The organism is Streptomyces sp. NPDC092369 (assembly GCF_044755245.1).
Classification (GTDB): domain Bacteria; phylum Actinomycetota; class Actinomycetes; order Streptomycetales; family Streptomycetaceae; genus Streptomyces.
Map to the genome: position 1 here is coordinate 902,492 of NZ_JBIVQP010000004.1, position 41,736 is coordinate 944,227.

Genomic DNA, 41,736 nt, shown 5'->3' on the forward strand with positions numbered 1-41,736 from the left:
CCACAACAGCGCCTGGCGGACCAGGGCGCGGACCGGGGGCTCGCCCCAGGAGCGCATGTCGTGGCCGAGCGCGAGGTAGACCACCCGGCCGGCCCCGAACTCCCGGGCGTACAGCACCGGAATGACCTCGCCGTCCGCCCGGTGCCGCTGCGCGAGCACCTTCACGTCGTCGTCCGCCAGCTCGAACTCGTAGTACTCGTCGAAGAGTTCGAAGTCGGTGACCCCTGCCGTGACCGGGTGGTCGGCGACGATCTCGATGCGGTGCCGACCCTCGTGGTGGCCCGGCCCGTGCGAGAGATAACGATTGCCGAGCAGCTCGAACAGCGGGCGGTCGGCGGGGTCGAGGCCGTCGCCCTGCCAGCCCATGATGTTGGCGCCGTGCACCCCGACCAGCCCTTTCCCGGATCGCACCGCGTCGGCCAGCGCCTGCTGCTGGTCCGTCGCGAAGTGGCCGCCCGCGGTGTAGAAGAGGTAGACGTCCGACTCGGCCGTCTCCGGCCGGGGATCGACGAAGCGTCCGGTGCCCATGGCCCTGCGGGTGGCGAACCCGGCCTCGACGCCGAGCTGCTGGAAGACTCCGGCGGCCGCGATCAGGTCGTGGTGGATGTCGTCGCCGTTCACGACGACCATGGCTCTCGGCGTCGAGAGATGGGACATGACTCTCCTCGCGGAAATGTGGCGGATGACTGGTTCGGGGGCGCTCGACGCGCGGCGGCTCAGACCGGCTTCAGCCGCAGGGCGACCACCGGGTTGGGCACCGGGCTGAAGTAGGGGTTGTCCGGGCTGGGGAAGCCCGTCGCCTTCGCGGTGCTCCAGTTGCCGTAGCTGCCCCAGTAGAACATCGGGATCCACGGCAGGTTGTCGACGAAGATCCGCTCGATCCCGTTCAGGATCTGCTGTCGCTGGGCGTCCGTGGTGGCCTGCGGATACTGCTTGAACAGCGCCGCGGCCTCGGCGTTGCGGAACCGCTCGATGTTCTGGAAGGTCGGAGTCGCCTTGCCGATGGGGTAGTAGAGGTTCGGGTTGATCGTGTCGTTGTAGTACGAGAAGGCGCGCGGGGCGGAGTTGACCGGGTAGCCCATCGTCGAGTCGAAGTCACCCTTGCCGGTACGGGTGTTGATGTCCGTGACCGTGGTGGTGTCGATGGAGAGCTTGATACCGATGTCCTTGAGCTGGGACACCAGCACCTGCACCCGGGAGGCGATGTCGGTGTACGCCGACGGGAAGGTGATCGAGAACTCGACCCGCTTGCCGCCCTTGCGGTAGTAGCCGTCGCCGCCCTTCGTGTACCCGGCGTCGGTCAGCGTCTTGTGTGCCTTGTCGACGTCCTGGACGAAGTCGACCCCCTTGTACTGCGGGGCGATCGACGAGGTGTACGCCGGCATCGGCAGCCCGGTGACACTGGTGGCCGGCGGCGAGGCGGTGGCAGCACCCACCTGCTTGCGGTTGACGCCGTAACTGATGGCCCTGCGCACCGCGATGTCGCTCAGCGGCCACCGCTCCAGGTTGGGGATCAGGCCGTCCGTACCGGCAAGCGGCGCCCAGTAGTTGTTGTGCTTGCTGCGACTCAGATAGGTCTTGTCGGCGTTGGCGATGTACGTGCCGCCCCAGTCCGCCTGACCCTGCACGAGCGCGTTGGTCATCGCCTCGTTGTCCTTGTACGCGACGAACCGCAACGTCTTGATCTGCGCCTTCGGCTGCCAGTAGTCCTCGTTGCGCACCAGCGTGAAGCTCTGCGGCGAGAACTGGTCCAGCTTGAACGGCCCGGTGCCCACCGGATTCTCGTCCGTGTACTTGGCGGGGTCCTTGACCTTCGACCAGATGTGCTGCGAGACGATCGGCGCCGAAACCACGTTGGTGAAGAACTGCTCGGAGGGCTGCGGGAAGGTGAAGACGACCTGGGTCGGCGAAGGCGCGGTGACCGACGCGATGTCCACGCCCAGCAGGTTCAGCCCGGCGTTCTTCTTCAGCATGGTGTACGTGAACACCACGTCGTCGGCGGAGAACGGCTGCCCGTCCGTCCACTTGACGCCCGACTGCAGGTCCATCGTGAGCGTCTTGTTGCCGTTGGACCAGCGCCAGCTCTTGGCCAGCCACGGGATGTCGTGGCCGATGTCGACCGTGTTGATCTGCACCAGCGGCTCGTAGATGAAGCCGCCCGAGCCCTGCCCGGTGTACGTCAGGCTCTGCGCGGTGTTGGCCAGGTACGGGTTGAACACCTTGGTGAGGTTGTCGGACTGACCGGCCACGGTGAGCGTGGCACTGCCGCCCGAACCGCTGCCCCCGGACGGCTGACAGGCCGACAGGGCGACGGCGCCCGCGCCCGCAAGGGCTCCGGCGAGAAGACCGCGTCTCGTCATGCCTGACGCGAGCGGAGACTGTGAAGTGGTCACGTGCGTCTGCTCCTTGAACGTAGGGACAGCGAAGAGAGCTCCGAACGGGCCGGCGGGGAGGCCCCTCGGTTCACGACGTGGGGGAGGCGGGAGAGTCAGGGGTGTCAGGGGCCGCCAGGGAAGCGGGCTCGGACGGGGGCGACCGGGGCGACCGGAGCGGTCAGGCTCGCGACGGCCTCGGCGTTCTCGGCCCGCCGGGCACGGGCCTCGGCGTCGTCGGCGTACAGCCAGCAACGGGCGGTGTGGCCGGGGGAGATGTCGAAGGGCGGGGGAGCGTCGGCCGCGCAGCGCGCCATGGCGTACGGGCAGCGTGGGTGGAACCGGCAGCCGGTCGGCGGGTCGATGAGACTGGGCGGCTGCCCGATGTCCTTGACCCGGTCGGCGCCGACCCGGGAGGGATCGGGTGCGGACGCGATCAGCAGCTGTGTGTACGGGTGCGCGGCATGCTGCGTGACCTCCTCAGACGGTCCGCTCTCGACCATCTGGCCGGCGTACATCACCGCGGTGTCGGTGGCGAAGTAGCGGGCGGAGGCGATGTCGTGGGTGACGTAGAGCATCGCCGCGTTGCGCTCCTCGGTGAGGCGGCGCAGCAGGTTGAGGACGCCCAGCCGGATGGAGACGTCGAGGCTGGAGACCGGCTCGTCGGCGAGGAAGACCTCCGGGTCGGCCGCGAGCGCGCGGGCGATCGAGATGCGCTGGAGCTGCCCGCCGGACAGTTCGTGAGGGTATTTGGAGGTGAACTGCCGTGGCGGCACGAGGTTGATCTGGGTGAGCAGGTCGTCGATGACGGCGGCCCGCTCCTTGCCGCGCTTGCCGGGGTGGTGCAGAGCGACGGCCCGTTTGAGGGTGCCCGCGATCGTCGCGACCGGGTTGAAGGACCCGAAGGGGTCCTGGAGGATCAGCTGGACCTGGCGGACGTGGTCGCGGAAGGCGCGTCCGCGCATCGCCTTGACGGGCTCGCCGTGCAGCCGCACCTCTCCGCCGGTGAGCGGGTGGAGCTGGGCGAGCAGCCGGGCCAGGGTCGACTTGCCGGAGCCCGACTCGCCGACCAGCGCTGTGATCCGTCCCGCGTACAGGCTCAGGCTCACGTCCTCGACGGCGTGCACGACCTTGCGGGGCGTCCCGCGCCGGGGCAGTCCGCCGCGCACGGGGAAGTGCTTGGTCACGTGGACGGCTTCGAGGACGGGCGCGTCGGCCGTCCCGGGGGTTGGGGTTCCGGTGCCGCTGTCGGCCAGGGCCGTCGTCTCACCGCTCATCGTGTGTCACCTGTCGCGAGTTCGTTCATGGAGGCCCGGGCGTCTCGCGGGCCGATGGGCTCCGCTGTCGCGTCCGCCCGCGGCGCCTGGTCCTGCTCGTCCTCCCGGTGGAGAAGGCAGGCCGCCAGCGAGGTGCCGCCTCCGGGCCCGGTGATCTCGTAGAGCGGCGGAACCTGGAGGGCGCAGGCGTCGAAGGCGTGCGGGCAGCGGGGCAGGAAGGCGCAGCCGGTGGGGAGCCGGCGCAGGTCGGGTGGGGAGCCGGGGATGCCGGTCAGCTCGCGCTTGGGGCCGCCGAGGGTGGGGAAGGACGCGAGGAGACCTCGGCTGTACGGGTGTTGGGGGCGCCGGTAGAAGTCGTCGGCCGCGGCCATCTCGACGACCTTGCCGCCGTACATCACGGCGATGGTGTCGGAGAGTTCGATCAGCAGCGAGAGGTCGTGGGTGATGAACACGACCGAGAAGCCGAGCCGGTCCTTCAACTCCATGATCTTCTCGATGATCTGGCGCTGAATGACCACGTCGAGCGCGGTGGTCGGCTCGTCCATCACGATGATCTCGGGATCGAGCGCGAGCCCGACGGCGATCATCGCGCGCTGCCGCATTCCACCCGACAGTTCGTGCGGGTAGGAGTTCGCGCGGTCCGCCGGAATGCCGACCGTGCCGAGCAGTTCGATCACCCGAGCGGCACGCTCGGGCGCGGCCATCCCCGGCCGGTGGGCGACGATGACGTCCTCGATCTGGGCTCCGATGCGCAGCACCGGGTTGAGTGCGTGCATGGCCGACTGGAAGACGATGGACAGTTCCTCCCAGCGGAACTCCCGTAGTTCGGCGTCGTCCATGGCCAGCACGTCGACGCTTTCACCGTCCGGTTTGGTGTAGTGGATCTCGCCCTGGGAGATCTCGGCCGGCGGCTTGTGCAGCCGGGTGATGGCGTACGCGAGGGTGGACTTGCCGGAGCCCGACTCGCCCGCGATGCCGAGCACTTCGCCGCGTCGCAGGGTGAACGAGACGTCGCTGACCGCCGGGGTGCGGCCGCCCTCGCCGACGTACTCCACTCGCAGGTTGCGTACATCGAGTACGACGTCGGTGCTGTCCTGGGTGAAGGGCTGCGGGGCGGTCCTGGCCGGCGCGGGGCCTCGGTGCTTGACGCGGCGGGTCCGCTTCGCCGTCACCTGGCCGCGCTGGGCCTTCTTGGTGCCGATGCCGGCCTGCCGTAGCCGCGGGTTGATGAACTCGTCGATGCCGAAGTTGACCAGGGACAGCGCGGTGCCGAGGATCGCGATCGCAAGGCCGGCCGGTACGAACCACCACCAGGCGCTGGTCAGCAGTGCGCTGCCGGTCTGCGCCCAGTACAGGATGGTGCCCCAGGACCACTGGGTGACGTCGGCGAGGCCGAGGAACGCGAGGCTGGCCTGGGTGAGGATGGCGGCGGTCACCGTGCCGAGGAAGGCGGCGGCGATCACCGCCACTTGGTTCGGGAGGATGTCCTTGAGGATGATCCGCCAGGTGGGCTCGCCGGTGGCCCGGGCCGCCTCCACGAAGTCCCGCTTGCGCAGTGACAGGGTCTGCGCGCGCAGCACCCGTGCGCCCCACGCCCAGCCGGTGACGGTGATCACCAGGATGATGCCGAGGGAGCCGCTGTGCGGGAGGTACGCGGCCAGGATGATGGTCAGCGGCAGGCTCGGCAGCACCAGGAACACGTTGGCCAGCAGCGACAGCACCTCGTCGCCGATCCCGCCGACGTACCCGGCGGTGACTCCGACCAGCACGGACAGGATGGTGGTGAGGACGGCGGAGCCGATGCCGACGAGCATCGAGGCGCGGGCGCCGTAGAGCATCTGTGACAGGACGTCCTGGCCGTTCTGCGTGGTGCCCAGCCAGTGCGAGGCGGAGGGTCCGGCGAGGGTGGTGTCGCTGACGGCGGACGGGTCGTAGGGCGAGATCCACGGGGCGATCACGGCCAGCACCAGGAAGATCAGCACGATCACCAGGCCGCTGAGGGTGAGCGGTGAGCGCAGCAGACGCAGCCAGAGGCGGCTGGGTCCGCCGGACGATTCGGCGGGGGTGTCCGCCTCGGCCAGGGCGGCGGCTTGCAGGGCCATGGTCAGCTCTCCCTTGTCCGCGGGTCGAGGAAGACGTATGCGATGTCGGCGATGAGGTTGGCGACGAGCACCAGCACCGTGATGAGCAGGAAGATCGCCGACATCAGCGGGTAGTCGGCCGCCTGCGCGGCCTTGAAGAGGACCGAGCCGATGCCGGGGTAGTTGAAGACGACTTCGGTGACGATCGAGCCGCCGATCACGAACCCCAGAGACATTGCGAAGCCGGAGAGCGAGGGCAGCATCGCGTTGCGTGCCGCGTAGGTGTACATCACCCGGCGCCGGGACAGGCCCTTGGCCTCGGCGAGGCGCACGTAGTCCTCGCTGAGCGTGGTGACCATCATGTTGCGCATGCCGATCAGCCAGCCGCCGATCGACGCGACGGTGATGGTCACGGCCGGCAGGACCGCGTAGTTGATCGCGCTGCCGATGAAGCCGGCGTTCAGCCCGATGTGCTGGTCCAGCGCGTAACCGCCGGAGAGGGGGAACCACTTGAAGGTGATCGCGAAGAGATACACCATGATGATCGCGAACCAGAAGTACGGGATGGACGACAGGAACGTCGTGACCGGCACCAGCGAGTCGAGCCAACTGCCGCGCTTCCAGCCCGCGAGCATCCCCAGAGTGGTGCCGATGACGAATCCGAGCACTGTGCAGATGGTGATCAGGATCAGCGTCCAGTACATGCTCTGCCCGAGGACCGTGCTGACTTTCGACGGGTAGTACGCGTAGGAGGTGCCGAAGTCGCCGGTGAAGATGCTGTGCCAGTAACTGACGTACTGCTGCCAGAGGTTCCGGTCGGACTGGCCGAACAGCACCCGCAGGGCGTGCACGGCGGACGGGCTCAACTTGCCGTGGAACTGGTTGATCAGGTTGTCCGCCGGGTTGCCCGGCATGATCCGTGGGATGAGGAAGTTGAGGCTGATCGCGGCCCACGCGGTGAGCAGGTAGAAGGCGGTCTTCCGCAGCAGGGTGCGCACCGGTCACTCCCCGTTCTGTACGGGCTGACCGGGACGACAGGCCCAGCGGGCGCCGCGCCGCACCAGCCGGCGCATTCCGGGCTCGCCCCAGATCCGCATGTCGTGGCCGAGTTGGGTGTAGACGACCCGGCCGTTCCCGAACCGGCGGACGTGGACAAGGGGTTCGGCCCCGGCGTCGGTCCCGCGCCAGGCGACGACTCGCACGTCGGGTCGCGTCGCGAGCCGGTAGTGCTCGTGGGTCACCTCGAACGGGTCGATGCCCGTGGTGAGTTCGTGGTCCGGGTCCAGGTGCACCGTGAACCGGCTCTCGTGGGGACGCGGTCCGTGGGAGACGTAACGGCTGCCGATCAGCTCGGCCAACAGCCTGTCTCCTGCGTCGAGTTGGTCCGGCGGGGAGGCGAGGACCGTCGTGGAGTGCAGGGCGACCAGACCGCAACCGCGGTGCACCGCCTGCGCCAGTGCCTGACGCTGCCCGGCGGTGAAGCGGCCCAGCGCGATGTACAGGACGACCAGGTCCGCCTCGGCCGCGCCGTCCAGTGCCGCGGTGCCCAGGCCGGTCCGGATCGCGAACCCCTCGTCGGTCAGCGCACTTTCGAGCGCGGAGGCCGCGGTGAAGAGGTCCTCGTACACGTCGTCGCCGCTGATCACGGCGAGAGCGGCAGACCGGCCAGTGCGGGCGGCGGGCCGCTCGGCGGCCAGGGCGGTGGACCCTGCGGGGCGCGCGGCGGGCACGCCCGCGCGAGGCACCGGGGCATGGCGGGGCCTGGGTATCTGCATGCGGAGGCTCGATTCAGTAGGTGGAGCGCAATTCACCGGAAGGGCTCCAGAAGCCCTCCGCCCGCCCGCTGGTCAGGGCGTTGTCCATTCGGTCCAGCGGCAACGGCACCCGCCGTCTGGACCTGCTGCTCTCATACGTGGCGAAGATCAACTCGGCGCCGCGCAGCGCCTGTTGCGCGTGCAGCGCGGGTCGCCGGCCGATGCGCAGCGACTCGACCAGGTCGCGGATCGCCTCGGCCGTGCCGGCGACGATCGCCGGATCGACCCCGCGGTCCCAGTGGCGCGGGTCGGTGTCGAACGTCGACTCCCGCACCAGGTCGTCCTTGCCGAAGCGCCGGAGCAGGGTGCGGGCGCCGCGGATGTCGGCCCGCCCCCGGGTTCCCTGGACGATCAGTCCGAGGTCGTTCTCCAGATTGAGGACGGACGTGTGGGGTTCGCGTCCGGTGCAGACCACCGCCCGTACCCCGTCCGCCCAGCCCACCTGAGTCAGTGAGGCGGTCTCGGTGAAGACGCCGTAGACATAGCGGTCGACGGAGACGTCGATCTGGCCCAACACCCACTCCGGGGCGATGTCCTGGCGGTGGAAGAGGACGAGGTCGAGGACGTGGGTGCCCCAGTCAAAGAGATTGGGGCAGTAGCCCTCGACGGTCACCACGTCGCCGATCTCGCCCTGCCTGATCCACTCCCGCGCCTGGATCTGTACGGGATCGAAGCGGCGTTGGAGGTTGAAGGTCAGGACGACTCCGGCGTCGGCCGCCTCGGTCGTCATAGCCAGGGCGTCGCCGTAGCTGAGGGCGATCGGCTTCTCGCAGTGCACCGCCCGCGCTCCCACCGCGACTGCCGCACGCACGACGTCGAGGTGGTGGGCCGGTGGTGTACAGACACTGACGATGTCCGGACCTACCTCCGTGAGCAGTTCGCGGAAGTCGCCGCGGGCATGGGGCACGTCGAGTTCCGCGGCCAGTGCTTGGGCTGCGGTCAGGTCGATGTCCGCGAGGCCCGCCAGCGTGACTCCAGGGGCGGCGAGATGGCCGAGAGCGTGCACGCGGCCCTGCGAACCCGCACCTACAACTACCGCGGAGAGGTCCTGATGCGGCATGGCGTGCGTGGAGTCGTCCATGACCGCCTCCCCTCCGATGGCATCCGATGGCGTGCGGGCACCTGATGGTGTGCCACTTGCATACCTCTTGCCGACATCCTAATACGTCGGCCGATCCTGTCTAGGGGGCGAACGGAAGGTAACGCGGCGAAAACTCGACCTCCGTAGTGCATATATAGCTCAAATACGGTCAAAAAAGGGCGGCCAATTCAGCCATGAACACCCTGTGCCAGTGCTTACCACTTAGAACCACTTGGCTACACTGACCGGCACCACTCGGACAGGAGACCCGCATGAAGTTCAGCCAACTCGTCGGCCCCCGAACCTCCGAGGTCGTGACCGCCGATGACCCGGTCCCCGCCGCCGACCAGGTCCTGGTGGAAGTTCTGGCGTGCGGGGTCTGCACCTCCGACCTCGGTCCGTGGCTCACCCACGACCCGGCCGATGCCCCGGTCCGGCTCGGTCACGAGATGGTCGGCAGGGTCGTCGCCGTCGGGCGTGACGCGACCCGATGGCAGCCGGGAGACGTGGTGACCGGCCTGGGCGGCGACGGGTTCGCCACCCTCGCCGTGATGGACGCGAACGCCGTACTGCCCGTGCCGCCGGGCATCGAACCGGCGCACGCGATCGGCGAACCCGTCGCCGACCTGGAGGAGGCGTTGTCCCGCACCGGCATACGACCCGGCACCCAAGCGGCCGTCGTAGGACTCGGCTTCATGGGACTCGGCCTCGTGCAGCTCGCCAAACGGCACGCGCCCGGCCTGCTCATCGGCGTCGACCCCGACCCGGCGCGCCGCCGCCGCGCGCTCGCCCTCGGCGCGGACCTCGTCTTCGCCCCCGACGAACTGCCCGAGAAATACCGCATGCAGACCAGTCGGGCCACCGACGCCCGACCAGACATCGTCCTGGAGGCGACCGGCGCCACCGGCGGACTGAAGACCGCCGGCAGCATGGTCCGGCCGTTCGGCACACTGTGCGTGGTCGGGTACCACCACACCGGCGACGCCATGATGGACATGGACCTCTGGTACAAGGGCGTCACCGTCGTCAACGGCTTCTGCCCCGACCGCACCCGTCTGATCGCCGCGATGCGCGACGCCCTCGGCCTGATCGGCGAACGGCGTTTCAGCTACGCGCCGTTGATCACCCACCGGTTCGGCCTCGACGACATCGACGAGGCGTTCGGCGCCATGGAGGAGGCTGCGCCCGACTTCGTGAAGGGGGTCGTGCTGTTCTGACCGCGGTGGCCGGTGCGGCCGGTGCGGCCGGGGGACCTGCCGCGGACTAGGACCGAGCGAACGACGTACGCAGCCGGTAGCGGTCACCCGCGTACTGGATCGTCGAGACGAACAACGGCTCCTGCTGCGCGTTCAGGGCGAGTTGGCGCATCACGAGCACCGGGTCGCCGGGCGACAGACCCAGGTGCTCGGCCGTTCGCTCGTCCGACTTCGTCGCCTCGATGGTGCTGTCCGCGCGCACGGGCTCGACACCGGCCGCCGAGAGCGTCGAGTACAGCGAGCGCTCCTGGAAGTCGACCCGCTCGATGTCCGGCACCAGCGCGTGCCGCAACCGGGTGAGATCAAGAGCTATCGGCACGTTCTCCAGAAGACGTACCCGCTCCAGCCGGAACAGCGCGGTGCCCGGCGCGATCCCCAACTGCTCCGCCTCGTCGATGCTCGCCGGGCTCGTCTCCGCCCGCAGCACCTGCGAGTGCGGCTTCAGCCCCATCCGGGTCGCCGTCTCGCTGAACGACTCCAGACTGTTGGGCCACTCCTTTTTCCGCGCGCTCTGCGCGACATACCAGCCCCGACCGTGCGACGGATTGAGCACACCGGCCTCGACCAGACTGCCCAGCGCCTTGCGCAACGTCACCCGGCTGATCCCCAACTGCTGGCACAGCTCACGCTCGGGCGGCAGCCGGCCACCGGGCTGCAGCACCCCGCGGTCGATCTCGCCACGGATCACGTTGACCGCCTGGATCCACAACGGCTCCGGATAGCCGGGCAGCACCGGGCCGGAGACCTCAGATGAGTCGTTCATACGGTCAAGCCCCCATGGTGATCCACTCCGCTGGACAAGCGCGGATCACCTTAGCTTTACCGGCGACGCCGTGGCCAGGAGCCACCACGGGGGGTGGCGAACCGGTGCCGACACCCTGCGTCCGATGCCGTCACAGGCTTCTTAAAGCCGCCACAAAAACGCCCTCCACTCTGGTCATCGGGGCGGCCCACGAGGCGCCCGATCCCACTCCACGCCCGAGGGAAGGCAGCGATGAGCACATCCAAAACGGTGGCCACCGAGCACAGGCGGCTACCCCGGAGGCCCCACCGCGGCATCCTGGGGTTCGGCCTGGCCGACCTGCTCGGTCCGGCCGCCATCGCCTCGGTGGTCGCCGTCGTGTTCATCTGGATCCTGAACCAGGGACTGCTCAGCCTCACCACCGTGGACACGGCGATCGGCTCCCTCGGCCTGCTCACCGGACTCGTCTCCGCGGACCTCATGGTGCTCCAAGTGGTCCTGCTCGCCCGTATCCCCTGGGTGGAGCGTTCCTGGGGCCACGACCTGCTCACCCGACGCCACCGCTGGATCGGCTTCGCCTCCTTCTGGCTGATGCTGGCGCACGTGGTGCTCTTCGCGGCACAACGGGTCATGCGGGATCCGGCAGCGGCCGCGGACGAACTGTGGAGCCTGTTCATCACCGACTCGTGGATGCTGTTCGCGACGATCGGCACCCTCGCGGTGATCATGGTGGTGGTGACCTCGGTGCGGGCGGCCCGACGGCGACTGCGCTACGAGTCCTGGCACCTGTTGCACCTGTACGCCTACCTCGGCACCGCCTTCACCTTCCCGCACATGATCGGCGACGGCGCGGACTTCCACGCGGCCTGGGCGCGCACCTACTGGTGGACCCTCTACCTATTCGCCGGGGGCGTTACCCTCGTCTACCGTCTCGCCTGGCCCCTGTGGCGCTCGCTCTACCACCGACTGCGCGTGGAAGAGGTACGCCCCGAGGGGGACGGTGTCTTCTCGGTCGTCATGCGCGGGCACCGACTGGACCGGCTGCGCACGGAGTCGGGCCAGTTCTTCATCTGGCGCTTCCTCGACGGCCCCGGCTGGTCCCGTGGCAACCCCTACACCCTGTCCGCCGCGCCCACGGCACGCCATCTCCGTATCACCGTCAAGATCGCCGGAGACGGCAGCGAGCGCCAGGCCCGCCTCAGGCCCGGCACACGCGTTCTCATCGAAGGCCCCTACGGCACACTCACCGCGCGCCGGCGCCGGCATCCCCGCATGCTGCTGATCGCTGCCGGAATCGGTGTCACGCCCATGCGCGCGCTGATGGAGGACACACCCTTCCGGCCGGGTGAAGCCGCGCTTCTGTACCGCTACACCGAGGCCGAGCACGCCGTGTTCGCCGACGAACTGCGGCAGATCGCCGCCGTCCGGGGGGTCGAGCTGCACTTCATGCCCGGTGCGCGCAGGGCCGACGACTCCTGGCTGCCGGCCGGGATCGGCACCCACATCGACGACGCCCAGGTGCTCAGGGAACTCGTCCCCGACGTCGCCGACCGCGATGTCTACGTCTGCGGACCCCCGGCCTGGCTGTCAGCCGTACGCAAGGCCACCAGACGTGCCGGCGTCCACCGCGACAGCCTGCACACCGAAGAGTTCGCCTGGTGACCGACGCACTCGATCAACCCTCAACCACACTTCTCTGGAGCACGTCATGCGACGCATCACCCTCTGGTTCACCGCCACCCTCGCCGTAGCCGCCCTTCTCTTCGCCTACCAGCTCAATCTGTCCGGTGTCGGCGGGAAGGGAGGCGAGGAGAAGAACGACGCCCCCGCGGCCACGGCCCCCGCCAGTCCGGGCTCCGACTCGTCGGCCGCGCCGGTCGACCAGGCAAAGCCGGGTGACGACACCCCAGGCGACGGCGACCACGTCGGCAAGCCGGGCGAGAACAAGTAACGGCGCCGCCTGCCGACACGAGCAAGGAACCCGGGGCCGCCCCCTGACACGAGAGGGCGGCCCCGACCACGTGCGCCGCACAGGTTGCGCACGCGATCCGCCGACATCCCCGTCCCACCGGCAAGGCGAAGGTAGGAGCCGCAGGCGTACTGCTTCTTGCCGACGCTCAGTTTCCAGGTGTGCTTGATGGACCTGGAGCCGGTCGCGTCGACAGTCACCGTCACCGTGACGTCCTTGAAGGTCTTGGTCGCGACGGACGTTCCCGCGCTGACCTTCGATGCTTTCTGCTCCCTCAAAGGATGGCTGTTGGCAGCCGTGTGTTAGCTTGCGCCCCGTTGATCGTGAAGATGGTGTGTGTGGGGGGCATGTGATGAAAACGGCGAGACTCTCGCCGGCGATCGCCGCGTCGGTCGTCGGTGCGCTGGTCCTGGGGATGACCGGCGCGACCGTCTTCGGTCCCGTCGTGGTGGACTCGTACGCGGCGTCGAGTACGGCATTGCCGATCGCGCACTTCGCGCACCTGGTCGTGGATGCCCCGCACGGACACCTGTACATCAGCGGTGGCGCCGACACCGACGGCATCCTCGTCACCGATCTCGACGGCGGAAACCCGACGACAATCAGTGGCGAGCCCGGTGCCACCGGTCTTGCCCTCTCCGCCGACGGATCCGCGCTGTACGCCGCCCTCCCTGACCAGGACGCGATCGCGGCGATCAGCACGGCGACTCTGACCGAGTCGGCGCGCTACGGCACGGGCGCCGGCACCCACCCGGACTCGCTCGCCGTCGCCGGGGGCACCCTCTGGTTCGGGTACGGCACGACGGGGACCGGTGGCATCGGCTCCGTCGACGCGGCCGGCACGGTCAACCTGGGGGAGGGCACGGGCAGTTGGACCGCGCCCCCGGCACTGGCGACGACCCCGACTCCCTCCGGCGTCCTCGCGGCCGCCGCGCAGACCGGCGACACCACCGCCGTCGCCACGTACGCGGCAGATGACGGTGTGCTGACCCGGCAGGCTGCGAAGTCGCTGCCCGTCCCCGAGTTGACCGACTTCGCCGTCACCGCGGACGGCGAGCACCTGGCGCTCTCGTCCTGGCTGCGCGCGAGCAGCGACCGCTACCGCGTCTCGGACCTGGCGGTGAACGGGCAGTTCGCCGAGCCGTTGGCCGCCCGGGCCATCGCCGTTGCGCCGGACGGCACCCTCGCCGGCTGCGGCTGCAACTACGGATTCGAGGCGTTTCCGGAAACGGCCAAGGGCTACTACAACCTGTACGAGTTCGCATCTCAGATGCGCCTGGCCGTCCACGGTCTCGCCTGGGCACCGGACGGCAGCCGGCTCTACGCCGTGACCGTGGACGCCACCGGCGGGACACCGACACTGCTGACGGCGCGCAACCCGGAAACCGCGTGGGTGAGGCTGTCGGGCAACTCAACCACCACCCCGCTCGCTCCCGGCGAGGCCTACTCGTTCCGGGCAGGCTTCGACGCACCCGTCAGTCTCGACGCCGGTGAGGCCATGATTCCGGGCATCGTGCGGATCACGCGCTACGACCAGGCCGATCCGGACGGCGTGCTCGTTCCGAACCCGACGGCCACCCCGGCCCACCCGCCGGTCGACTACTTCGGCTCCTACGACGTTTCCGGCACCGCTCCCGCCACGGGCCCCCTCAGCTTCCGCGTCGACTACTCGGGCAGCGGCCACTACGGACCCGCCACCAAGACCTTCGACGTACCCGTCGCGAAGTACGCGCCCACCATGACGCTCACCGCCCCGGACACCGGGGGACGGGCCGCGCCTGTGACCGTCACCGGACGGCTCAACTGGCCGCACGCACACGTGAGGACCGGTGCGGTACATGTCGTCAAGACCGATCCGGCACACCCCTCGGGGTACTCGCTGGGCACCGCACCCGTCGCCGCCGACGGCACTTTCGCCCTCCACGACACACCGCAGACCGGCGGCGCGAACACCTACTCCTTCACCTACGACGGCGGCGCGTCCTACCTCCCGGTGACCGGTTCGCAGACGGTTCAGGTCTCCCGGTCCACGCCGTCCCTGAACGTGACGACCGACGCGAAGTCCTACCACTCGGGTGCGACCGTCAAGGTCACCGCGCACCTGGGGACCACGTACAACTCCCGGGTCGTGACGCTGTACGCCCAGCCCGCGGGCAAACCCCGCACCGCGCTCAAGAGCGGCAAGGTGGACGCGCGGGGCAACCTCGTCGCGTCGTACAAAGTCACCCGCAACACCGTCTTCAGCGCGGCATTCGCGGGGGACTACCGCTACGCACCGCGCACGGTGACCGCCGGCGCGACCCTGACACCGACGGTCAAGACACAGATCCAGTACCCGTCGAAGACCACCCACATCGGATCCACCACCTACCAGGTCTTCTACAAGTCCGAAGTCACCATGGGCTTCAACCTCCATGTCACACCCCGTCAGGCCGGCGGCTGCGCGTCGATGTCCATCGAGCACTACTCCTCGGGGACCTGGCATCAGGCCACCTCGCAGAAGTGCGTGCCCTTGTACTCCGACGGCTGGTACGGCTACAGCCGCGCTCTGAAGCTCTTCACGAGCAACGACCGCTACCGCATCCGCGGCCTCTACACACCCCCGGCCACCGGCGCGCAGACCGGCACCGCGCAGAGCGGATGGACCTACTTCACCGTCCGTCCCGGCACCGTGAAGTAGCCGGGCGGGAGCCCATCACTCCTGGGGCTCCCGCCCTGCGATCGCAGTGATCGACGTCCTCGGAGTTCTCAGACCTGGGCGCGGGCACGCCAGGTCGGTCGATCGGTCCGTTCAGCCGTTGTACGGAGGCGTGACGTCCAGGACCCAGGTGACGCCGAACCGGTCGGTGAGCATGCCGTACAGCGGCGCCCACTGCGCGGGTGCCAATGGACTCACGATGGTCGAGCCCTCGGCGAGCCTGCCCCACAGGGCGCTGATCTCCTCGGCCCCGTCTCCGCGCACGGAGACGAAGAACGGGTTCTCGCCCTGGTTCCAGGGCAGTTGCGAGGGCACGTCGTAGGCCATGACGTGGAAGCCGTTGTCGCCGGCCACCTCGCCCCACATCACCCAGTCCGCCTCGCTCTCGTTCCGTACCGCGCCCGCGTCCTTGTAGGTGACCGCGACAGTGCGTCCGCCGAAGACGGACTGGTAGAAGTCCAGCGCTTCACGCGCGGTGCCCCGGAAGTTCAGATGAGTGGTGGTCGTGACGGACATGACCTGCTCCTTGCTGCGGTGTGCGAGATGTACGCCGCCGGCCTGCGATACCGAGCGGCGGGCGCCGTGACCCGGAGGCTTGCCTCCCGACCGGCGCGTGGGCCACGTTGGCAGAGGTAGCGGACAGGGTGTGTCCGGTACTCCGGGAAGGATGGGTGCCATGCACAAAACATCCGCCCGACTGCTCGCGCTGCTCTCGCTCCTCCAGACGCCCCGTGACTGGTCCGGCGACGATCTCGCCGAGCGTCTCGGCATCACTTCGCGCACGGTGCGCCGTGACATCGAGCGGCTGCGCGAACTCGACTACCCGATCACCACCGTCAAAGGACCGGCCGGCGGTTACCGCCTGGCGGCCGGCACTCACCTGCCGCCCATGCTGTTCGACGACGCGCAGGCCGTGGCCCTGGCCGTCGCACTGCAGACCGCGGCCGCCGGCACCACCGTCGCCGAGGACGCCTCCCGCGCGCTGGCCACCCTCGGCCAGGTCATGCCGCCCCGCCTGCGCCACCGCATCGACCTGTTGCAGATCACCGTGGTTCCACCGCCCGCGGCGGCAGACGACACCTCCCAGGTCGATCCCCACATCCTGATGGACGTGAGCCGCGCCCTCCACGCTCACGAGGAACTGCGCTTCGACTACGCCCCGGATCCGAGCACCCCGGCCGACGGCCCCCGCCGCGTGCACCCCCACCACCTGGTGACCTGGCGTCATCACTGGTACCTGGTGGCCTGGGACCTCCACCGCGAGGACTGGCGCATCTTTCGCGTCGACCGCATCCGGCCCCGCACACCCACCGGCCCCCGCTTCACCCCGCGCGACCTCCCCGGCGGCACCGTCTCCACCTTCGTCACCAGCCGCTTCCGAGGCAACGACGGCACCACCACCGACTGGCCCTGCCAAGGCGAGGTCATCCTCCACCTCCCGGCTGCGGAGGTCGCGCCCTTCGCCCAGGACGGAATCGTCGTAGAACTCGGCCCCCACCACTGCCGACTCATCCTCGGCTCCTGGTCATGGACGGGCTTGGCCGCAGCCATTGGCCGCTTCGACACCGGCATCGAGGTCATCGGCCCACCCGAACTGGCCACGGCGTTCGGGGACTTGGCCGTCCGCTATGCCGCCGCGGCACGCACCACGGAGCGAGCGACGGTGATCCCGCCGCATGATCAGGACCCCGGACGCGTTTAGCACGTGCCGGCCGGGATCAGTCCTCGTCCTCAGGCAGATGGAAGGAGACGGTCCCCGAGCGCCCGGTACTGGATGGGTCTCTCATTCAAAAGACCAGGGCTGTCACGCCCACCACCACGAACGAGAGGCCGGCCAGGAGGAGTGGTCCCAGCAGCAGGATGAGTACGGCACCGAACACCAGCCAACCCGTCGTACCCGTGCCGGCCTGGGCGGTCGCGGGGTGTGCGGGGTCGTAGGTGATCTCGGCTGGGTCGCCGCCCGCCGTGGAGGTCGTGAGCTCACGCCGCTCGCCCTGCTTGTCGACGTACGCGTAGGTGTACTGCTCGACACCCTCGTACCAGTGGGATCGCTGCAGGCGTCCCTCCACCGTGATGCCCCGGGTACGCATTCCCCAGGCTTCCCGGACCACCTTCCATCCGACGTGCACGCCGAACCCGCCACCGCCGATCGCCTCAGGAGCTGCCACCCAGAGGAGAACCGGGACCACCCCGGCGTCTGTGACAATCAGCAGGACGAGCACCAGCACATAGGCGCTCCCCAGTCCCCACCACAGCTGCCGGGCCCGGTTCGGCACCGCCCGCGCCAGTGGCTCCTCGGTCACCAGCACCGCCCCGTCCGTCCGCGGCTCGGCGGCGTCCCGTACGGGCAGCGCACGCTGGAGTGCCTGCGCGAACTCGCGCACGGCGGGGCCACTGCGGCACCTGAGGCGGTACGCCACGGGCTCACTGCCCGTCAGTACGACGGTCAGCCGTCGGCCCTTGGGGCCGTGGACGTCGATCCGCTCCACCGCCGCCACCGGTATCCGGCGCCGAACGCCGTCCGCGGTCAGTAGCACCACCCCGTCCTGCAGCCGGACAGAGCTACCGCGTCTGCCATGCAGTATCAGCGAGGACGTCCCGGTTGAGGTCATCCGGGCACATTAGCGTTGGGACGCTCCGGCCCGGCACCACGAAGTCTGCACGGATCAGAGGATGGACAGCCTGTGATCGAGTTCAACTCATGGCGTTCTCACGGCTCCGCGATGTCGATCGTCACCTTCGACCTCGCCACGGCGGCCCTGGACTCGACGGCTGGCACGAGTGGTTCGAGCTGCTCGACGAGTTCGCTGCCGAGCGCGAGGCGGCGCACGGCTCATAGGCCCCGGAATGCCTGCGACGCCGGGCCGTGCTGCGTCCCGCTAAAGGTGATCCCCTGCCAGTGAAGGGTCTCGTCCTGGGGCTACCAGCGCTTTCGCACCCGCCGCGCGACCATCCGTCGGGCCCGCGGAGACCTCGATGCGCGCTTATTTCGTTGAGCGCGCGCCCGGCGATCGTGTTGGCTGGCGGCACCGCACTGTCGGTACCGCAGGCGTCCGCTTGGCTGTAGCAGGGAGTTGAACGTGGAGGATATGGGTGTCGATCCCGCTGCCCACAATCGGGCAGCCTGGGACAGGTATGTCCAAGAGGGCAACGAGTGGTCGAGGCCGGTGAGTTCTGAGGATGTCGAGCGTGCCCGCACGGGCGACTGGTCGATCGTTCTCATCGGGCGTGAGCCGGTCGACCGCTCCTGGTTGCCGGCGGAGCTGAGCGGCAAGGACGTGTTGTGCCTGGCCTCCGGCGGCGGCCAGCAGGGTCCGATCCTCGCCGCTGCGGGGGCGCGGGTCACGGTGTTCGACAACTCACCGCGCCAACTGGGCCAGGACCAGATGGTGGCGGCACGCGACGGGCTCGAACTGCGCACCGTCCTGGGCGACATGCGCGACCTGAGCACCTTCGGCGACGCCGCCTTCGACGTCGTATTCCATCCGGTCTCCAACCTGTTCGTACCTGACTTGGCGCCGGTGTGGCGTGAGTGCTTCCGCGTCCTGCGACCGGGCGGAACTCTGCTGGCGGGCTTCATCAACCCTGATGCGTACTTGTTCGACCACGAGGCGCTCGACGAGCGCGGCGAGCTGATCGTCGTGCACAAGCTGCCCTACAGCGATGTCACGCAGTACTCCGCCGAGGAACGCGCCACGAAGTTCGGCGCGGATGCGGCCCTTGAATACAGTCACACCCTCACCGAGCAGATCGGCGGGCAACTCGCCGCGGGGTTCGTCCTCACCGGCTTCGCGGAGGCGCCGCACCAATCCAACGCATCCGCTCACTACATGTCGAACTATTTCGCGACGCTGGCGGTCAAGCCGGGCTGACCCAGCCGTGCGGCCGGCCGAGACGACCGCGGCGTCATGCGGGCGGCCGCGGGTCCGCGATCGTGTTGAGGCCGTTCAGGAGCATGTCGAGGCCGGCGATGAACTGGTCACGATCGGCATGGTCGCGCAGGTGCCGGGTGGTGCGTGTCAGGAAGGGGTAGACGGCCGGGTCGAGTTCTTCCCAGCGTTGGGCGGTCCGGGCGAGGAAGTCGTCGCGGCTGACGGTCGCGTCGTGGGTGATGCGCGGGGCGATGATCTGGGCGCTGACGCCGGTGATGTAGTAGGAGATCGCGGTGGACACCGCGAAGTGCCGTTCGGCCGGCAGCCCGGTGCGTGCGACCAGAGTGCCGATGCGGTCGAGCAGGCGCAGCGAGTTCGCCAGTATGGGCGGTGCGGAGACGTGGGACGCCGCCCACGGGTGCCGGTCAAGGGCGTCGAAGACGGCGACGGCGAGCGTGCGCAGCCCGGAGCCGGCCTCTTCCTCAAGGCTCGGTTGCTCGGCGAAGGCGTGGCCGAGCACGTGATCGGCGGCCAGGGCGACCAGCTCGTCCTTGTTCGACACGTGCCAGTACAGCGCGCCGGGCCCGGTGTTCAGCTCTTTGGCCAGCAGCCTGAAGGTGAGCCCCCGCTCGCCCAGCTCGTCCAGCAGTGAGACGGCCGCGCCGACGATCAGCTCTTGTGAGAGGGCGCCGGCACGCCCCCCGGTGGGTGCTCTTCCTCGCGTCCGCTGCATGACCCCATTTTGACACACCCTGGACCGGCGTTCCATATTGGTAATGGAACGCCGGTCCATATTGATGTCGGGTATGTGCCCGACGCTGCGCCGTGCGGAAACGAGGAAGCCCATGAACACCAGCCACCATCCGATCGCCATCGTCGGCGCCGGCCTCGGCGGGCTGACTCTCGCCCGGGTCCTGCACGTCCACGGCATCCCGGCGACGGTCTACGAGGCCGATCCCTCGGAGAAGTCCCGCACCCAGGGCGGCCAGCTCGACATCCACAAGGCCGACGGGCAGCGCGCGCTCGCCGACGCCGACCTCACCGACGAGTTCCGCGCGATCATCCACGAAGGCGCCGAGGCGTCGCGCGTGCTCGACCAGGACGGCAAGCTGCTGTTCGACGCTCCCGACGACGGCACGGGGCGGCGTCCCGAAGTGCTTCGCGGAGACCTGCGCCGGATCCTGCTCGACTCCCTGCCCGATCAGGCGGTCCGGTGGGGACACAAGGCCACCGGTGTCCGGCCCCTCGGCGACGGCCGGCACGAGCTGACCTTCACCGACGGCACGACCGTGACTACCGGTCTCCTCGTCGGCGCCGACGGCGCCTGGTCGAAGGTCCGCCCGCTGCTCTCCGACGCCGAACCCCGGTACACCGGCACGACATTCATCGACATCTACCTGTACGACGCCGACGAGCAGCATCCCGCGGCGGCCGAGACGGTCGGTCTCGGCGCGATGTACGCACTGGCTCCGGGCAAGGGGATCATCGCGCACCGCGAGGCGGGGAACATCCTGCACACGTACGTCGAGCTGAACCGCTCCGCCGAGTGGATCGCCGCCATCGACTTCACCGACGCCGCCGCCGCGACCGCCAGGATCGCGGCGGAGTTCGACGGCTGGGCCCCGGCGCTCACCGCGCTGATCACCGACGGCGAGAACGCTCCGGTCGCCCGCCCGATTCACACGCTCCCGGACGGACACCGATGGGAGCGCGTGCCCGGAGTGACGCTGCTCGGCGATGCCGCACACCTGATGCCGCCGTCCGGTGACGGCGCAAACCTGGCGATGTTCGACGGCGCCGAACTCGGCAAGGCGATCGCCGCTCACCCCAACGACGTCGAGGCGGCTCTCACCGCCTACGAAGAGGCGCTGTTCCCCCGAACCGAACCCTTCTACGCCGAGGCGCACGACATGTTGAACCTGATGATCGGCGACAACGCACCGTCCGGCTTCCTCGACCTCTTCACCGCCGCCGACCAGGCCGAGTGACATCAAAACCCGGCAGCCGACCCACAGCAGACGAAGAAGAGGCCAGTGTGAGCACATACGAGACCGACGACGGCATGGGCTGGGCACCGACGTGGACCCAGGCCATGACCGACTTCCGCGGTGAGGATGACGAGCCGCCCTTCGACGATGTCACCGTCCGCATGAGCGTGCCCGCAAGCATCGGCGGCAGCCGCGTCCGGGTGGAGCTGTCCAATCTCTTCGGGGACGGCGCCGTTCGCATCGCACGAAGCGCCATCGGAGTCTGCGGACGGTTCGTCGAGATCTCCGTCGACGGGCAGTCATCGATCGAGATCCCGGCCGGCACATCACGGTGGACCGACCCGGTCGACCTGACCGTCAGCCACGGCGACGAGATCGTCGTCGATCTGTATCTGCCCGAGTTCACCCCTTACACGTCAGCGAACGGATTCACGTTCGACCGGTCCCTGCCGGGCGACTTCGTAGGATCACGCGCCTTCCCGCTCGAAGGATCGACGCCGGTGGAGGCCGACGAATCACGCGAATTCCCTGCCACCAACACCGGCACCGAACCCGAGCCAGACGGGAACGGCTGGTCCCTGCCTCCGGGAGGTCCTTTCCTGCGCACCGTCGAGGTGGCCGGAGCCGAGGCGAACGCGGTGGTCGTATGCCTCGGGGCATCCAGCACGGCAATGGGGTGGCCGCAGTACACCGCGGCCCTGCTTCCCGCTGATGCCAGGATCGCCGTCGTCAACCGAGGAATCGCAGGAAACCGAATCCGACTGGACGCACCATCGGCGACTCCGTCCTGGGGCCGGGCCGGGCTGTCCCGGTTCGATGAGGACGTGCTCGGAACCCACGGCGTGACGCACGTGGTGATCGCCTACAACAGCAACGACTGGAGCCTTCCCGGCAGAGTGGCGCCGCTGGACGAGATGCCGACCCCCGCCCAGCTGATCGATGGTTACCGAGAGCTCATCGATCGGGCCCGGACGGCAGGGCTCACCGTGCTTCTCACCACCGTCACACCGCTTGCCCCGGATCTCGCGGGCGACCCCGGCCGAGAAGACTTCCGCCTTGCGGTCAACGAGTGGATCCGCACGTCCGGGCACCAATTCGTTGACTTCGACGCAGCGATCCGCTCCGAAGCCGACCCTTCCCTCCTCGAAGACAAGTACGCCGCCCCGGACCACACTCATCCCAATGTCAACGGGTCGAAGCGCCTTGCGCGGGTGATGGCTGAAGCTCTTGCCCGGTTGCGGCTCTAACCTGCAGATCCTTGAGGACGAGGCGAGCAGGATCATCGACTGATGAACGAGTCGAGGGTTTCGTCTCGTCAGCAGGCTTGGCCGTGGTGCGCTGGAGCGGTGGCTGAGCGCAAGCCGCACAGGACCGACCTGACCGACCCGTGATCAAACCGCTGATCACGGCGCGGAAGGCACGGCATCCGTCGATCTCCGGCCATCAGAAGCGTTACGGGATGCAGGAGATCGCCGACGCGCTGCGGGACCAGAACCGGACTGGCTTCGCGGCTCGGTTCGAGTACTGCGGGTCAGGGCTGGTCCCCCGCGAGAGCGATGGCGCGTGTCTCGGGCACTCCGAGCATCAGCAGGCTCGTGATCGTCGCTGCTCGGGCGCCGCCGGTTCCGTTCGACAGGTCGCTGTCCGCGATGGCGAACACGACGCCGTAGGCGACCTGGCTCAGAGTGCCCGCCGGCAGGTGCTGTGCGAACACCTCGGTGTCCTGGCCCCGCTTCACGAGGTCGGCGAGGAGCTCATCGACTGGCCCGAGCAGGCCGTGGATCGCCTCGCCGTACTCGCCACGGCGCAGCGCCAGCAGCACTCGGTACCGGTGCGCCACCGGCCAGAGGCGGGCGATGAATTCGACCCACGCCGCGTCCGCTTCGGCGCCGGAGGCGTTGACTTCGGTGAGCACGGCTGTCATCTCGGCGACGGCCCGTTCCGTGAGTGTCCGAACCAGGTCGCGGCGCGAGGGGAAGTGGTCGTAGACCGTGCGACGGACGACGCCGGCGGTGGAGGCGATCTCGCCCATTCCGGCGTCGGGGTTCTCTCCGAGCAGATCGAGGGCGACGTCGAGGATGCGTTCGCGTGTCTCGTTCATCGAGCGCACGCGGGAGGACTCGGTGGGCACGGCGCCAGTATTGCACACCGGTGTACAGTGAGATTGACTGTACAGCAGTGTGCAGCGAGAGTTGCGCTGCCCTTCGGCGCTCAGGAGAAGAGGAGAAGCCAATGACCGCACCGACGCCACCTATCTCGACCCTCGTCCGGCCGTTCACGGTCTCGATCCCGGAATCGGCGATCGACGACGTCAAGCAGCGACTGGCCAGAACCCGGTGGCCGGATCCGGAAACGGTGGGCGACTGGTCGCAAGGGGTTCGCGTGGAGAACGCCAGGTCTCTTGTGGAGTACTGGGAGCGCGGTTACGACTGGCGGCGCTTCGAGTCCGAGCTCAATCGATACCCCCAGTTTCTGACCGAGATCGACGGGCTGGACATCCACTTCATCCACGTCAGGTCCAAGAACCCCCAGGCGATGCCGCTGCTCCTCACGCATGGATGGCCGGGCTCGATCGTCGAGTTCCTGAAGCTGATCGGCCCGCTGACCGACCCGGTCTCGTTCGGAGGAGACGCCGCCGATTCATTCGACGTCGTCGTCCCGTCGCTCCCCGGGTTCGGGTTCTCCCAGAAGCCCACGGAGACCGGGTGGACCGTCTCGCGCATCGCAAGCGCGTGGGTGGAGCTGATGAAGCGTCTCGGCTACACGAAATGGGCCGCACAAGGCGGCGACTGGGGTGCCGTCGTCACCACCGCCCTCGGGGCCATGCGACCTGAGGGGCTTCTCGGAATTCATCTGAACACCCAGTACGCCTTTCCCGCACAGATCCCCGACACCTTGTCGCCCGAACAGCGCGACGCCGTGGAGACCCTCGCCCTCTACACCGGCGAACTCGGTGGGTCGAACCACCTTCAGGGCACGAAGCCGGAGACCGTTGGCTTCGCCCTGGCGGACTCGCCCGCCGGTCAGGCAGCCTGGATCTACGAGAAGTTCCAGTCCAAGACCGACAACCACGGGCTTGCCGAGGACGCTCTCGGCATCGACGAGATGCTCGACGCGATATCCCTCTACTGGTTCACCAACAGCGCAGCGTCGTCCGCCCGCATTTACTGGGAGAACAGATCGCTCACGTTCGCCGGCCCGAAGGTGACGCTTCCGGTCGCGGTGACCGTCTTCCCGAGGGACATTCCACGCCTGCCACGTAGCTGGATCGAAGACGCCTACAGCGATCTGATCCACTACGGCGAGGCCGACAAGGGTGGGCACTTCGCGGCCCTGGAACAGCCCGAGATCCTGGTCAGCGAAATCCGCACCGGCCTGCGCACCCTTCGTTCATGACGTCAACGCGGAGCTCAGCGGGCACTAAGAGGTCCTGACAAGGGCGTTGGACGGGGCGGATGCCGCGTGCCCGGAGCAGGCGGCGGTACTTGTCGTGGTCGTAGCCGCGGTCTGCGAGGAGCGCGTCGGGTCGGCGTCTGGGCCGGCCGGCGACGCCGGCCACGGCCGGAACCTTGTCCAGCAGGAGCAGCAACTGCGTGACGTCGTTACGGTTTCCGCCGGTCAGCTATACCGCGAGCGGGATGCCCTGGCCGTCGGTGAGGACGTGGTGCTTGGTGCCCGGTCGTGCGCGGTCGACCGGGCTGGGCCCGCTTTTGGGCCGTGCCGAGCGGCCCGCACGTGGGAGGAGTCGATCACCGCCCGCGACCAGTCCAGCTTCTTCGCCACCCGCAGCTTCTTCAGCAGCACCAGGTGCAGTGCCTCCCACACGCCGGCCTCGTTCCACGCAGCCAGGCGCCGCCAGCAGGTCATGCGCGAGCCGAAGCCCAGCTCTTGGGGCAGGTACTCCCACTGAATGCCGGTGTGCGGCACGAACAGGATCCCGCACAAGGCCTGCCGGTCCGGCACCCGGGCAGCCGGGACACCGGGGCGTGCAGCAGGTCGTCCACGGCGTGATCCAGCGAGGGCACATCGCCCGTCAGGGCCAGCAGATCAAGCCCGGGACCTCGCATCGGAACCAGGGACTCAGGGGCGCGTGTCGGCTCCCATACGGCCCGCGACCGCCGACCGCCACGTACGGAAGTGTGGTCGCTCCCGCTTCTCTCTCAGGAGCTCCAGGCTGTAGTAGACCTCCGCTGCCACGCCGATCGTCGCGGCCACGGCCCGCTCGCCGACTGCACATGCGCGCCCGCCAGTGGCGTCGACGTGGTGGCCGTGAGCAGTCGTAAAGACCCGTGGGTCAAGTCAGTTGGGCCAGTCGCGGCTTCGCAGCTGATGACTTGCCGCGTTTCGGACGCGGCGGGTTCGTCCCCGTTCTGCCAGCAGCTCGAGAGCCTTGGGTGAGGTCACGATCTGCGTGGTTGCCACCATGCGTTGAAACCAGTCGGTTGTACCCGTGAGCTCCTCGGCGGTCCATGCGCCGCCCAGAGCGATGGTTCTGAGCAGGGTCCACTCGCGGAGGCGCAGGGATAGGAATTCGCGATCCGCGATCACCTCGGTCATCGTTCGAGCCCAGGTCGTGAACCGGGGGCCGGTCAGGAAACCGACGGCCCGGCGGTCCAGATGGCCGCCCACCGCGCTGTCCGCCATCGTCGCGTCCTGGTCACGCAGGACGGCGGCCACCAGGTCGGCCTCGTCCGCTTCGGTGACGGCCTCCAGAGCCCGCAGGTAGCGGGCGAAGCGGCGATGCTCGGCGGGCTCTTCGTCGAGGTGGGTGCTGATCATGCCGCGACACCTTCCCGCCGCTCAACCGCACGGCCGCGCTCGAGAGAATCGAAGAACGCCAGGAAATCGTCCTCGTCGCCGGTCGACCGCTTGACGACCTTGACGTACTTCGCCTCGTACCGCTGTTCCACGACACCTTCGGCGGGGCCGTACAACTCGTCGGCGACCACGCCCGGCAGATTGCGGGGTCTGGGTTCGGGGGGCTGGGGACTCGGAGGCATGGCTTCATTGTGGCGGCGTGAGAAGTGGCGCGTGATGAGACCATGCGCGGTCCGGCCCAGTGCCCTCAGGGCAACGAGCGCGCGCCACCCGTCCACTGTCACTGGTAAACCGGTGGCGTCTCCGTCGGTGAGCCTCGTAGCTTGTCCGTTTGTGACCGATGACCCAGCGTTGCCCGCGAATCGACACGACCTCGGCCGCGTGTTCAACGAAGTGGCGGAGCTCTACGACCGTGTCCGGCCGGGATATCCCGAGGAGTTGTTCGCGGATCTTGTCGCTGTCACTGGCATGGACGAGAGGTCGTCGGTGCTGGAGGTGGGCTGCGGTACCGGTCAGGCGACGCGCTCACTGGCGGCGCTCGGGTGTTCGGTGACCGCGGTCGAGCCCGGCGCGGACATGGCCGCACTCGCTCGGCAACGGCTGGCCGACTTCCGCAATGTCGACGTGGAGACGTCGACATTCGAGGAGTGGGACGACCGCGGTCGTCGCTTCGATGTTCTCGTGGCCGCGTCGTCGTGGCACTGGATCGACCCGTCGATCGGCTGGCAGCGGGCGCACGACGTCCTCCGTCAGGGAGCTTGGATGGCGCTGATCGGCAACGTCGTCGTCCGCCGAGCGGGAGAGCCGGAGGCGTACGCCGAGACCGCCGACCTCCACGAGCGGTTCTGCCCCGGGAACCCCGACTGGGGACATCCTCCGCTCGAGGACGACGTGCTCACCACCAACGACGGGTGGGGCCTGGTCGACGATCCTGGAGGGTTGTTCGGCCCGACGATCGTGCGCTGGTACCCGACCGTCCAGTGGTTCGACGGGAACGGCTTCGCCGATCACCTCCGCTCGTTGTCGCTGTACCGGAAGCTGGACCACGACGTCCGCGAGCCCCTGCTCGACGCCATCGCCGAGCGCATCCGCGCACGGATGGACGACCGCGCATCACGCCGCTATCTGAGCGTCCTGCGCGTCGGACAGCGCGCCGACTGAGGCCAAGAGCCTTCTCTGAGCTACGAGTTGAGGGCCACGAGCGAGGTTTGGACGGCGTCGGGACGATGACTGGTTCCCTGCCACAGGGCGGTGCCGTCTTTGATCTGGACGAACTGCATGCTCGGTGGGCGGATGCCTGGCGGCCGGCGCAGGTCGCGGAGCGGTTGGACGGCGTCAGCACGCCCTGGTGCGTCGCGGCAGGGTGGGCGCTGGACCTGTTCTGTGGCAGGCAGTCGCGGCCCCACGGCGACCTGGAGATCGCGGTGCCCGCGGCGGGGTTCGCGGAGATTCGCGCCCGCTTCCCCGAGTACACGTTCGACGCGGTGGGCTCGGGACGGGTCTGGGCGAATGCGGGAACCGAGGTCCTCGAAGCCACTCACCAGACCTGGCTGCGAGATCCGGCGACCGGCCAATTCCTGTTCGATGTCTTCCGGGAGCCGCACGAAGGCGGGACGTGGATCTGTCGGCGGGACCAGAGCCTGCGGCTCCCGTACGGCGCGATCATCGAGCGGACGGCTGACGGCATCCCTTACCTGGTACCGGAGTTGGTGCTGCTGTTCAAAGCGAAGGCACCCCGGCCCAAGGACGAGACGGACTTCCACGGCGTTCTGCCGCTGCTGGACCGAACGCGGCGCCACGCTCTCAGCGGGTGGCTGAAGCTCATGCATCCCGGACATCCGTGGCTGGCCGAACTGGAGAGGCCATGACGGCGGCTTCGCCGAAACGGTCCGGTCTGTCTCACCCGCGTGCGGGGAGGACCTCGATGATCTCGGCGATACCGGTGACAGGCCGGCCCTCGTGCATGGTGATCACGTCACCGCGCTTGAGATGACGCCAACTCTCGGGTTGCAGGGGAGCCAGGCGTACGTCCGCTGAGTCGCCGGGGCCGAGCTGCGTGGCGAACTCCACCCAGAGCCGGGCGATGTAGAGATCGTGGTGTCCGTGCGCGGTGCGGTTGCCGATGTCCCAGAGCGGTCTGAGTCGGCCGTCGCCCGCGAAGGCAGCCTGCCGTCCGCCTTCGTCGGCCCCCAGCAGAGTCAAGGTTGCGCGGATGGTGCCGTGTTCGGCTTCCCAGCCCCGCCACTGGCACCAACGCTGGGTCCGGTCCAGCATCAACTGCCGGGCGGCCTCGGCGAGTTTCTCCCAGAAGGCGATGGGCGCCGGATGGCTGTCCGCGATCTCAATGAGCACATCGAGCGCCATCTCCCATTCCTGACGTCCGATGTCGTCGCGCACGTCTGCGATCGTCTGGCCGTTGTCCGCCACGGCGTCCTGGGGCAGCACGCCGACGGCCTGCCGAATGAGGGTGAACGCGTCATCCATGTGCTGGATTGTCATCCGGTCCCGAACGCTTTGTCACAGGCGCCGGTGCAAGGCACGGAAGCGTGAGTCGCCGGGACGTCCCGCTGCGCTGCGTCGCCGGACCGGTGCGCTGCGCCGAGCGGGACGCGTCAGGATGCACGGATCCGCGGGCTGGCACACTTTGTCATGTGAAACCCGTGGTGAAGAGAACGACGAGCGACTTGCGGCGGCACAACCGGTCCGTCATCCTCTCCGCGCTGTATGTGCAGGGACCCACCAGCCGGAACAGGCTGACCCGCGCTTCCGGCCTCAGCTCGGCGACGGTGAGCAACGTCGTCTCCCAACTCCTCGCCGAGGGGCTGGTCGCGGAGGGCGGTTCGGAGGACTCCGACGGGGGCAGGCCGCGCTCGGTGCTGGAGATCCGCCCGGACTACGGCACCGTGATCGGGGTGGACATCGGCGAGACGCACGTCAGGATCGGCCTGTTCGACTGGACCCTGTCCGTGCTCCACTCCGAGGTCTACCCGATCGCCGACACCAGGCTCGACGCCGAGTCGGTGGCCGCGCTGGTGCTCCAGGGAATCTCCGAAGTGACCCGCGCCGCGGCCGTCGATCCCGCGGAACTGCTCGGCATCGGCGTAGGCGTGCCCGGTGCCGTCCAGCCCGACCCGCGGATCCCCGGCCGCACGCTCGTGCACGCGCCGACGCTCGGCTGGTCCGGCGTCCCGCTCGGCGAGATGCTCGCCCCCGGGATCGCCGCACCGCTCATGCTGGACAACTGCGCGCGGACCCTGGGCCAGGCGGAGATGTGGCGCGGTGTGGGCCGGGGCGCCGACCGCGTGGTCACCGCGCTCATCGGGGTCGGCGTGGGCGCCTCCCTCGGATCAGGCGTGGAGGGAGGCGTCGCGGGCCTTGCCCCCGCCACGATCGAGTGGGGGCATACGGTGATCTACGCGGGAGGGCTGCCCTGCCGCTGCGGCTCACGGGGCTGCCTGGAGGCGTACGTCGGGGCGGAGGCCATCCTGCACCGTTACCAGGCCACGCTGGGCAGTCAGCCGTTCCATTCCGCAGGGACGGAGAGCCGGTTCGCGGAGCTGACGGCGCGGGCGGCGACCGACCCGGTGGCCATGGAGACGCTGGAGAAGGTGGGGGAGTACATCGGCATCGGGATCGGCAACCTGATCAACCTGCTCCACCCCGATCTCGTCGTGCTCTCCGGGTGGGCGGGCTCGGTGATGGGTGGGGTGGTACTGCCCACCGTGCGCGAGACGGCCGAGCGGCACGCACTGTCGTATCTGCGCGGGCGCACTCGTATCGAGGTCGGGCGCCTGGGCCAGGAGGCGGTGGCGATGGGCGCGGCGACTCTGCCGGTGGCGGACCTGCTGGCGACGAGCGGTCGACGGCCGAGGGTCGTTTCCGGGCTGGAGGCCGGCGCCGAGGCCTGGGCATAGCCCCGGCGCCGAGGCCTGGGCATAGCCCCGGCGCCGAGGCCTGTGCGTAGTCCCGGCGCGGAAGCCTTGGTACAGCCCTGCCGCGAAACCCGTCCCGAATCGCCCTGCCCAATCGCCCTTCCGAACAGGCCGCGAACCCCCCACGCCCTCACTGCGAAGCCACCGCGAACCCCCCCGCGCCCTCACTGCGAAGCCACCGCGAACCCGCCGCACAGCCCGGTGCCGTCCTGACCGGGCCCACAACCCGGCTCGCTCGCACCCGGACTGGTTGACGCCAATGACTGTTGCCTCTTAGTTTAAGTCGTAGCCAAAGTCTCCTGACTTCCGTGGAGTCTTCATGACGTCTCAGTTCCCCGCAGCCCGGCTCTACATCGACGGAACGTTCCGCTCGGCCTCCTCAGGGCGTACCGCCGACGTCGTGGAGAAGGCCACGGGTGCCGTGATCGGTACGTATGCCCTCGGTGGGGCCGCGGATGTCGGGCGGGCGGTGGCCGCGGCCCGTGCCGCACAGCCGGCTTGGGCGGCGCTGAGTGCTCCCGAGCGCGCTGCCCATCTCGGTCGTATGGCCGACTTTCTCCAGGCGCACTACGCGGAGCTGGTCGAGCAGAGCATGCGCGAGACCGGTGGGGTGCGGGACAAGGCCGAGGACGAGGTGTCCACCGGTATCCGGCAACTGCGGATCTCCATGATCCAGGCGAGCGAGAACGCCGGCGACCTGCTGCCCCCGTACAAGGCGGGCAAGCTCTCGATGTCCCGCGCAGTGCCGCTCGGGGTGATCGGCGTGATCACCCCCTGGAACTACCCGGTCAACCTGGCCATGCGGGCGGTCGCGCCGGCGCTGGCCTTCGGCAACACCGTCGTGCTCAAGCCCGCCGAACTCACCCCGATCATCGGCGGCCAGGTGCTCGCCGAGGCGGCCGAGGCGGCCGGACTGCCGCCGGGCGTCCTCAACGTGGTGCCCGGCGACGGCCTCGACGCGGGGCACGCGCTCGCCGAACACGCCGGCCTGGACCTGATGGACTTCACCGGATCCCGCGAGGTCGGCCTCGCCATCGCGGCCTCCGCCGCCACCACCCTGCGGCCGATCCGGCTCGAACTCGGCGGCAGCAACGCCTTCTTGGTCCTCGACGACGCCGACATCGACCTCGCCGCCTCATGCGCCATGGTCGCCTCGCTCGAATACCAGGGGCAGACCTGCATCAGCGCCAGCCGCCACATCGTCACCCGGGCAGTGGCGGACCGCTACGTCGACGCCCTCACCCGCCGAGCCGCCGCCCTGCGCGTCGGCGACCCCATGAGCGGTACGGCGGACCTGGGCCCCCTGATCAGCACCCGCCAGCGCGACCGCGTGCACGCCCTCGTGACGGCGTCGGTGGAGATGGGCGCGGAGGTGCTCACCGGCGGCACGTTCGACGGCCGTGACGGGCTGTTCTACCGGCCCACCGTGCTGGCGAAGGTGACGCCCGGGATGCCGGCCTTCACCGAGGAGATCTTCGGCCCGGTCCTCCCGGTCACGGTCGTGGACGACCAGGAGGAAGCGGTGGCCGTGGCCAACGGGCTGCCCATGCTGATGAACTCGGTCTTCTCCGCCGACCTCATGCGCGGCCTGTCGGTCGCCGAGCGCTTGGACGCGGGCGAGGTGCACGTCAACGACGCCCACGCCCGGCACGGCGCAGACGATCAGATGACGGGCTTCACCAAACGCCAGTGGATCGGCGTCCAACGCGCCCCGCTCACCCTGCCGGCCTGGACCGCCGACCCCGCGACCCGTTGATGACGGCGGCTCGTACGGCGCTGGTGGTGCGCGGCGGCTGGGAAGGGCATGCCCCACGGGAGTGCACCGACCTGTTCCTGCCCGCACTGGCCGACGCCGGATTCGTGGTCACCGTAAGGGAGGACCTGGAGGCCTATGCCGACGCCGATCTCATGGCGCGGACCGACCTCGTGGTGCAGTGCTGGAGCGAGGGACGGCTGACCGAGGAGCAGTGCGCGGGGCTCGTGTCGGCCGTCGAGGCGGGCACCGGCTTCGCGGGCTGGCACGGCGGCGTCGTGGCGACGTTCCAGGACTCACCCGCGTACCTGCGCATGGTCGGCGGCCTGTTCCTGCACCACCCGGCGGAGTTCCTGGAATACCGGGTCCGGATCGAGCCGGAACACCGGGAGCACCCGATCGTCGCCGGGCTGCCCGACACGACGGTGATCACTGAGCAGTACTGGATGCTGACCGACGCGTTCAGCACGGTACTGGCATCCACCACGGTCGAGCCGGGATCCGCAGGACAGGGCGAACGGCCGGTCGACATGCCCGTCGCCTGGACCAGACAGTGGGGGAGGGGGCGCATCTTCTTCTCCGCCGTGGGGCACCGACCGGACGACCTGCGCGAGCCGACGGTACGGGAGCTCACCCGGCGCGGACTGATCTGGGCGGCGCGCTGAGCGGGCGGGGTGTGCGCCCTTGCGGCGAGACCCCGCCGGACGGGCAACCAGGGCTCGCGCGGCCGGTCGTCCTGCAGGCCATGGACAAACACCTCCCCGACCGACTCTTCCCCCACGAAGTCCGCGCCCGCCCGGAGGCGCGCTGTGAGGCCGAGCCGGGGCCGCCGCTCGGAGAATTCCACTCGCCCGCGCGCATGCCGCGCTCGCTCACGCCGACATCCTGCTCACCGAAGACCTGGATGTACTGCGGACGCCGCCTCACCGTTGTGGGAGTTGCCCAACGTGGTGCTGACCCCGCACATCGCCGGCTCGCTCGGCGGCGAGCCGGCTCCTCTCTCGCCCGGTGGATTACGGCTCGCTGTCCGTATCAACCTGATCTGTAACCTTTCGGTGATCCTTCCCGGGCGTCCCGGCGCGTACGGTGCAGGGGCCGGAAGCCTTGCTTCACGAGCAGGCCCCTGTGTCCACCACCAGGAGCGGACGCCGATGGCGGAGAAATCGACTCATAAAGAAATCGACACGTCGTGAATCGGTACGTCACTCGTATTGACCCCGCCTCCACTGCGACTTAGCTTAAGTCGCAGTCAAAGTCGGAGCCGGTCGACTCGGGTCGGCCCTGGGCTCGGGTCACAGGCCCTCTTCTGGCACGAAAGTGAGACTGGCCCATGAAGACCAGATTCGTCGCAGTCGCAGGCGCCACGCTGGCCGCCACCCTGGTTCTCGCCGCCTGCGGTGGCGGGGACGGGGGATCCGACAGCGGTTCGGCATCGAAGGGCGGCAAGGTCCGCCTCACCATGTGGGCCTGGGACCCGGGCATGGACAAGGTCGTCGCCCTGTGGAACTCGACCCACCCCGACATCCAGATCGCCCTCAGCAACCCGGCCGGCGGTGACCAGCTCGTCAGCAAGATGATCACCGCGCACCAGGCCCAGACCGCCCCCGACATCGCGAAGGTCGAGTACCAATCGCTGCCCGGGCTGGTGGCGAACGGCGTGATCCGCGACATCACCGCCGAGACGAAGAAGGCGGTCACGGACTTCGACGACGCGACGCTGGCCCAGACCCGCTTCCAGGGCAAGGTCTACGGCATCCCGCAGGACTTCGCGCCGCTGATGATGTTCTACCGGGCCGACCTGTTCAAGAAGTACGGCCTGAAGGTGCCCACCACCTGGCAGGAGTACGAGCAGGTGGCCACGCAACTGCACACCAAGGCGCCCAACGCCTCGATGACCAACTTCGACGCCGCCGACCCCGGCTGGTTCACCGGCCTCACCCAGCAGGCGGGAGCCGACTGGTGGACCACCCAGGGCGACTCCTGGCACGTGGACATCAACGGCACGGCCAGCGACAAGGTCGCCGACTACTGGCAGGGTCTGGTCGACAAGGGGCTGGTGAAGAAGAACCCCTCCTTCTCCCCCCAGTGGAACAAGGAGATGAACAACGGCACCCTCCTCACCTGGATCTCCGGAGCCTGGGCCCCGGCCCAGATCGGCGGCATCGCCCCCTCGACCAAGGGAAAGTGGACCGCCGCGCCGCTGCCGGCCTGGACGGCGGGCGACAACACCACCGGCATCTGGGGCGGTTCGGCCATCACGGTCACCGCCGACTCCAAACACCCCGCCGAGGCCGCGCAGTTCGCGAGCTGGCTGAACACCGACGCCAAGGCGGTGACGGCCCAGGTCAAGAACATCAACATCTACCCGGCCTCGACCTCGGGCCGCGCCCTGCCGATCCTCGACCAGCCGCCGGCCTTCTTCCCGAACCAGCCGGACTACTACGCGCAGGTGAGCAAGGTGGCACCGGGCGCCCGCAGTTACTCGATGTGGGGTCCCAACGTCACGGTGACCTTCTCGGCGTACCGGGACAGCTTCGGCGCGGCGCTCCAGTCGGGCAAGTCGTTCACCGGTGCGCTCGACACCATGCAGAACAACACGACCGCCGGTATGAAGAAGCTCGGGTTCACCCTCCACTGACCCGGTGACCAGGTCGCCCGGCGCGCCTCCCTGACGCCCGCGCCGGGCGACCGAACCGGCATCACCCACCGAACCAGCCACTCATCCGATGGGGACGACACGTCGATGGCGACAAGCACTTCGCGGCGGAACCGCAGGGCGGGCCAGAGCCGGCTGCCCTATCTGCTGGTCCTGCCCGCGACCCTGCTCCTCCTGCTGTTCGTGGTCGCCCCCGGGGCCTACGCGCTGCTCCTCAGCTTCCAGCAGCGCAAGGTCAGCGGAGGCCTGCTGGGCACCGGCAGCAGAACGGTCTTCGCGGGTCTGGACAACTACTCCGCCGTGATCCATGACTCCGAGCTGTGGCACAGCGTGCTGCGCATGCTGCTCGTCGGCGCGATCACCGTACCGGCGACCGTGCTCCTCGCCCTGCTGTTCGCACTCCTCCTGGACACGGCCCGAGCCCGCTTCACCCGGTTCACCCGCCTGGCGATCTTCCTTCCGTACGCGGTGCCTGGTGTCATCGCCACCCTCCTGTGGGGCTTTCTCTATCTGCCCGCGACCAGCCCCATCGGCGGGCGGGACGTCGACTTCTTCGGCACCTCGATGGTCTATGTCTCGGTCGCGAACATCGCGGTGTGGGGCGCGGTGGGCTTCAACATGGTGGTGATGTACACGTCCCTGCGCGGGCTGCCGCCGGAGATCTATGAGGCCGCCAGGATCGACGGGGCCTCGGAACTCCAGATCGCACTACGGGTGAAGGTCCCGCTGATCCGCCCCGCCATCGCCATGTGCACCCTGTTCACCGTGCTCGCCGCCCTGCAGCTGTTCAACGAGCCCAACACGCTGCAGCCGCTGTCGAACGCCATCTCCCTGACCTGGGTCCCCCTGATGAAGATCTACACCGACGCGTTCGTCGACTCCGACATCCACCTTGCGGCGGCCACCTCGATCGTCTTCGCGGCCGGCATCCTCGCCGTTTCCCTGCTCGTCGGGCGCCTCGCCCAGACCCGCTGGGGTGCCGCCGGAGCCCTGGGCAAGGAGCAGCGATGACGATCGACTCACCCGCCCGTCCCGCGGCGCCCCCGGTGACCGCCACCGGGACCGAAGGACCCCGCAGCCGAGGCATCGCTCTGCTGCCCACCGCCGTACTGCTCCTCGGCGCCGTCTACTGTCTGGTGCCGACGCTGTGGATCCTGATCGCGTCCACCAAGTCGCGCAGCGAGCTGTTCTCCACCGCGACCTACCTGCCGTCGTTCGGCTCGGGCCTGGTGGACAACATCGCCGACCTCTCCTCGTACGACTCGGGCGTGTTCTGGCACTGGATGTTCAACAGCTTCCTCTACGCGGGAGTCGGCGGGCTCGTGGCCACCGCGGTCTCGGCGGCGACCGGCTACGCCATCGCCAAGTACGAATTCCGGGGCCGCAACGTGCTGTTCAAGACGATCCTGGCGGGCGTCCTGCTGCCGCAGGTCGTGCTGGCGGTGCCGCAGTACCTGCTGCTGGCCCGCGTCGGCATCACCGACAGCTACCCGGCGGTGATCCTGCCCCAACTCTTCAACCCGTACGGCATCTACCTGTGCCGCATCTACGCCGCCGCCTCCGTCCCCGACTCGCTGCTCGACGCCGGGCGGATGGACGGGGCGAGCGAGTGGCGGATGTTCTCGGCGATCGGGCTGCGGCTGATGGCGCCCGGGCTGATCACCGTCTTCCTGCTCCAGTTCATCGTCATCTGGAACAACTTCCTGCTGCCCTTCGTCATGGTGACGAGCGACGACAAGTTCCCACTGACGGTCGGCCTGTACAGCCTCCTGCGCCACGGCGCCAACCAGGCATCCCTGTACTCCCTCGTGATCACCGGCACGCTGCTGTCCGTCATCCCTGTCATCGCGCTCTTCCTGTCCCTGCAGCGGTACTGGCGCATCGACCTGGTGACCGGAGGGTTGAAGTGACGGTCACCGGTTGGTGAGTTGGCTTCGGGACGGTCGCATCAGTTGTTCGTGCCCGGGACGACGATCCTGTTCTTGGGCCGGCCGTCTTGCGGGGAGGGCCGTAGTTCGGCGGTGTTGCCACGTGCGCGGAGAACCGCTTCGTTCTGGGCTGACCATGTCGTCAGCGCGGCGGGGAGGTACGGCCGTCGAGGGCCGCTGTCGGGTAGGACATCTGGTAGGCGAGGCGTTCGTCGGCCTGGTCACCGATGCGGGCGAGCACGCTGTCCAGGTCGAGGAACTCCTCCCAGACCGGCCTTCCGCTCGCCGCTGAGAGCCGGGCGACGACGAGGTCTTCGAGTTCGGGGACCCGCTTGTTCTTCCAGATCTTGTCGGCCAGGCTGACCAGGAGGTCCTCGGTCCCCGCGTCATCGGTGGTCCAGGCGGCGTGTGTTGCGGCGAAGCGTGCCATGGCGAAGTCGACGCCTCTGGCGATGAGCAGCTCACGGCCGGCGTCCTCGTGCTGTGACCCGGGAGCGGACAACTCGGCGGGGTGCAGGGTCTTTCCGATGTCGTGGGTGGCGGCTCCGAAGAGAACTGCCTTCGGGTTGATGCCCAGATCGAGGTCGCGCGCGGCGATCCATTCGAGGAGTTGCCCCGCGACGTCGTGAACTGCCCGCAGGTGTGCGACCAGGCGCGGTGGAGCCTCGACTTCGTGAAGCAGATCGGCCGCTTCGACAGGCAGCGGACGAAGCGGGGGTTGATCGGTGTCCTGGAGGGCGATCGAAAGCACTCGCGAGGTCGTCACCGCGACAGGGTAGCGGTTGCGGTCGTCGTGGGGACGCGGCCTCGAGGGTCGGATCCTGGCAGGGTGGTCATGGGCTCGCGTCGAGTTGCCCGGGCAGCCAACTTGGTTGAGCGGGGACCCCGTTGAGTTGGATGAGCGCCTGTTAGCGTACGGCGATGGAAGATCTGGAATCCGTCGCTTGGCCGCCTGAACCGATCCGGACCAAGAGGCTCGTGCTCCGTGCGCCCGAGGCCCGGGACCGTGCGGCGTTCGTCGAACTGCTCGCCTCGCCGGAGGTGCACGCCTACCTCGGTGGTCCCCGGCCGCGTGCCGAGCTTGAGCGCGAGATTCCACATGTGCCCGAGCGACGGCCCGGCAACTTCGTCGTTGATCTCGACGGGTCGATGATCGGCCTGATCCTGCTCAGGAGAGCGACCGGGCACCGTAGCGCCGCCGCCGAGGGGAAGGCCGACCTCGGCTACCTGTTCCTGCCGCGGGCGTGGGGCTTCGGGTACGCCACCGAGGCGTGCACGGCGGCACTCGACTGGCTCACCGGTCAGTTTCCCGGCGAGCCGGTGGTCCTCACCACCCAGAGCGCCAACGCCGGCTCGATGCGTCTCGCGGCGAAGCTGGGGTTCACCGAGGTGGAGCGGTTCGAGGCCTGGGACGCCGAGCAGTGGCTCGGGATGTGGTCGCCGGTCACGTCGTGGTGAGTGTCTTGCTGTAGACCGTGGAACTGCGCTGCACCGTCATGCCGATCCGCTCGTACAGCGACAGCGCTCCAGTGGCCGAGTGCGTCCACAGTGTGCAGGTCCGCTTTCCTTGGAGGTAGAACGCGCGGAACGCCTCCTGCAGCAGCATGCGGGCGATACCCCGGTTGCGGTGGTCACTTCGTACCGCGACCCGCTCGACATATCCCTCGTCGTTGCCGGGGACGTCCAGCGACAGCACCGCGCCGACCAACTGGTCGCCTGCGAAAGCGAGCGGCGATGCCGCCGGTTCGAACGTCGCCCGTTCGACCGTGTGCCGGGCCCACTCCTCGTAGGACTTCCGCCGCTGCTGCCACTCGTCGAACGCGTCCTCGGTGAGCTGATGTGCCGCCGGCCCGTCGCCGGACCGGAACGGTCGGACCGTGACACCTTCCGGCGGTGCGGGCACCACCGGTTCGATGGGCATCTCGATCTCCAACAGCCACTCGGTGACGAGCGGGGAGTACCCACTTGACCGTAGGAGTGCGATGGTCGCCTCATCGCTGTCCGAGACCGTCTGGGCAAGCCGATCACTGCCCACGTGCCGGGCCCGTGCCTCGGCCCAGGCGAGAAGCGATCTGCCAAGACCCCGCCCCCGGTGATCGGGGTGGACGTCGACCGTGGACCGCCGCCCCCGCACCCAGCCCCAGCCGGCCAACTCTCCGCTGGAGTCGCTGATGAGCACCGTGTCGACCTGCAACTCCAGTCCGGACGGGCGGAGATCGGCGGCGATGCCGTCGACGCCGGTTGTGGCCCGGGCGTGCAGCTCGTGCTCGCACGCGGTGACCAAGCGATGAATTTCCCTGGCGTCGGCGATGGTTGCCGATCGGGTGCGGTAACCCATCGGCAACCACTGTGGGGAGAGATCAGACATGAGATGAACCCTGCGTCATCCGTACTTTCGTGTCGACCCGAATATCTGACCCGCCACCAGAGCGACAGGCGAAGGCCGTTGAGAGTTGTGCGGCAGACCGAGTCGCTCGCGGCCGTGTCGGGCGAGCTTCGGGACGAGACTCGTGCGAACCGCTCCGACTCCGCAGTTGTCAGCTTGCGGTGTGCTGCGTGGGGAAGTCGGCGCTGAGAGTCACCTCTCGCCAGCTGTCGAAGGCGGTCCTGAGTGAGTCGAGCCTGGTGGTGGCGATGTCGTATGCCGCCTTGCCCAACAGGAGGCGGAGTGGGGGTTGTTCGGCCGTGACCGCGTCGATGACGGCTTGCGCGGCGCGGGCCGGGTCCCCGGGCTGGTGGCCGTAGGTGGCCAAGGTGCTCCTGCGTCGCGTGCCCGCGGTGGCGGCGTAGTCGGCGATGGTGGTGGCGGACTGGCGCATGGAGGGCCCGGACCAGTCGGTGCGGAACGCGGCGGGTTCGACGATCGTGACCTTGATGCCGAGTGGGGTGACCTCGGCGGCGAGGGACTCGGAGAGACCCTCCACGGCGAACTTGCTGGCGTGGTAGTAGCCGGTGGCTCCGAAGGCGACCAGGCCGCCGAGGGAGGACATGTTCACGATGTGGCCGGAGCGACGGGCTCGCATACCGGGCAGGACCGCTCTGGTGGTGTCCACCAGGCCGAAGACGTTCGTGTCGAACAGTGCGCGGATCTCGTCGTCCTCGCCCTCCTCGACGGCGGCGAGGTAGCCGTAGCCCGCGTTGTTGACCAGTACGTCGATGCGCCCGAAGGCGGCCTCCGCCTCGGCGACCGCGTGGCCGGTCTGCTCCGGGTCGGTGACGTCCAGTGCCAGGACGAGGGCGCGTTCCTCGTGTCCGGCGACGACGTCGGCGGCCTTGGCGGGGTTGCGGGCCGTCACCACCGCCCGCCAGCCGCGTTCGAGGACTGCGCGGGCCAGGGCGCGGCCCAGGCCGGAGGAGCAGCCGGTGATGAACCAGACGGGGGAGTCAGGGGAGGTCATGCGAGATGTGTCCTTCGTAGTGTGCGTCGGGGGATTCGGTGAGGCTGAAGCTGCCCAGCAGGGCGAGTGACTGTTCGGCGGGGCTGTCGGGGTCGGCTCGGTAGACCACCAGGTGCTGGCCGGGCGCGCTGTGGACGGAGAAGGTCTCGAAGTTCAGGGTCAGGTCGCCGACCAGCGGGTGGTGAAAGCGTTTGGCCGAGGCCGTCTTGGCCCGTACTTCGTGGCGTCCCCACATGCGGGCGAAGTCGTGGCTGCGCACGGCGAGTTCGCCCACCAGCTCCTGCAGCCGCGGGTCGTCAGGGGCGGGATTGGCGGCCCGCAGTGCGGCCACGCAGCCCTGCGCCACAACGGCCCAGTCGCGGTAGAAGTCGTGTGCGGCGGGGTTGAGGAACAGCGCTGTGATCAGGCTGGTCTCGCTGCCGAGCCAGGAGAACAGCGCCTCCCCCAGGGAGTTGACGGCCAGCAGGTCGAGGTGGCGGCCGTAGACCAGAGCCGGTGTGTCGGGCCAGGCGTCCAGCAAGGCCACCAGTTGCGGGCCGGCGTACTCCCGGACGGGCCTGGACTCCCCGCGCTGTGGCGGGTCGACGAGCGCGCGCAGGTAGGCGGCCTCCTCGTCGGCCAGCAGGAGTGCGGCCGCCAGCGCTCCGAGGACCTGGGATGAGGGGTTGCGCTCACGTCCCTGTTCCAGCCGTACGTAGTAGTCGGTGCTCACCCCTGCCAGGACGGCGACCTCCTCGCGCCGCAGACCAGGAGTGCGGCGCGTCCCCGAAGGCATCTGGTGGTCCTCGGGGCGCACCAGCGCCCGCCGGGCCCGCAGGAACTTGCTCAGCCGGTGGTTCTTGTCCATGCCTGCCAACGTACGGGCCGGTTCTGGAGACTGGGTGGCCGTGTCACACCCACCCAGGGGAGGACACCAACCGCTGCCGCGAGGAGGGCGAGGATGGGGCCTCGCCGACCGGCGGGATCGCCGCGAGTCGGCTTCAGCCGCGACGCGCGAGTCCGTCGAGGCGCCGGCGGATCTACCGGACAACTCCTCACCAACGGACAGGAGTTCAGCGACGGACAGTCCGATGCTTGGCTCCGCGCGAACCGCCACCGGCGGTCGCGCGGTCGCCACCCGCATCCCGGTGCGGATGCTCGCTGGGTACTTTCCTACCGGCAGGAGGTGGCGGTAGGGCCACCCCTCATCCGGTGTCCAGGCCCAGCGACGAGGACCTCCGAGAACGGCAAGGTTGCCTTCGTCGGCAACGAGCCGACGAGGAATCCCGTACTCGGACGACTCAGGGGGACACCCATGAACGAAACCATCGCCAGGCGCCTGACGGGTCTCGCGGGCATCGCCACCGCGAGCGCCTTCATCGTCGAAGTACCCCTGTACTTCGTCTACTCCGGGCCGCCGCCGGACTCGAACGTCCTGGCCAGGCTACTGATCGGAATCGTCGCGTTGGCCTTTCTCATCGTGTTCGTGACGGCCTTCCGCGAACTGGTCAAGCGCGTGAACCCCGCCTACGAATGGGTCGGCACCATGGCCTTCGCCACCGGGTTGGTCTACGCGACGGTCACCCTGATCTCCAGCGGCCTGGAGGCGGGCGCCGTCATCGCCGCCGACCGCCCGATCGACCCGACGATCACGGTCAGCGGCACCTACATCCTCTACGGATCGATCGGTCGCCTCATGCTCGCGCTCTTCCTGATCACGGTGGGCTACGGCATCCGCCGTACGAACCTGCTGCCGCGCTGGACCGGCCGCTCGGCGTACGTCCTGGCCGGGGTCAACCTGCTCTTCGTGCCGTCCTTGTTCTTCGGCAACAACCCGGAGAACTTCTACGCGGCGAACGGCTGGGGCACCACCGCACTGATGGGCGCGGTCCTCAGCTACTGGCTGCTCGCCCTGGGCATCTCCACCTACCGCAGCGCAGCACGGCCCGCCCCCGTCGCCTCACCGGCCTTGCAGCACTGACACCGCTCGCACGGCAGATGGTCGTGGGGGGGGGGGGGGGGGGCGGCCCCCCCCCCCCCCCCCGCGGCGCCCCCGCCGGCCCCCCCCCCCCCCCGGCGCCGGCTCCCCCCCCCGACCAGGGCGCCGAGGGCGACCCACGAC

Annotated in this window: 38 protein-coding genes and 2 pseudogenes (1 of these 40 running past the window's edge); 19 read left to right on the forward strand and 21 right to left on the reverse strand. The window is 69.0% G+C overall.

Going from position 1 to position 41,736, the window contains the following annotated elements; translation table 11 throughout:
• The 8 genes and pseudogenes from ACIQI8_RS28065 to ACIQI8_RS28100 form a co-directional block, all read right to left on the reverse strand.
• Positions 1-657, reverse strand: partial view of a ThuA domain-containing protein gene (locus ACIQI8_RS28065; protein WP_402355839.1) — the 5' portion only. Its footprint begins 18 nt before the window's first position; only the first 657 of its 675 coding nucleotides appear in the window; its start codon is at positions 655-657; its stop codon lies off the left edge, out of view.
• Positions 658-716: 59 nt separating this feature from the next.
• Complete coding sequence (locus ACIQI8_RS28070; RefSeq protein WP_402355841.1) at positions 717-2,393, reverse strand: ABC transporter substrate-binding protein; 1,677 nt, start codon at positions 2,391-2,393, stop codon at positions 717-719.
• Positions 2,394-2,497: 104 nt separating this feature from the next.
• On the reverse strand, positions 2,498-3,649 hold the full coding sequence (locus ACIQI8_RS28075) for an ABC transporter ATP-binding protein (protein ID WP_402355844.1): 1,152 nt from the start codon (positions 3,647-3,649) through the stop codon (positions 2,498-2,500).
• Positions 3,646-4,710: an ABC transporter ATP-binding protein gene (locus tag ACIQI8_RS28080; protein WP_402356051.1), complete on the reverse strand. Its 1,065-nt coding sequence runs from the start codon at positions 4,708-4,710 to the stop codon at positions 3,646-3,648. The genes ACIQI8_RS28075 and ACIQI8_RS28080 overlap by 4 nt, the downstream gene beginning before the upstream one ends.
• Before the next feature lie 207 nt (positions 4,711-4,917).
• Positions 4,918-5,751, reverse strand: a pseudogene (locus tag ACIQI8_RS28085) (ABC transporter permease); the annotation flags it as partial.
• 2 nt (positions 5,752-5,753) lie between these two features.
• Positions 5,754-6,728, reverse strand: a complete 975-nt coding sequence (locus tag ACIQI8_RS28090; RefSeq protein ID WP_402355847.1) for an ABC transporter permease — start codon at positions 6,726-6,728, stop codon at positions 5,754-5,756.
• A gap of 3 nt (positions 6,729-6,731) precedes the next feature.
• On the reverse strand, positions 6,732-7,505 hold the full coding sequence (locus tag ACIQI8_RS28095) for a ThuA domain-containing protein (RefSeq protein WP_402355850.1): 774 nt from the start codon (positions 7,503-7,505) through the stop codon (positions 6,732-6,734).
• A gap of 13 nt (positions 7,506-7,518) precedes the next feature.
• Positions 7,519-8,625: a Gfo/Idh/MocA family protein gene (locus ACIQI8_RS28100; protein ID WP_402355853.1), complete on the reverse strand. Its 1,107-nt coding sequence runs from the start codon at positions 8,623-8,625 to the stop codon at positions 7,519-7,521.
• Between the two features lie 272 nt (positions 8,626-8,897).
• Here ACIQI8_RS28100 and ACIQI8_RS28105 point away from each other — a divergent pair, with 272 nt between their 5' ends.
• Complete coding sequence (locus ACIQI8_RS28105; RefSeq protein ID WP_402355856.1) at positions 8,898-9,842, forward strand: zinc-binding dehydrogenase; 945 nt, start codon at positions 8,898-8,900, stop codon at positions 9,840-9,842.
• Positions 9,843-9,888: 46 nt separating this feature from the next.
• On the opposite strand, the gene ACIQI8_RS28110 is transcribed toward ACIQI8_RS28105, so the two are convergent.
• Positions 9,889-10,644, reverse strand: coding sequence for a GntR family transcriptional regulator (locus tag ACIQI8_RS28110; protein ID WP_402355859.1), 756 nt, complete (start codon positions 10,642-10,644; stop codon positions 9,889-9,891).
• A 231-nt stretch (positions 10,645-10,875) separates the two neighbouring features.
• Between ACIQI8_RS28110 and ACIQI8_RS28115 the strand changes: the two genes are divergently transcribed.
• From ACIQI8_RS28115 to ACIQI8_RS28125, 3 genes are all read left to right on the forward strand, one after another.
• Positions 10,876-12,285 carry a ferric reductase-like transmembrane domain-containing protein gene (locus ACIQI8_RS28115; RefSeq protein WP_402355862.1) on the forward strand — a complete coding sequence of 470 codons (1,410 nt, stop codon included), beginning with the start codon at positions 10,876-10,878 and terminating at the stop codon, positions 12,283-12,285.
• A 46-nt stretch (positions 12,286-12,331) separates the two neighbouring features.
• Complete coding sequence (locus ACIQI8_RS28120) at positions 12,332-12,574, forward strand: hypothetical protein (protein WP_402355865.1); 243 nt, start codon at positions 12,332-12,334, stop codon at positions 12,572-12,574.
• Between the two features lie 370 nt (positions 12,575-12,944).
• Complete coding sequence (locus tag ACIQI8_RS28125) at positions 12,945-15,272, forward strand: YncE family protein (protein WP_402355868.1); 2,328 nt, start codon at positions 12,945-12,947, stop codon at positions 15,270-15,272.
• A 111-nt stretch (positions 15,273-15,383) separates the two neighbouring features.
• On the opposite strand, the gene ACIQI8_RS28130 is transcribed toward ACIQI8_RS28125, so the two are convergent.
• The gene (locus ACIQI8_RS28130) at positions 15,384-15,806 is read right to left on the reverse strand and encodes a VOC family protein (protein WP_402355871.1); all 423 of its coding nucleotides are present in this window, start codon (positions 15,804-15,806) and stop codon (positions 15,384-15,386) included.
• Between the two features lie 160 nt (positions 15,807-15,966).
• Between ACIQI8_RS28130 and ACIQI8_RS28135 the strand changes: the two genes are divergently transcribed.
• Positions 15,967-16,992: a helix-turn-helix transcriptional regulator gene (locus tag ACIQI8_RS28135; protein WP_402355873.1), complete on the forward strand. Its 1,026-nt coding sequence runs from the start codon at positions 15,967-15,969 to the stop codon at positions 16,990-16,992.
• An 85-nt stretch (positions 16,993-17,077) separates the two neighbouring features.
• Here the strand turns inward: ACIQI8_RS28135 and ACIQI8_RS28140 are convergent, their stop codons facing one another.
• The gene (locus ACIQI8_RS28140) at positions 17,078-17,827 is read right to left on the reverse strand and encodes a hypothetical protein (protein WP_402355876.1); all 750 of its coding nucleotides are present in this window, start codon (positions 17,825-17,827) and stop codon (positions 17,078-17,080) included.
• A 543-nt stretch (positions 17,828-18,370) separates the two neighbouring features.
• On the opposite strand from ACIQI8_RS28140, the gene ACIQI8_RS28145 reads away from it, so the two are divergent.
• Positions 18,371-19,162, forward strand: coding sequence for a class I SAM-dependent methyltransferase (locus ACIQI8_RS28145; RefSeq protein WP_402356054.1), 792 nt, complete (start codon positions 18,371-18,373; stop codon positions 19,160-19,162).
• A gap of 34 nt (positions 19,163-19,196) precedes the next feature.
• Here the strand turns inward: ACIQI8_RS28145 and ACIQI8_RS28150 are convergent, their stop codons facing one another.
• Positions 19,197-19,895 (reverse strand): TetR/AcrR family transcriptional regulator C-terminal domain-containing protein, encoded by a 699-nt coding sequence (locus ACIQI8_RS28150; RefSeq protein WP_402355879.1) that lies wholly within the window; start codon positions 19,893-19,895, stop codon positions 19,197-19,199.
• A gap of 112 nt (positions 19,896-20,007) precedes the next feature.
• Between ACIQI8_RS28150 and ACIQI8_RS28155 the strand changes: the two genes are divergently transcribed.
• Positions 20,008-21,150, forward strand: coding sequence for an FAD-dependent oxidoreductase (locus ACIQI8_RS28155; RefSeq protein ID WP_402355882.1), 1,143 nt, complete (start codon positions 20,008-20,010; stop codon positions 21,148-21,150).
• A gap of 47 nt (positions 21,151-21,197) precedes the next feature.
• Complete coding sequence (locus tag ACIQI8_RS28160; RefSeq protein ID WP_402355885.1) at positions 21,198-22,397, forward strand: GDSL-type esterase/lipase family protein; 1,200 nt, start codon at positions 21,198-21,200, stop codon at positions 22,395-22,397.
• 284 nt (positions 22,398-22,681) lie between these two features.
• Here ACIQI8_RS28160 and ACIQI8_RS28165 read toward each other — a convergent pair whose 3' ends face one another.
• A complete protein-coding gene (locus tag ACIQI8_RS28165) occupies positions 22,682-23,281 on the reverse strand; it encodes a TetR/AcrR family transcriptional regulator (RefSeq protein WP_402355888.1) in 600 nt (199 codons plus the stop codon).
• A gap of 101 nt (positions 23,282-23,382) precedes the next feature.
• Between ACIQI8_RS28165 and ACIQI8_RS28170 the strand changes: the two genes are divergently transcribed.
• Positions 23,383-24,546: an epoxide hydrolase family protein gene (locus ACIQI8_RS28170; protein WP_402355891.1), complete on the forward strand. Its 1,164-nt coding sequence runs from the start codon at positions 23,383-23,385 to the stop codon at positions 24,544-24,546.
• A gap of 52 nt (positions 24,547-24,598) precedes the next feature.
• On the opposite strand, the pseudogene ACIQI8_RS28175 reads toward ACIQI8_RS28170, so the two are convergent.
• The 3 genes and pseudogenes from ACIQI8_RS28175 to ACIQI8_RS28185 form a co-directional block, all read right to left on the reverse strand.
• A pseudogene (locus ACIQI8_RS28175) lies at positions 24,599-25,158 on the reverse strand (IS5 family transposase); the annotation flags it as partial.
• Positions 25,159-25,449: 291 nt separating this feature from the next.
• Entirely contained in the window at positions 25,450-25,929 is a 480-nt protein-coding gene (locus ACIQI8_RS28180; RefSeq protein WP_402355894.1) for a hypothetical protein, read from the reverse strand.
• On the reverse strand, positions 25,926-26,150 hold the full coding sequence (locus ACIQI8_RS28185) for a hypothetical protein (RefSeq protein ID WP_402355896.1): 225 nt from the start codon (positions 26,148-26,150) through the stop codon (positions 25,926-25,928). The genes ACIQI8_RS28180 and ACIQI8_RS28185 overlap by 4 nt, the downstream gene beginning before the upstream one ends.
• Positions 26,151-26,301: 151 nt before the next feature.
• Between ACIQI8_RS28185 and ACIQI8_RS28190 the strand changes: the two genes are divergently transcribed.
• Both ACIQI8_RS28190 and ACIQI8_RS28195 read left to right on the forward strand, forming a co-directional pair.
• On the forward strand, positions 26,302-27,129 hold the full coding sequence (locus tag ACIQI8_RS28190; RefSeq protein ID WP_402355899.1) for a class I SAM-dependent methyltransferase: 828 nt from the start codon (positions 26,302-26,304) through the stop codon (positions 27,127-27,129).
• A gap of 65 nt (positions 27,130-27,194) precedes the next feature.
• Complete coding sequence (locus tag ACIQI8_RS28195) at positions 27,195-27,836, forward strand: nucleotidyltransferase domain-containing protein (RefSeq protein ID WP_402355901.1); 642 nt, start codon at positions 27,195-27,197, stop codon at positions 27,834-27,836.
• A 31-nt stretch (positions 27,837-27,867) separates the two neighbouring features.
• Here ACIQI8_RS28195 and ACIQI8_RS28200 read toward each other — a convergent pair whose 3' ends face one another.
• Complete coding sequence (locus tag ACIQI8_RS28200) at positions 27,868-28,452, reverse strand: hypothetical protein (RefSeq protein WP_402355904.1); 585 nt, start codon at positions 28,450-28,452, stop codon at positions 27,868-27,870.
• 176 nt (positions 28,453-28,628) lie between these two features.
• Between ACIQI8_RS28200 and ACIQI8_RS28205 the strand changes: the two genes are divergently transcribed.
• The 6 genes from ACIQI8_RS28205 (at position 28,629) to ACIQI8_RS28230 (ending at position 36,219) form a co-directional block, all read left to right on the forward strand.
• Positions 28,629-29,882 carry an ROK family protein gene (locus ACIQI8_RS28205; protein ID WP_402355907.1) on the forward strand — a complete coding sequence of 418 codons (1,254 nt, stop codon included), beginning with the start codon at positions 28,629-28,631 and terminating at the stop codon, positions 29,880-29,882.
• 337 nt (positions 29,883-30,219) lie between these two features.
• Positions 30,220-31,656 (forward strand): aldehyde dehydrogenase family protein, encoded by a 1,437-nt coding sequence (locus tag ACIQI8_RS28210; RefSeq protein ID WP_402355910.1) that lies wholly within the window; start codon positions 30,220-30,222, stop codon positions 31,654-31,656.
• On the forward strand, positions 31,656-32,318 hold the full coding sequence (locus tag ACIQI8_RS28215; RefSeq protein ID WP_402355913.1) for a ThuA domain-containing protein: 663 nt from the start codon (positions 31,656-31,658) through the stop codon (positions 32,316-32,318). Before ACIQI8_RS28210 ends, ACIQI8_RS28215 begins: the two co-directional genes overlap by 1 nt.
• A gap of 665 nt (positions 32,319-32,983) precedes the next feature.
• A complete protein-coding gene (locus tag ACIQI8_RS28220; protein ID WP_402355916.1) occupies positions 32,984-34,291 on the forward strand; it encodes an ABC transporter substrate-binding protein in 1,308 nt (435 codons plus the stop codon).
• Between the two features lie 105 nt (positions 34,292-34,396).
• Entirely contained in the window at positions 34,397-35,320 is a 924-nt protein-coding gene (locus ACIQI8_RS28225; protein WP_402355919.1) for a carbohydrate ABC transporter permease, read from the forward strand.
• The gene (locus tag ACIQI8_RS28230) at positions 35,317-36,219 is read left to right on the forward strand and encodes a carbohydrate ABC transporter permease (protein WP_402355923.1); all 903 of its coding nucleotides are present in this window, start codon (positions 35,317-35,319) and stop codon (positions 36,217-36,219) included. The genes ACIQI8_RS28225 and ACIQI8_RS28230 overlap by 4 nt, the downstream gene beginning before the upstream one ends.
• Before the next feature lie 160 nt (positions 36,220-36,379).
• Here the strand turns inward: ACIQI8_RS28230 and ACIQI8_RS28235 are convergent, their stop codons facing one another.
• Positions 36,380-37,003 (reverse strand): HD domain-containing protein, encoded by a 624-nt coding sequence (locus tag ACIQI8_RS28235; protein ID WP_402355926.1) that lies wholly within the window; start codon positions 37,001-37,003, stop codon positions 36,380-36,382.
• A 155-nt stretch (positions 37,004-37,158) separates the two neighbouring features.
• Here ACIQI8_RS28235 and ACIQI8_RS28240 point away from each other — a divergent pair, with 155 nt between their 5' ends.
• The gene (locus ACIQI8_RS28240; RefSeq protein ID WP_402355929.1) at positions 37,159-37,695 is read left to right on the forward strand and encodes a GNAT family N-acetyltransferase; all 537 of its coding nucleotides are present in this window, start codon (positions 37,159-37,161) and stop codon (positions 37,693-37,695) included.
• On the opposite strand, the gene ACIQI8_RS28245 is transcribed toward ACIQI8_RS28240, so the two are convergent.
• The 3 genes from ACIQI8_RS28245 to ACIQI8_RS28255 form a co-directional block, all read right to left on the reverse strand.
• Positions 37,682-38,605 (reverse strand): GNAT family N-acetyltransferase, encoded by a 924-nt coding sequence (locus ACIQI8_RS28245; RefSeq protein WP_402355932.1) that lies wholly within the window; start codon positions 38,603-38,605, stop codon positions 37,682-37,684. The two genes, ACIQI8_RS28240 and ACIQI8_RS28245, sit on opposite strands and share 14 nt — an antisense overlap.
• 169 nt (positions 38,606-38,774) lie before the next feature.
• On the reverse strand, positions 38,775-39,635 hold the full coding sequence (locus ACIQI8_RS28250) for an oxidoreductase (protein ID WP_402355935.1): 861 nt from the start codon (positions 39,633-39,635) through the stop codon (positions 38,775-38,777).
• A complete protein-coding gene (locus ACIQI8_RS28255) occupies positions 39,622-40,482 on the reverse strand; it encodes a helix-turn-helix domain-containing protein (RefSeq protein ID WP_402355938.1) in 861 nt (286 codons plus the stop codon). The genes ACIQI8_RS28250 and ACIQI8_RS28255 overlap by 14 nt, the downstream gene beginning before the upstream one ends.
• Positions 40,483-40,929: 447 nt before the next feature.
• Between ACIQI8_RS28255 and ACIQI8_RS28260 the strand changes: the two genes are divergently transcribed.
• Complete coding sequence (locus tag ACIQI8_RS28260; protein WP_402355941.1) at positions 40,930-41,595, forward strand: hypothetical protein; 666 nt, start codon at positions 40,930-40,932, stop codon at positions 41,593-41,595.
• Positions 41,596-41,736: the final 141 nt, after the last annotated feature.

Bases quoted from the DNA above. Each gene is read 5' to 3' on its own strand.
- ACIQI8_RS28075 (WP_402355844.1), bottom strand. From the start codon at position 3,649: ATGAGCGGTGAGACGACGGCCCTGGCCGACAGCGGCACCGGAACCCCA.
- ACIQI8_RS28095 (WP_402355850.1), bottom strand. From the start codon at position 7,505: ATGCAGATACCCAGGCCCCGCCATGCCCCGGTGCCTCGCGCGGGCGTG.
- ACIQI8_RS28100 (WP_402355853.1), bottom strand. From the start codon at position 8,625: ATGGACGACTCCACGCACGCCATGCCGCATCAGGACCTCTCCGCGGTA.
- ACIQI8_RS28105 (WP_402355856.1), top strand. From the start codon at position 8,898: ATGAAGTTCAGCCAACTCGTCGGCCCCCGAACCTCCGAGGTCGTGACC.
- ACIQI8_RS28110 (WP_402355859.1), bottom strand. From the start codon at position 10,644: ATGAACGACTCATCTGAGGTCTCCGGCCCGGTGCTGCCCGGCTATCCG.
- ACIQI8_RS28115 (WP_402355862.1), top strand. From the start codon at position 10,876: ATGAGCACATCCAAAACGGTGGCCACCGAGCACAGGCGGCTACCCCGG.
- ACIQI8_RS28120 (WP_402355865.1), top strand. From the start codon at position 12,332: ATGCGACGCATCACCCTCTGGTTCACCGCCACCCTCGCCGTAGCCGCC.
- ACIQI8_RS28125 (WP_402355868.1), top strand. From the start codon at position 12,945: ATGAAAACGGCGAGACTCTCGCCGGCGATCGCCGCGTCGGTCGTCGGT.
- ACIQI8_RS28130 (WP_402355871.1), bottom strand. From the start codon at position 15,806: ATGTCCGTCACGACCACCACTCATCTGAACTTCCGGGGCACCGCGCGT.
- ACIQI8_RS28135 (WP_402355873.1), top strand. From the start codon at position 15,967: ATGCACAAAACATCCGCCCGACTGCTCGCGCTGCTCTCGCTCCTCCAG.
- ACIQI8_RS28150 (WP_402355879.1), bottom strand. From the start codon at position 19,895: ATGCAGCGGACGCGAGGAAGAGCACCCACCGGGGGGCGTGCCGGCGCC.
- ACIQI8_RS28155 (WP_402355882.1), top strand. From the start codon at position 20,008: ATGAACACCAGCCACCATCCGATCGCCATCGTCGGCGCCGGCCTCGGC.
- ACIQI8_RS28170 (WP_402355891.1), top strand. From the start codon at position 23,383: ATGACCGCACCGACGCCACCTATCTCGACCCTCGTCCGGCCGTTCACG.
- ACIQI8_RS28180 (WP_402355894.1), bottom strand. From the start codon at position 25,929: ATGATCAGCACCCACCTCGACGAAGAGCCCGCCGAGCATCGCCGCTTC.
- ACIQI8_RS28185 (WP_402355896.1), bottom strand. From the start codon at position 26,150: ATGCCTCCGAGTCCCCAGCCCCCCGAACCCAGACCCCGCAATCTGCCG.
- ACIQI8_RS28195 (WP_402355901.1), top strand. From the start codon at position 27,195: ATGACTGGTTCCCTGCCACAGGGCGGTGCCGTCTTTGATCTGGACGAA.
- ACIQI8_RS28200 (WP_402355904.1), bottom strand. From the start codon at position 28,452: ATGGATGACGCGTTCACCCTCATTCGGCAGGCCGTCGGCGTGCTGCCC.
- ACIQI8_RS28210 (WP_402355910.1), top strand. From the start codon at position 30,220: ATGACGTCTCAGTTCCCCGCAGCCCGGCTCTACATCGACGGAACGTTC.
- ACIQI8_RS28215 (WP_402355913.1), top strand. From the start codon at position 31,656: ATGACGGCGGCTCGTACGGCGCTGGTGGTGCGCGGCGGCTGGGAAGGG.
- ACIQI8_RS28220 (WP_402355916.1), top strand. From the start codon at position 32,984: ATGAAGACCAGATTCGTCGCAGTCGCAGGCGCCACGCTGGCCGCCACC.
- ACIQI8_RS28225 (WP_402355919.1), top strand. From the start codon at position 34,397: ATGGCGACAAGCACTTCGCGGCGGAACCGCAGGGCGGGCCAGAGCCGG.
- ACIQI8_RS28230 (WP_402355923.1), top strand. From the start codon at position 35,317: ATGACGATCGACTCACCCGCCCGTCCCGCGGCGCCCCCGGTGACCGCC.
- ACIQI8_RS28240 (WP_402355929.1), top strand. From the start codon at position 37,159: ATGGAAGATCTGGAATCCGTCGCTTGGCCGCCTGAACCGATCCGGACC.
- ACIQI8_RS28245 (WP_402355932.1), bottom strand. From the start codon at position 38,605: ATGTCTGATCTCTCCCCACAGTGGTTGCCGATGGGTTACCGCACCCGA.
- ACIQI8_RS28250 (WP_402355935.1), bottom strand. From the start codon at position 39,635: ATGACCTCCCCTGACTCCCCCGTCTGGTTCATCACCGGCTGCTCCTCC.
- ACIQI8_RS28255 (WP_402355938.1), bottom strand. From the start codon at position 40,482: ATGGACAAGAACCACCGGCTGAGCAAGTTCCTGCGGGCCCGGCGGGCG.
- ACIQI8_RS28260 (WP_402355941.1), top strand. From the start codon at position 40,930: ATGAACGAAACCATCGCCAGGCGCCTGACGGGTCTCGCGGGCATCGCC.